Genomic DNA, 57671 nt, shown 5'->3' with positions numbered 1-57671 from the left:
AGCGTTCAGCTCGTCTGCGGCGGCTTCGCAGGCTTCAGCGTTGCGGCTGGCGATGAGCACCCGCGCGCCCGCCGCCGCAAGACCCTCGGCAGCCATCCGGCCGATGCCCGTCGCGCCACCGGTTACAAGGGCGGTCTTGCCCGAAAGGCTGAACAGGGCAGCCGGGGTCATGCTTTGCGCCGTCATTCCGCAGGCTCCGTATATTCCTTGCGCAGTGTCAGCTTGGACACCTTGCCCGTCGCCGTCATCGGCAGCGCATCCACGAAGATGATGTCATCGGGCATTTGCCATTTGGCGACATGCTCGGCCAGGATGTTCAGAAGCTCCTCCTTCGGTGGCTCGGCCCCGTCCCTTGCCTGAACCACCAGCAGCGGCCGTTCGTCCCATTTGGCGTCGGGCACGGCGATAACCGCACAATTGGCGACACCCGGATGGGACATGACGACATTTTCCAGGGCCAGGGAACTGATCCACTCGCCGCCCGACTTGATCAGGTCCTTGGAGCGGTCGGTAACACTCAGAAAGCCTTCGGGATCGATGGTGGCGATATCGCCGGTGCAGAACCAGCCCTCGTCATCGAAGGCCGCCTGCGACGCTTCCCGGTTGTTGTAATAACCGCATGTCACCGTGTTGCCGCGCACGTAGAGATGTCCGGGCGTCTTGCCGTCATGGGGGAGACGGTTGCCGGTGTCATCGACGATCTTCAGCTCGACGCCATACATCCTGCGGCCCTGCGACTGCTTGCGGTCGATGCGCCTGTCGAGGGGAAGATCGTCAAGCTCCCGCGAAAGATTGCACTGGGTTCCGAGCGGACTCATCTCGGTCATGCCCCAGGCATGGCAGACGTTCACGCCCTTCGTCTCGAAGGCCTCGATCAGCGACCGGGGCGCGGCAGAGCCGCCGATGACGACGTCGCCGAATTCTTCCGGCAGCCGGCCGCGCCGGTTGATCTCGGCCATCAGCCCGATCCAGACGGTCGGCACGCCCCAGGCGGAATAGACCTTTTCCCGGTCCATGAGATCGAACAGGCTCTTGCCGTCCAGGGCCCCGCCCGGAAAGATCAGGCTGGCGCCGGATAGAGGCGCGCCATAGGGCAGCCCCCAGGCGTTGACATGAAACAGCGGCACCACGGGCAGAATGCGTCTGCCTTCACTGAGTGCCTTGGGAATGGTCACGCACATGCCGAGGGCATGCAGCACCGTGGAGCGATGGGAATAGAGCGTGCCCTTGGGATGGCCGGTCGTGCCGGAGGTGTAGCACAGCCCCGCCGCCTGATCTTCCGGCAGGTCCGGCCAGTCGATCTCCTCGCTCTGGCCTTCCAGAATGTCTTCGTAGCACATCACGCCGTCCAGCGAGGTCTGCGGCATGTGGCCGGGATCGGCCATGATGACGATGCGGAGATCTTCCGGCAGTTGCGGGCGCAGCTTTTCCAGAATCGGAACGAAGGTGAGATCGCAGAAAAGAATGCGGTCCTGCGCGTGATTGACAATGTAGGTCATTTCCGCTGCCGACAGGCGGGGATTGATCGTGTGGCAGACCGCTCCGATGCCGGAAATCGCGTAATAGAGTTCGAAATGACGGTAGCCGTTCCAGGCAAGCGTCGCGATCCGGTCGCCTTCCTTCACGCCAAGCTTCCTCAGCCCATGCGCGAGCCGGGCGATGCGCCTGGCCGTTTCCCTGTAGGTGGCCCGATGGATATCGCCTTCCGTGCGCACGGAAACGATTTCGCCAGTCGGATATTTTTCTGCCGCGAACGTGATCAGGTCCGCAATTTTCAGCGGACGGTGCATCATCATTCCCTTCATGTGTTTCCTCCCAGAACACGGCTGCTTTCACAGACCTTTAAAGGGTGAGGCGCAAACCGTAGCGCGGCAAACATGCGGTGGGAAGGCCCCCTTTCGGTGAAACCCTTTGACAGCGCGCCGGTCTTGGGCCAAACCCAACCCGATCCGATCCGCCGCAGAACGAAGAGACCGAGACCCCTTGATGACCCAGAAACTGGTCATTGCCGTTTGCACGGCGCAACGGCCGAAAATGCTGCAAGCCTGCCTTGAAAGCCTCGACAACCTGATCCAGCCGGACAATTCCGAGCTGTCGATCGTCGTTGTCGAAAACGATCCGCAACCGCATTTCACGGGCGCAGCCGCCGAGGCGCTGAAAGAACGGCTGTCTCTGCCGGTGTTCTTCCATCATGAGAAGCGCAGGGGCATTCCCTTTGCGCGCAACACCGCCCTCGAGGCGGCGCTGGAGCATGATCCGGACTGGGTCGCCCTGATCGACGACGACGAGCGCGCCGAGCCGGATTGGATCGAAAAGCTCCTGTCCGCCTGCACGCAGCACAAGGCCGAGGTCGCCAACGGTCCGGTACGGCGGATCTATGAAAAGCCGGCACCGCACTGGTGGAAATCCCAGCTGCTCAAGTCACGGCCGACCGGCACGGTGATCACCGAAGCCCCGACCAACAACATCCTGCTCAGTGCGCGGATCATCTCGAAGAACGGGCTTGGCCTGCGCTTCGACGAACGCCTGACCTTCGGCAGCGAGGATATCGACTTCTTCCGCCGCACCCATGCGGCCGGCGCAAAGATGATCTGGGTCGACGACGCTTTCGTCGAAGAGGATATCCCGGCCTCGCGCGTCACCACCGGCAGGCTTTTGAGCCGCATGCACATGGCGGCGACATCGGGCACCTTCAACATGGTGCTGCGCGAGGGCCGGCTGAAGGCGGCCATGCATTTCATCCCCAAGAGCACACGGCGGATATTCTTCGGTTTTCTGGCAACCGTGATCGGGTTCGTGATCAAACCGTTTTTCCGCAAACGGGGGGAGAAGCTGTTCTATTACGGCCTGATCCGGCTGATGAAGGGAACGGGCAACCTGCGCGGCCTTTTCGGCCGGGCGCATAACTACTACGACGTGATCGATGGCCACTGACGACCAGCCCGGAAAACTCGCCCATATCCATCTGGGCGTCGACGGCGGCGCGGAGCGTTTTTTCGTGCGCCTTTCGGGCGCCCTGGCGCGCCGGGGAGTCGAACAGGTCGCCTTCATCCGCAAAGACCGCCCCTGGCGGGACGAACTGGCGCACCATTGCGACGTCCGCGAGATCCGCTTCAGCCGTTCCCATATCAAACGACATCTCATCCGCTGGAACCTTGCCGGCCAGATCCGCTCCTTCGGCGCAACGGCCACGCTCGGCTGGATGAGTCCGGCCAGCAAATGGATGCCGAAGCCGGGACCGGGCCTGCGGACCTTCCTGCGACTGGGTGACTTTCCCGACGGGTTTCACACCTATGGCAACGTGGAACGGCTGATCGGCAACACGCCGGAGATCATCCGCCAGGCTGTCGAGATGGGCTGGCCCGCGGACAATGCGCATATGATCAGCAATTTCGTCGACCCGCTGCCGGAGGATCTGCAGCCCGTCAGGCGGGCGGATTTCAACACGCCCCAGGACGCCACCGTGCTGGTCGCGCTCGGTCGCTTCGTGGAGCGCAAACGCTTCGACCTGCTCATCCGCGCCGTGCACAGGCTGCCGGACAATGTCCATGCCTGGCTGATCGGCGACGGCGAGCTGCTGGACGACATGAAGTCGCTCGCCTCGGATCTGGGCGTCGAGCAACGGATCCACTTCCTCGGCTGGCAGCGCGATCCTTCGCCCTTCCTGAAAGCGGCAAGCATCCTCGTGTGTCCGACAGACAACGAGCCGCTCGGCAATGTCGTTCTGGAAGGCTGGAATGCCGGTCTGCCCGTCGTGGCCACGGCCTCGTCCGGTCCGAGCTGGCTGATCGAGGACGGCAAGACAGGCCTGTTGTCACCCTGCGGCGATGCAGAGGGTCTGGCCGCTTCCGTTTCCCGGATCGTCGAGAGCGACGCGCTTCGAGACGGGCTGATTGCCAACGCGCGCGCGTTTCTTCAGGAAAAATACTCCGAAGACGCCATCGTGAATGCCTATTTGGCGTTGTTCAGCAAGGGCGTTCCGGCCTGACGCCACGGGCCGGCTCCGTCCGCGGATCATCTGTCACCTTGAAAGATAGTAGCTCTTGCTGATGCGCCTTACGATCGAGAACCCGTTCTCAGACAGATAGTTGCAGAGATCCTCGATCTTGTCCGCCCCGACCACATGCGGGTGCATCTCTATGATGATCTTGTTGATCTTGCGCAGATTGCAGCTTCTGAGCAGATCGACCTCCGCCCCCTCCACATCCATGACGAGGGCCGACGGGTTGTAGCTGTCCACCACGTCGGAAATCGCATCGGCGGGCACGCGTGTTGCGCTGCCATGCTTCCGGTCGATCAGAGAGGATGATAGGACACCCTCGTCAAAAAAGAACTCGGCTTCCCCCGCCTCGGTCGCGAGAACCTTGTTGCGCAAATTCGGCCGCATGCCGTTGAGGGCGTAGTTCTTCTCGATGACAGGCTTCATGGCCGGATTGGGCTCGTAGGACAGGATGTTGTCGGGACCGCAGATCCGGGCGCAGGCAATGCCGATGAAGCCGATCCCTGCACCGGCTTCCAGAACCCGGTCGGCCGGCATCAAGGCTTCCCGCACCAAAAGGAATTTCCGAGGATCATATTTTTTCTGGTAGAGCTGCTTGCGGATGCCCTTGGGCACATCCTGCTGATCGGCCAGGAGCGTGATGCCATGGAGCTTGATCGTTCTGGGCGCGAATTTCCGCCTGACCTTATAGGCGAGCCGGCGTCCGAAGTGTGAGAGCATGCCGTCCATTACCTGTGTCAGAAGCCGGTCCGGAGCGTTCGGAGCATTCTACCCCTCCCGGCGCCATGACTTCTATCTGATCGGTTCGCAAAGCCAAAGTTGAGATGGAGCGTGAACCGTCGCACCCGCTACGGGCTTGATCGGAGCCGATCCGGGCCGGGTGGACTTTTCCGACATCCAGCGCCGGAAGTCCCAGCCTTCCCTCTTCAGGTCACAGTCGATAAGGGATGGAGCCCTGGAAAACAAGGGACCACCAGAAGAATACAGCCCCTGCGGAAGCAGAGAAGATAGTGGATCGCGCGCAATCCGCCCGGGCCCCTAACTCCTGCCTGTGAAGCAATTTCAGCACCCCGGGACGCGCTATCCTGGACTTCAAATTGTAAAACGGAATATATTCTGATCGTTCAATCGGGCACGTATAATTCACCACCCTCATCTTGAACACTCACACTGGAAATTTTTCTGAATACTCCAGTTTTTCAAAATCTTTTCTGTATATTTTTCGCACCAGTGAGATCGATTCTTCCCGATAGAAATATTTCAGTTTGTTCTTCGCCTTGGTAACGTTGCCAGCCTTTTGCGCTTCCATTTCGTGCGGAGCGGACAAATGGTCCCGGTCAATTGTCCGCCCACAAACCGTCTCCAGAAAGGGCGGAAGGACTTCGGACAAGTTCTCCAGTTTTGCCACCAGGGAAAAATCTTCCAGAGGCTTGTAGAGAAGGTCCGTTTGCGGCCAGAAATGCCGGTTTACCTGCTGTCCCTTTTCATCCAGATGCTTCAGAAATCTTGAAAACCCATCGGCGCTCACGTCGTGGTAGCCTTCGTATTGACGAAACCTCTCGGACGTATCGTGCGCAATCTTGTCCAGAAAGGCGGAAAGCGCTCTCTCGAACGGCTCGCGCACCACTACGAGTGAATGATAGGATTTCAGGCTGGCCAGCTGTCTGAAAGATAAATGTTCCGGCCTTAGCAGATGTTCTTTCAAGGCCTCCGGTGAATCGTAATCCGGATATCCGCAAACTTCCGCCAAATAGGCGCAAACACTTGAATTTCCGGACTTCTTGATTCTGTTGAAGCAGAGCCTGATCTCAGGGAAAACGGCAACATTGTCATGATTGAAAAAGTTTTTTACATCATAATTCTTGTTGTAGAAAAACCACTTCTTAGCTGCCACTTTCTTTAATTTCAGTTTCTTTTCCTTGAGAAACCCACTCATTTACCCACCCCGCAGACAAAATAATATTATTCACAATCAATTAGACGTCGACCAGATTTCACCCATGGCACGTTCTACATCAGAGACCGAAAAATCTCTTTTGTAACATAGCTTATGCACCGGCATTGACTTGATGATCTCCCTGTCCTCACTGTTGAACTGCTGCCTTACAAGCGCTCTTTGGAACCGGTGAGGCGGACCTGCACTGATTTTAGGGACCGTCTTCCAGGCCCGGCGAAAACCGGAAGACATCAGCACGGAATACTCGAACATATAGTGGAACCAGAAATATGCCCTCGGCAGCTTTTTGCGGCCATGCCAGAACGCAAGCGCATTCTCAAGCCAGATACTTGTGATCAAGCATTCCGGCTTTGCCGCCAGGAACCAACTCGAAATGAGTCTGTCCCTGCCTGGACGATGAAACGCAAAAAACGACGTTTGGGTGAATATCATGCCGAGCCATTCGTCCAATGGCCTCGTGCACAGGCAGGTTGCGTCCACCCAGACACCGCCTGTATCAGCCAGCAACTTTATTCGCAGCAGGTCCGCGTAATGGGCAATCGCGATGTTGCGGGGAAACAGGGATCTGGGCAGAATTTTTTCTGCTGCGCTCTGGTCCAGTACGACGACGTTCCAACCCGGATTCTGACGCCTCCAGCTTTCCACACAAAACCGGCACAGGTCCGGAGCGGTGTCGATGCCCTTGTCCCAGTAAACATAGATGATTTTCGGCAGATCGGGCCGCAGAACGGGACTGGTGTGACCGCGCAGCAATTTGCCCACGCGGGTCTTCTTCAATTTTCCATAGACTTTCTGCGCAGTGCCACTCAACATCAGCTGCATTTCCGATTGCCGCATCGCCTGGCCATTCCGACACGCATCGTGAGCGATACATGGGCACTCAAACTGTCGAACCAGACGTGAATATTTCAATATTACTTATTTTTCCAAACTCACCCAGCTCCCGATTGTATTGGTCTGTCAGTTTTCTGGAAACGGATTCATCGAAAACTCTATCTACCCGAAATTTTTCACCACCGCTTTCCGACAATATTTTGTCCACCTGCGCTTTGGTCACCTTTTTTCTGGACTTCCGTTTCGCCTGAAGGCGTTCCAGCGCCTCCTCGGTAGGTGCCGAATTGATATGCTTCCTTGCGCTTTTGTCCCTGTTTTTTCCAGCGTCGATCCCTGTCAGTCTGGACAAGCCGTCCGAAACGCGGAAATTTCCATATGGCCACAGTTCGATCTTGGCTTCAGGGAACACTCGAACCAGACTTTCAACAAGCGGAGTCCAGCCCTTCACGTCTGCCTCTGCCCATCGATTGAGTTGGTCAAAACCAAGACCACGGCCGAAATAGGCTTCACGCATGAGTTCATAAGAGAGCAGGAATTCCGGATACGGCCGCACCGAAAGATAGATGTTCTTCAGATTTGGTCCGAGAAGAGCGCTTACGGCAAGAAGGTTTCTCACGGCATCGGGATAGAGCACTCCAGGCTTTTCAATTTTTATGGCCTGGCCCAGGATGTTTTCGTCAGAAACAATCAGTTCCGGCGAAGCCGGGTTGACGAACTCAACAAATCTGTCGAAAGAGGTTTTTAATTTATACCTGTACAAGAACTTGAAGAATGACGATTTCTTGTTCATTCTGGAAAAATTCTTGATGTAATCGTTCAATACCCTTCTGTGATCCGGACGCATCCGATCCTCAGCGGATTGGGGAATCAGAACATCTTTTCCAGCAACCGTTTCAGAGCGCATCATTTCAAGCAACTCGGCTTGCAAGGAAGAGGTTCCAGTGCGATGCGCCCCAAGATGAAGGGTTATTTTTTCATAATATTCGGAAATAGACATCTACAGCTGCTTTGCATTCCCATCGCGGACGCGATGCTTCCGGTTGCCATCACGACACCCGTTTTCAAGTTTTTGTATTCAACTGCAACCAGGCCGCCAGAGCTTTGCTTTCCCGCGTCAGGCCACAGTCGATAAGCGATTGAACGCCTGAAAACAAGGCGCTGCCGGGGTAATGCAATCCTTCGGTGATCAGCCTGCTCATCTGGGCATTGTAGTCGCGATAGTGCCCGGCATTGTCGGTGTGCTGCCTGCGCTCAAGTGCCTCGGAGACCTTGCTTTCGAAGTCGTCGAGATACTTGAAATGCAGCAGGACGCCCCAGTCGGGAGCCACCGCGATCTGTCTGTCGATGCCATGCACGCCGCCGGAGAACCTGTAGCCGCGATCCCATTTCAGCAGCGGAATCTTGCTCTGCACGGCAGCCGGGCTCGGAAGGGCGTTCTTGACAGGCTTGAACAGCAGGTGATCCAGCTTCCTGCCGGCGACACTCTCAGGCGCCGTGGCACGAAGCGAGAAGACGGTCGACAGCAGCAACTTGTCGAAAAGGGTCTTCGGCCTTTTGGCGGCCTGGTGAAACAGCCGCTCCCGGGTGCCCCCGAAGACGTGCCGCGCCGGCGTCTTGTAGCGTTTGGCGTGACTGCCTTTCAGCGGATTGTAGCGGTAGCCTTCCGCATCGAACCAGGGGCATGTTTCCAGGAAACTGTCACCCGCCCTGTAGGAGAGGTCCTTCAGCGGGCCCTGCGGATACATGTCCACCATTGGCGTGAACAGTGCCCTGTAGCTGCCCTCATCCAGATATTGCGTGAGTGCGTCGATCGGGAGCTCGGGCCAGCCCGGATAGACGAAAAGCTCGTCCACATCTGGAAAGAGCACCCAACGGTCCTGAAGATAGCGCTCGCAGAGCAGTTGCCGCCACTCGGACTTGTGGTCCTTGTAGGGCTTTTCCGTCGGGATGACGCTGACGTCGGGCTGAGCCGCGAGCAAGGCGCCCGTACCGTCCGTCGAGGTGTTGTCGACAACAATGAAATGACGGACGCCCAACGCCCGGTAATGCTCCAGAAAGAACGGGAACCGGAGCGCTTCGTTGTAGGCCAGGATCACGGCAACCACCCCGTCCGCGGGCAGTGTCAGACCGTCCGCGACGGACGTTCCGAACGCTTCTATCAACCGGTCCCTGATCTTGTCTGCCACAGCCCTGCTTCTCCCTGGGTTCAAGAACCTGAAAAATATGTGTTTCTTGACGCCGGCGTATCGAAATCGAAACCGAAACGCTCAATGTCGGCGGCATACCAGTCGGCAACGATCCGGATCGTCCTGGGTGTATAGATATCCCGGTAGTCGGCGCGGGAGGCTTTGCTGATATTGCGTCTTTCCAGCTCGCTGGCAAACCCGAAGTAGTCTTTCAGCTCCACACCGAGGTGCTCCTGGCGTAAGACGTCCACGGCGACGTCTCCGCTTTCGTCGAGCACATAGTCTTCCTGCGGATACCAGCCCGAGACCGCCCGGTGCCAGTAATAGGGTTCGGAGCCCCACTTGTAACGCTCCTCCAGAAAGATCTCGAATTCGCGTTCACAGAAGTCCGGCGCATCGCCGGAATAGGTTCGCGTCTGCAGGGCGAACTTGAACCTGGAAACGGTGCGCGACCAGGGATTGCGCACGATCGCAAAGGCTTTCGTGGCCTTGCGTACGCTCAGGTCCACATCCCTCAGTCTGGCGTGTTCGTAACCCGGGTTGGTCTGATTCTGCAGCATGTGGTTCCTGAGCCCCTCCGCATAGGCCCTGCTTTTCAGGCGCCTGCGGTTGGCGAGCACCAGCTTTCCCTGCAGTTGCGGCGCCTCGCGAATGGCCATTCCGCCATTCTTGGGAATGTGGATGAAAAGGTGTTTCCGTGGCGCCAGTCCCAGCCGAGCGGGGGCAAACTTGAGGTAATTCCTGAGCTGATAGTCGTCCATCTGTGCACCTGACTGCAAAGACCGGTCGGCCGGTCCGGAGGTGCCTTATCCGAAACCGCCGAACCTGTCCAATTCTCAACTCCCGACCATCCTGCAGTCCGGTTCTCCTTCACCCCGTTGACCGCACTTGCCACTGCGGCTTAAGTAACAGCGCGCTTCCTGCACCCCGGGACCACCGCGTCGCTGCATCCTGCATCCCGACGAAGGTTGCGGGAACCGGCATCGACCGAAAAGGGATTACGGATGGAACTGGTGAGCAGCCCCAAAGTTCTCGTTCTCTTCCCCATCTACAATGGCGAAAAGACCATGCGGGAAAGTCTTGATTGCATCGCCAATCAGGACTTTCGGGACTTCAGGGCGGTCATCGTCGACAACAGATCAACCGACGCAACGGCCGAGATCGCTCGGGCCTATTGCGAGAAGGATCCCCGTTTCGAGGTGCTGACGCAGGACAGGCATCTTTCCGCGGTGGAGAATTTCATCTTCTGCATGAAATACGGCCGGGAACACGCCGACTACTTCTGCCTGCGCGCCTGCGATGACCTGTCCAGCGAGAACTTCCTGTCAGGGCTGGTGAGGGCGCTGGACGACAATCCGGACAAGCTGCTGGCCACACCGACCGTCCGGCGGGTCAATGGCGCGGACGAACGCGTCCTGCGGCCGGACCCGATCATTTTCGGATATGCCGATTCGCTCGCACGGGGACAGGTACCGCGCAGTCTCGCCTACCCTTCGGAATGGTGCTACGGGCTCTGCCGGTCCGACGGCGGTGCCGATATTTTCATCCGGCGCTGGAGCGAATATCCACATGCCTGGTGCGTCGCCTCCTATGTCGTCGCGGAATTCGTCATGCGGGACCTGGCTGTCTGGGTCGAGGATGTGGAATTCGTCTTTGCGGAGGGTTCCGGATCGTTCGAGAAATACGGCGCCAAAACCTTCTTTGCCAAATTGCGGCAGCGGCTGAACTACACGCTCGGCTGCTACAAGGTCGTCCACAAGCTTCCCAAGGTCTCGCCCCGGACACGGATAAGGCTTTTCCGGCGTTTGTGGCGCGATTCACGGATCAAGACACGCTACGATCTGGAGGATCATCTTCTGCGGGCCCTGAGACTGAGGAAGTAGGCCGAATTCTGTTTGCAACCTGAAGCTCTTTTGCTAGACATACCTCAACTATTTCCTGCGCTGACTTCCATTTTTCAGTCGTTTGACGGTATGCAAAAGATGAAAGCAATTATTCTGGCCGGTGGGTTGGGAACTCGCATCAGCGAGGAATCGCATCTCAGGCCCAAACCTATGATCGAGATCGGCGGACGACCCATTCTCTGGCACATCATGAAGATCTATGCTGCCAACGGAATCACCGATTTCATTATTTGCTGCGGATACAAGGGCTATTTGATCAAGGAATATTTCGCCAACTACTTCCTGCACATGTCGGACGTCACCTTCCATATGGACGAGAATCGCATGGAAGTGCATCGCCAGCAGGCGGAGCCCTGGAAAGTCACGCTGGTCGACACCGGAGAAACCACGATGACCGGCGGGCGTATCCGTCGGGTGGCGGACCATATCGACAGCACGTTCTGCCTCACCTATGGCGACGGCGTGGCCGACATCAGGATCGACAAGCTGATCGAACACCACAGGACCGGCGGCGTCGAGGCGACGGTGACCGCCATACAGCCGCCGGGACGCTACGGGTCGCTGGCAATTTCGGACAACCGGGTGACCGACTTCCTCGAAAAGCCTCTGGGCGACGGCCAGTGGATCAATGGCGGCTATTTCGTCTGCGAACCTTCCGTTCTCTCGCGGATCGACGGCGACGACACTCCCTGGGAAGCGAGCCCACTGGAGGGGCTTGCGAAAGACGGGCAGCTTGGCGTCTTCCGGCACGACGGTTACTGGGCCGCCATGGACACGCTCAGGGACAAGAACCAGCTCGAAAAGCTGTGGCAGTCCGGCAAAGCGCCCTGGAAGATCTGGTAGATGGCGAAGACCTTCTGGCAAGACAGGAGAGTTCTCCTGACCGGGCACACGGGTTTCAAGGGAGCCTGGCTAAGTGAACTGCTGATCGGACGGGGCGCCGACCTTTCCGGCATCGCGCTGCCGCCGGAGGCAGAAGACAGTCTTTTCACCGGCCTGGACCTGGACAGCCGGATGAAAAGCACCCTCCTCGATATCCGCGATGCGGATGCGCTGCAGACGGAAGTTGCGGCGCATGCGCCTGACATCGTTCTCCATCTAGCGGCGCAGTCCCTGGTCCGTCGCTCCTACAAGGACCCCGTCGGCAACTGGGCGACCAATGTCATGGGCACCGTGCATCTTCTGGAGGCGGTGCGCCGGCTGGACCATCCCGTGACGGTCATCGTCGTGACCACGGACAAGGTCTACGAAAACCGCGAGTGGGCCTATGCCTACCGGGAGACGGATCCTCTCGGCGGTCACGATCCTTATTCCGCCTCCAAGGCGGCTGCCGAACTGGTATCGGCAAGCTGGCGCCGCTCTTTCGGCGGTGACAGGCTGAAGATCGCGGCGGCCCGGGCAGGCAATGTCATCGGTGGCGGGGATTGGGCGGAAGATCGCCTCGTGCCGGATATCATCCGGGCGTTGCAAGCCGGTGAGGCGGTGAAAATCCGCAACCCGGCCGCCATCCGCCCCTGGCAGCATGTTCTCGATCCCCTGAACGGCTATCTGACGCTGGCCGAGTGCGTGCACGCCTCGCAGGAGGCCCGGTTCCAGAGCGGCTACAATTTCGGCCCTGAACCGGCGGATGTCTTTCCCGTCCGCACATTGGCAGAAGCGATTCTGGAGCACTGGCCCGGCAAGTGGACCGACGCCTCCGAAGCCGACGCCCTCCACGAGGCCGGACGGCTGTCGCTGTCGATCGACAAGGCGCGCAGCGACCTTGGCTGGGCGCCTGTCTGGCGGTTCGACCGGGCGGTCGAAAAGACCGTCGACTGGTATCGTCAGGTCATGGATGGCGCAGACCCGCTTCAGGTCACCCGGGATCAGATCGCCGCCTTCGAGGCCGACCGATGAAGTTCACACCGCTTTCCCTTGACGGCGCCTATCGCGTCGACCTGGAGCGCAGAGGCGACAGCCGGGGTTTTTTCGCCCGGATGTTCTGCCGCGAGGAGTTCCGCCGTCACGGTCTGACCGGGGTGTGGGAACAGTGCAACATGTCCCACAGCGCGGAAAAGGGCACCCTGCGCGGCATGCATTTCCAGCGCCCTCCGAAAGCGGACGCCAAGCTTGTGAAATGCATGCGCGGCGCCGTCTTCGACGTGATCGTCGACCTGCGCAAGGGCTCCGCCACTTTCGGGCAATGGACGTCCGTGATGCTCAGTTCGGAAGGTGGTGAGATGATCTACATCCCGGCGGGTTTCGCGCATGGCTTCCAGACGCTGACACCGGATGCGGAGCTGCTGTATTTCCATTCGCACAGCTACAGCCCGGAGCACGAGGGCGGGGTCCATCACATGGATGCGGAAGTCGGCATCGCCTGGCCTCTGGAGATCGGCACCCTGTCCGAACGCGACCGGAATCTGCCGCCCCTGAAGAATGTGGATCCGATTTGATGAAACAGACCTGCCGTCATTGCGGGCGCGAGCTGACCCGGCCCTTCCTGGACCTCGGCTATGCGCCGCCATCGAACGCCTATCTTGCGCCAGAGGATCTGTCCGCGCCGGAACTGACCTATCCGCTGCGGCTGATGGTCTGTGACGGATGTTTTCTGGTGCAGACACAGGACTATACGGACGCTGGCAGCCTGTTCGACAAGGACTATGCCTATTTCTCCTCGACCTCGAAAAGCTGGCTCGCGCATGCGGCGACCTATTGCCGGGACATCACCGGCAGGCTCGACCTGGACGGGGACAGCTTCGTTGTGGAGGTCGCCGCGAACGACGGCTATCTGCTGAAGAATTTCGTCGCGGCCGCGATCCCCTGCCTCGGTATCGAACCGACCGCCTCCACCGCCGCGGCGGCGGAAGCCCTCGGGGTTCCGGTGATGCGTGAATTCTTCGGTGCGGCCCTGGCCGAAGAACTTGCGGCGAGCGGAAAACAGGCCGACCTCATCATCGGCAACAACGTCTATGCCCATGTTCCGGATATCAATGACTTTACGCACGGTCTGGCCCGGCTGCTGAAACCGGCCGGCGTCGTGACCCTGGAGTTTCCCCATCTCATGCGCCTGGTGGAGTACTGCCAGTTCGACACGGTCTACCACGAGCATTTCTCCTATCTGGCGCTGGGCACGGTCTCCCGCATCTTCGCTGCGGCAGGCCTCAGGGTTTTCGATGTCGAGGAACTGCCAACCCATGGCGGCAGCCTGAGGGTCCACGGTTGCCTTGAGGACGGCCCGCATGCGCAAACCGGCGCCGTTGACAAATTGCTGGCGGAAGAACGCCGGCGCGGCATGGAAACGCCCGAGTTCTACCGCTCCTTCCAGCCGCGCGCCGAACAGGTGAAAAACGAATTCCTCGCATTCCTGCTGCAGGCCAGGAAGGACGGCAGGAGCGTGGCCGGATACGGGGCGGCGGCCAAGGGCAACACGCTGCTGAACTTCGCAGGCGTGGGCCCGGATCTCCTGCCCTTCGTTTGCGACGGGGCACCGGCAAAGCAGGGAAAATTCCTGCCGGGCAGCCACATTCCGGTCCTCCCGCCCGAAGTGCTGAGAGACCGGCGGCCGGACTATCTGGTCATACTGCCGTGGAACATCGCCGATGAAATCACGAAACAGAACGCGGATCTGGCCGCCGCCGGCACCCGCTTCGTCACATTCGTTCCCGATGTCCGGGTGATTGACGGTGCCCCCTGACGGCCCCTGCATCCGACAACACCCTGCCACGGCATCCAAACTTCTCTGGAAAGGAGCGAAACACCCGCGCATGACCCTTGAGATCGACCCGACAGCCAGAATCTCGAAACTGGCCGATATCGAAGACAGCGTGCGCGGCACCCTCATACGGATCGGAGCCGGCTCCATTGTCGACAGTTTCGTCAAATTCAAGCCGGCCGGCGGCAGTGGAAACGTCGAGATCGGGGACAATGTCACCCTCAATTCCGGCTGCGTGATCTATACCGGAAACGGCCTCAGAATCGGCAACAATGTCGCCATCGCGGCCAACTGCACCTTTGCGCCGGTCAATCATGCCTTCGAAGACCGCAACCGACTGATTGTCGAGCAGGGCTTTCAGCCGAGCCGGGGCGGCATCACCATCGGCGATGACGTGTGGATCGGGGCGAACTGCGTGTTTCTGGACGGCGCGGTCGTCAATACCGGGTGCGTCATCGGCGCGGGCAGTGTGGTGAAGGGGACGATCCCCGCCTATACGATTGTCGCCGGTAATCCCCTGCGCAGGATCGGAATCCGAAAATGAAGGCGACGGTTCTCGGCGCCAGCGGTTTCATAGGCGCAAACATCGTCCGGCACCTGCAGGGCAAGGGCTATGAGGTGGCAACGCCGGGCCGGGCAGAACTGGCGGCGCTTGCCGGCGATCTGGGTCATGTCTTCTATTGCGTCGGACTGACCGGCAACTTCCGCGACCATCCGCTTGCTACCGTGGAGGCCCATGCGGGCATTCTGGCGCGGCTGCTGGAAACGGTTTCCTGCGAGTCGTTTCTCTATTTTTCCAGCACCCGGATCTACGGCCAGGCGACCGAGACCGCACAGACCGGCGAGACCGGCCCTGTCCGTGTGACGCCGTCCGCCGACACGACCTATGACCTGTCGAAGATGCTGGGAGAGGCCCTGTGCCTGGCGATGGAACAGCCGGCAGTCCGCGTGATCCGTCTGTCGAATGTCTATGGAGCGGACCAGAGCCCGAATACCTTTCTCGGCTCCCTGCTGCGCGATCTGGCAACGAAAGGGCATGCGGAATTTCTGGAATCCGCCGAGTCCTCGAAGGACTATGTTGCCATGACCGACGTCGCCACCCTCGCCGAGAGGATCGCGCGATCGGGTCGGCAGCGGATCTACAATGTCGCCAGCGGCAGGGCGACCCGGCATGGCGACATTGCCGGCGCGGTCACACGGGCGGGCTACAGCTGTTCCTTCCGGCCCGGCGGCGTCCGCAGGGCACTTCCCGCGATCGACATAGCAAGAATTCAGAACGAGTTTGATTTCTCGCCGAGAAACCTCATCGACGACCTGCCTTCGCTGCTGCGCGCGGCAGGCGGCAGCGCGAGCCATTCAGGAGTTGACCCATGAACGACGACACCAACCCGGTCAGGGAATTCGAGATCGAACGGGAAACCCGGATTTCCGGTTATGGCGGACGGGACGACTGGAAAGCCCTCTCCCGCAACTGGTTGAAGACCGCCTTCGATGAAAAATACATGTACAATTTCACCTGGGGCGGACGGCCGATCATTCAGTTGCCGACAGACATGGTCGTCTTCCAGGAACTCGTCTGGGCAACCCGGCCGGACCTGATCATCGAGACGGGAATCGCCCATGGCGGGTCCCTGATCATGAGCGCGTCCCTGCTGGCCATGCTGGATTATTGCGATGCCGTGGAAAGCGGCGGTGTCGTCGATCCGAAAACCGCCGGGAGGCGCGTGCTCGGGATCGATATCGACATCAGGTCCCACAACAGGGAGGCCATCGAGGCTCATCCCATGTCGTCCAAGATCGACATGTTCGAGGGATCCTCGATCGAAGATGCAATGATCCGGCGGGTGCACGCCCATGCGGAAGGCTATGAACGGGTCCTGGTCTGCCTCGACAGCAATCACACTCACGACCATGTTCTGGCCGAACTGAACGCCTATGCGGAGCTGGCGACCAGGGGCAGCTATTGCCTCGTCTTCGATACGGTGATCGAGGATCTGCCGGAGAACACCTTTCCGGATCGGCCGTGGGCGCCGGGCAACAATGCCAAGACCGCCGTTCACGAGTTCCTGACGTCGCATCCGGAATTTGAAGTCGACAGGAGCGTCAACGACAAGCTGATGATTTCCGCAGCTCCGGACGGCTGGCTGAAGCGGGTGAAATAGACCGCCGGCCCGTCAGCGGCGAAAATCAATCCGGTGATGCTGTATGCCGATGTTCCAGGACTGTCCGTTCATCGGCTCGCCATCCAGATTGAACTGCACGCTTTCCTGCGTCTGGATGGTGATGTTGCGGACCTTCCTTTCAATGAGAGCGCTGTTCAGCCCTTCCGCGCCACCCTCCAGCAGCATGGTCAACAGGTCGATTGCCCGGCCCGAGCTTGGGAAAGGCAGGATGGTCAGGTCGAGAAAGCCGTCATCCAGCCTGGCCTTCGGACACAGGCGGATTCCACCGCCTGCGCGCTGACCGTTGCCGACAGCCAGCGCAAGGAACGCGCCTTCCCAGGTGAAATCCTCCGCCTTGATCCGGCCTTCACAGGCGGCCAGCTCGGAAAAGCGCTGCAGACCGGTGAACAGATAGGCCGCCCCGCCCAGAACCTTCTTGAGGTTCGGGTCGGTCTCGGACGTCACACGGGTCCCGAAGCCGCCAGTGGCCATGTTGACGAAGACGCAGCCATTCACCTTGCCGATATCCGTCGGCCTGGCCTCCGCTTCGGCGGCAAAGCGCAGGCAGGAAGGAATGTCGTCGGGATCCAGACAGATCTGGCTGGCGAAATCATTGGCCGTGCCGAGCGGCAGCACCGCGAAGGCGAAGGGAAGTTTTTCGTCCTCGCCGACCTCATGCAGCGCTGCATCCACCACCTCGTTCAAGGTGCCGTCGCCGCCGCCGCTTACGAGCGTGTCGATCTGCTCGTGATCGCGCAGCGCCTCGCTGACGAGGCGCGGAATGTCTCCGGGCTCGTAGGTCACCCGTACGGACACGTCATGGCCAATTGAGCGCACCGCCTCCACGGCAGCGCGCACGTCGGCGCGGGCGGCCGACTTGCCGTTGAGGAGCAGGCGCAAATGCTGCTTGTCCAATTGCTTCTCCCTGAAGAGCACTGCATTCACGCGAACGCAGGATGTTGTCATGTTTCAAAACCGGCCGAGGTTGCCGCCGCCGGGGCCGCCTTGAGCCCTTTGCTGCGACGCACATGCCCGCCTGTGCCCCATGGCTAGCCGGGCAGCATGGCTTCCCGGCTGGTTCGCGCCGTTCTGGCCTCTTCCATGAGCCACTGGCGGAAGGCACTCACGACGGGCCGCATGGTCCGGCCCTCCGGATAGACGAAATAATAGGCCGTCTGCTGCTCCAGTGACAGGTCGAACAGGCGAACGAGGCGTCCGGAGGCCAGTTCGTCTTCCACGAAGAACCTGGGGATCAGCGCGGCGCCCGCATGATGAATGGCCGCCTCGGAGATCATCACGAACTGCTCGAATCGTGCCCCCTGGAAGGCCGTGTCCGTCTCCACAGCCGCCAGATCGAACCATTGCCGCCAGGCGAGCGGACGGGTCGCCAGTTGCAGGCGCGGCACGCGCGCCAGATCAGCCGGTGCCCGGATCTCGTGCCTGTCCCTGAAAGCCCGCGAGGATACAGGAATAACCTCTTCATCGAACAATCGTTCCGCAATGGCTCCGGCCCACACGGGATCGCCGTGATGAATGGCTCCGTCGAAAGGTTCTTCCTGGAAATCGAACGGTTGCAGACGCACACTCAGATTCAGTCCCGCATCCGGGTAACGGCGGGCGAACTCCGCCAGGCGCGGCGCCAGCCAGCGGGTGCCGAAGGTCGGCAGAACGGCCAGGTTCAGAACGTCGGCGCTGCCGGCATAGGACATCACCTGACGGGTGGCGGCGGTCATGTGCTCCAGCGCGCCGCGGATGTCGTGAAGATAGATCCGCCCGGCGTCGGTCAGGACGATTCGCTGGCGCACCCGGCGAAACAGCTCGACGCCGAGCCGGTCTTCCAGATGACGGACCTGTTTGGAGACCGCTCCCTGAGTGAGATGCAGTTCCTCGGCCGCCCGCGTGAAACTCAAATGGCGGGCCGCGCATTCGAAAGCGATCAGGGTGTCCGCCGGCGGGACAAAGGCGCGTCGCACGCATTTTCCTCCACTTCATTCCATTTTGTCATGAATGATGGAGCAGCTTTCGCTTTTCCGCAAATGAAATTGCGGCAAGACTGGAGTGTATAGAATGATCCCGGCTGGTGACAGGCCGAAAACATGGGCTGCAGCGACCGGCCCGGGAGAGATATCATGAACGCTCCGGCATCCGTTAAGTCCTCGCCCTCCGGTGGCGGTACATTCGACTGGGAAGATCCGTTCCACCTGCGCGATCAGCTCAAGGAAGACGAACAGCTGATTCAGGATACCGCCCGCGCCTATGCGCAGGAAAAGCTGCAGCCGCGTGTCATCGAAGCCTACCGGGAGGAAAAGACCGACCGGGAGATCTTCAACGAAATGGGTGCCCTCGGCCTGCTGGGCGTCACCCTGCCGGAAGATTACGGCTGTGCGGGCGCCTCCTATGTCGCCTATGGCGTCGTCGCCCGGGAAATCGAGCGCGTCGATTCCGGCTACCGGTCGATGATGAGCGTGCAGTCCTCCCTGGTCATGTATCCGATCTATGCCTACGGATCGGAAGAGCAGCGGCAGAAGTTCCTGCCGAAACTTGCCACCGGCGAATTCGTCGGCTGCTTCGGGCTCACCGAACCGGATGCGGGCTCGGACCCGGCGGGAATGCGGACCCGCGCGGAGAAAATCGACGGCGGCTACAGGCTGACCGGTTCGAAAATGTGGATCTCCAATGCGCCGATCGCGGATGTGTTCGTGGTCTGGGCGAAATCGGAGGCCCATGACGGCGCCATTCGCGGCTTCGTGCTCGAAAAGGGCATGAAGGGCCTCAGCGCGCCGAAGATCGGCGGCAAGCTTTCCCTGCGCGCCTCGATCACCGGTGAAATCGTCATGGACCGCGTCGAGGTTGGCGAGGATGCGCTGCTGCCGAATGTCTCCGGTCTCAAGGGACCGTTCGGCTGCCTCAACCGCGCCCGCTACGGCATTGCCTGGGGTTCCATGGGAGCGGCGGAAGACTGCTGGATGCGGGCCCGCCAGTACGGCATCGACCGCGAGCAGTTCGGACGCCCACTGGCGCAGACCCAGCTCTTCCAGAAGAAACTTGCCGACATGCAGACCGAGATCACCCTCGGATTGCAGGCCGCCCTGCGGGTCGGTCAGCTCTTCGACGCCGGCCGGGCCTCTCCGGAAATGATCTCGCTGATCAAGCGCAACAATTGCGGCAAGGCGCTGGATATCGCCCGCCAGTCTCGCGACATGCATGGCGGCAACGGTATCCAGGAGGAGTACCACGTCATGCGGCACGCCCAGAACCTGGAAACGGTCAACACCTATGAAGGCACGCATGACGTTCATGCGCTGATCCTCGGCCGCGCTCAGACCGGCCTGCAGGCGTTCTTCTGATCCGCGCGCTTGCCACAGGACTGACCGGGTTCCGGCCCTGCGGTCAGATCAACTTGCCGGCGTTCCCGTGAGCGCCGGTGGCTTCAGGGAGGGTGCATGAAGGACAGGACAGCGGATGTCGTCATCATCGGAGGTGCCGTCATGGGCGCGTCCGTCGCCTGCCATCTTGCCGGCCGGGACGATTTCACCGGCCGCATTGTCGTCGTTGAAGCCGACCCCGCCTATGAAACCTGCGCTTCCGCCCGCTCGGCAGCCTCCATCCGGCAACAGTTTTCCACCGCCATCAATATCGAGATCTCCCTGTATGGCATCCGGTTCCTGAGGGAAATCGGCGCCGCGCTCGCCGTGAACGGGGAGCGCCCCGTCATCGACCTGCATGAGGGTGGCTATCTCTTTCTGGCAACGCCGGACAAAGTGGGAATTCTTGAACGAAACCACCGGCTGCAGCAGGAGCTCGGCGCGGATATCGGCATGTACGATGCGGCGAAGCTGAAGCAGAAATTCCCCTGGCTGGAGGTCGCCGATCTTGCCGCGGGCTGTCACGGACGGACCGGGGAAGGCTGGTTCGACGGCTACGGCCTGATGCAGGCCTTCCGCAAGAAGGCCCGTGCGCTGGGGGTCGAATATGTTTCGGCGAAAGCCTCGGTGGAAGCGGACGGAGCCGGTGGCTGGCGCGTGAGGCTGTCGAACGGCGACAGTGTGACGGCACCCGTCGTCGTCAATTGCGCCGGCGCGTCCGGAGGTACGGAAATCTGCCGGCAGGCCGGGCTGGAGGTGCCGGTCGTGCCCCGCAAACGCTGCGTCTTCACCTTCGACTGCCGCGAAAAGCTGGACCGTTTCCCCTTGCTGGTCGACCCGACCGGCACCTATGTGCGCCCGGAAGGGACAGGCTATATCTGCGGATCGGCACCGCCTGCTGACCGGGATACGGACTGTTCCGATTTCGAAGTCGATCATGACCTTTTCGAAGAACACATATGGCCGGCTCTTGCCGCCCGGATCCCCGCTTTCGAGGCCATCCGTCCGGGACCGTCCTGGGCAGGCACCTACGACATGAACCTCTTCGACCACAACGCCTTCATCGGCGCGGTTCCCGGTCTGGAGGGCTTCTATCTGGCGCTGGGATTTTCCGGCCACGGGCTGCAGCAGTCGCCGGCCGTCGGCCGGGGACTGGCGGAACTCATCACAACGGGCACCTATCAGAGCCTGGACCTGTCGCCGCTGTCGGTCGACAGGCTGGCGGCGCAAAGGCCGATCCTTGAGAAAAACGTCGTCTGACCGCTATTCGGCAACAAGCAGCGGTGTGACCGGAATTTCGTCCACATCCGCCATCCGGGCTCCGGACACTTTCGGCAGGATCATGGGATCGACGGGAACGATCTCCGCTGCGCGATCCGCTGTGGCGGCCCCTACCCGCGCCTTCCGCTGAACGGCACCCTTTTCCGGCATGCCGGATTCCGGCATCGTTTCGCTCCGCGATGACGCCGCCACGCCTGTAGCGTCTTCCGAACGCCCGGCCCAGTCGACCACACCGGCCATCGCTTCGGCAAGATCCGCGCTCAACCGCGCGAGCCTGCTCTTGTCCGGCTCGAAGGGAGGGGATTCATGGCGCAGATAGGAACGCTGCGCCAGAAGCAGGGTCACCACATGGATGCCCCGGTCCGGCTGGCCGTAGGACTCGGAGATAAAGCCACCCTTGGCATATTCGTCCCCACCGACCGAATAGTCCTCGCGGCCCCGGAACGTTCCGACGAGGAGATTGCGAAGGTCCGGATCACAGGAGGTTCCCCCGGCGCTGCCTATGCTGACCAGAGGCAATCCGGTATCCGTCACTCCCTTGATGTGCGAGCGCATGGACTGACAGTCAATGATCACGACATTGCGGTGCGAGCGCTGCAGCCGGTCGATCTGCTTGCGCAGGGCCCGGTGAAACGGCATGAAGAAAAGAAGCGAGCGCTGCTCGACCTCCGTCGGCCCCGGCTCCTCGCCGTCCTGATAGATTTTCTTGCCGTCAATTGTGGTGGCCGGGCATAGAGCGGCCGCCGGATCCCAGGCCGCGCTGACCGGCGTACTGGGGCTCTTGTCCACGTCGATGACATATCGGGAAATCGAGGAGCGCACCAATGTCGCATCCAGATCTCCGTGAAATCCGAACACACGTTCGAGGCGCCACGCCAAATCGGTCTGAAGCCGCCCCGTTGCGTTCAGCCGATTGAGCACAGCATTCGGGATTTCCGTTCCGCTGTGCGGCAGACAGAGAATGAGCGGACTTTGTCCTTCTTCAACCAGGATCATGTTGCAACACCTAACCGACCGAGTTGACCGGTACTCAACTTGAAGAATTTACTTAACGGAAACAAGACATTTTCTTATTTTTTTAGGAATACGGCAATGCATACCTTCGTCAGGATGCGTAGTTTTCACCATGTAAATCAATTCCCTATCCAATATTAACCCTGGGCTGCAATCCCGATCTCAACCACCTTAAATTCTGCCCCTGCGTTAACTTTTTCCCCGAGATCCTCGTCAGCCGACCGGTCTGCGAAAGCCGACAATCCGCTTTCCCCGCTTGACGGAATTGCCGTGGCAGGCAATTTTCCGGTTGAACATTCCCGCGGCAGCCCTTGCCGATCCATCCTTCCAGCTCCGGACCCGAACTTCGAACAAGGAACCCGCCATGTCCCTTCGCAATGGCAAAGAGTTTTTGATGATCCCGGGACCTACCAATGTCCCGGATGAAGTCCTGAGGGCGATGCACCGGCCCGCGGTCGATATCTACGAGGGACCGCTGCTGGAAACCACCGAATTCTGCATCGACAGCCTCAGACGATTGTTCCGCACGGAGGGCAGGACCTATATCTACGCGGCGAACGGCCATGGCGCCTGGGACGCGGCGCTGTGCAACACGCTGAAACGCAACGACAAGGTTCTGGTGCTGGAATCGGGCCGCTTCGCGCTTGGCTGGGGCGAGGCGGGCGGCATCGCCGGTCTTCAGGTCGAGGTCCTGCCCGGCCAATGGGACAAGGGCGTCGATCCCGCGCGGCTGGAAGCACGGCTCAGACAGGACAGCGCCCACGAGATCGCCGCAGTCCTGGTCGTCCAGGTCGATACGGCCTCGGGCGTCTGGAACGATATCGCCGCGCTTCGCAAAGCCATCGACGCGGCCGGCCACCCGGCGCTCTTCATGGTCGACACGATCGCCTCGCTTGGCTGCATGCCCTTCGAAATGGATGCCTGGGGGGTCGACGTGGCGCTGACCGGCTCACAGAAGGGGCTGATGTGCCCTCCCGGCCTTGCCTTCGTGGCGGCGGGCCCCAGGGCGGACAAGGCGCACGAAACCGCCGATCTGAGGACCAATTACACGGACTGGACTTTCCGCCAGGGTCCCGAACATTACCAGAAATACTGCGGCACGCCCCCCGAGCACCTGCTTTTCGCTTTCCGCAGAGCCCTGGAACTCCTGTTCGAGGAAGGCCTGGAGAAGGTCTGGCACCGGCACGCGCTGCTGGCCGAGGCGACCCGGCGGGCTGTCACGGAATGGTCCCGGGCTGGTGCGCTCGACTTCAGCATCTCCGATGCGCATGCCCGCTCCAACAGCGTCACCGTGGTCCGCCTCGAGGACGGCGACGTGGCCGCCCTGCGGAACTTCACCAAGGAAGTCTGCGGCGTCACCATCGGCGGGGCCATCGGCGCCCTGTCCGGCAAGGGCATCCGGATCGCCCATATGGGCCATGTGAACGCCGTCATGCTGCTCGGTACGCTGGCGGCGATCGAGCTCGGCCTGACCAGGCTGGGTATCCCGCACGGGCGGGGCGGTGTTCAGGCCGCCATGGATTATCTGGCCGAAGCCATTTGACATATCGCGACATTCGCTGCCGTGGTAGAAGCCGCCATCCGCTGAACACGGGTGACACATGACGATCCTGCTGAACCTGGCCGGCGCGCTCGGACTGTTCCTTTACGGAATGAAGGTCATGAGCGATGCCCTGTCGGAGCTTGCCGGGCGAAGTCTCAGGACCACGCTCGGCGACTTGACCTCCAATCGTTTCAAGGCGCTTTCCATCGGCGTCTTCATAACCTGTGTCATCCAGTCCTCCTCGGCGACAACCGTGATGGTCGTCAGCTTCGTCAATGCGGGCCTGCTGCCGCTCACCGGTGCCATCCCGGTCATCATGGGCGCCAACATAGGCACCACATTCACCGCCTGGCTGATCGCCCTTCTCGGCTTCGGCCTGTCCATGACCGCCATCGCCGTGCCGATGATGGCGGTCGGTTTCGCGCTGTTTTCCGCGCCGGGCGGCCAGGCGCGCAAATGGGGCGGCATCGTCATCGGCTTCGGGCTGCTGTTCATCGGCCTGGAGTTCATGAAGGACGCAGTGCCGGATCTGCAAAACAATCCTGCCGTCTACACCTTCATCGAAACCGTCTCCGGCTATGGTTTCTTCTCGACGCTGCTGTTTCTGCTGATCGGCACCATCCTGACCGTCGGCCTTCAGTCCTCCAGCGCGACGATGGCGATCACCATTGTGGCGGCAAGCCAGGGCTGGTTGCCGTTCGAGGCGGCCACCGCGATCATCCTGGGAGAGAATATCGGCACCACCATCACCGCCAACCTCGCTGCGCTGGTGGCCAACGCCAATGCCAGACGGGCCGCCCTTGCGCATTTTTTCGTCAATGTCATCGGCGTGATCTGGGCGCTGACACTTCTCGGGCCGCTGACAGGTCTGGTGAACGAACTCGTCATCCGGGGCGGAGGCGGATCGCCCCTCGAGGACCCGGCAGCCATTCCGCTCGGCCTCGCCCTGTTTCACAGCATTTTCAACATCCTGAATGTCTCGCTGCAGATCGGCTTTGTCTCCCGGATAGCGGCCCTGGTGACGCGCATCATTCCGGAAAAACCCGATCCGGGAGTGGAATTCGCGGTGCCGAAATATCTCACCGCATCGGCGATCAAATATCCCGAAACGGCGGTCGACGCCTTCCTGAAGGAATCCCGGAGGCTGTTCAACAATGCCCTGTTCGAAAGCGTCGCGCACAGTCTTTCCCTGTCGCGTCGGCAGATACAGTCGAAGCTTCCCTTCGAGGCCTGGCTCCGGCAGGCAGGCCCCATTCAGCCCTATGACACGCAGGCGTATTTTCTGAGCCGGATCGAACCGCTTTTCGAGGAAATGATCCGTTATTCGTCGGAAATTCTCGCCAATCACAGCCTGTCCGAGGCCCAGGAACACCAGATCCAGATCATCAGGCTCGCCGACCGCCGGATGCTGGACATCGTCAAGAACAGCGCCGTTCTCAACATGATCGCGAGCCGCAATGCCGACGACAAAAGCCCGGAATTCCTTCAGGAAATGGATTCTATCCGTTTGGTGATCGGAAAGCTGCTGCGCGCGCTTTTCGAGCTCTTCAGCCAGGCCCCGGAGCTGCGGACCCGGGACGCGTTCAAGGCATTGCGCCGGGATGCGGATTTCCTCGACCACAAGATCTTCCACGAAGTGGACGACCTGATCCGCAGCCGGAAGATCACGTCCGCGGAAGGCGCCACGCTCATCAATGCAAGTGCCATCTGCAAGCACATGTCGCGCGACCTGGTGAAGACCGCGCGCACGCTCTACAGCGACTTCCACAGCATTCCGGCCTGAGCGATCCGGCCGCTCTCCGGGCTATGGCCGCAATGCCGGTTTCAGAGCCGTTCCTCCAGGCTCTCGCAGATCGTCCTGAGGACCTTGATGCGGGCATGTTTCTTGTTTTCGGCGGAAACCAGTGTCCAGGGCGCGTAATTCGTCGAGGTCCGGTCGATCATGTCCCCTGCAGCGATCGCGTACTGATCCCATTTGAGACGGTTGCGCCAGTCATCGTCGGTGATCTTGTGCTGCTTGTAGGCGGTGTCTTCGCGCGCCTTGAAGCGGCGCAGCTGTTCTTCCTCGGAAATCGCCAGCCAGAACTTGCAGACGATATAGCCGAAATCCGTCAGTTCCTGTTCGAACTCGTTGATCTCGTTATAGGCCCGCAGCCAGTCCTCGTGCCCGGCATAGCCTTCCACCCGCTCGACCAGCACACGCTCGTACCAGGACCGGTCGAAGATCGCGAAATGCCCCTTGGGGGGAACCCGGCGCCAGAAGCGCCACAGATAGGGCCGGGCGTTCTCCTCGTCGGTCGGCGCAGAAATCGGATGAACCTTGTAGATGCGCGGATCGAGCGGCCGGATCACCCTTCGGATGGCACCGCCCTTTCCGGCGGCATCATTGCCCTGGAACACCAGAACGACGCCGGTCTTGGACATGGATTTGCGGTCGGAAAGTTCGGACAGTATCTTCTGGTATCTGTCCCGCTGCTTTTCGTATTCGGCCTTGTCCAGTTTCTCGGTCAGGTCGATCATGTCGACCGCGGTTTCCTTCTGCAGGCCACCGACAACGGGCGGGGCGGAAACGGAATGGGTCTCGCCCTCGTTCAGCTTCAGCTTCATGGCGGAAGCCACGGTCTGGGCGAGTGCGGCGTCGCGGTATTCGGGGTCCTGCGAGGGGATGACGAACCAGGGGGCAAATCCCTTGCTGGTTTCAAGAATGATCTTCTCGCCTGCCTCGCTGGCCTTCTTGTGGTGCTTCAGGGCGGCCCAGTCCGCAAGCACATGACGGGCCGCGTGTTTCTTCTTGATCTGTTTCAGCCGCTCCTCCTGCACCTCCCTGGGCAGGACGAACCAGAATTTCAGGATCAATACGTCTTCATTGGCCAGCATTTCCTCGAAGCGGCGGATGCGGACCAGCATCTTTTCGAAGGCGTCTTCATCGATCTTCTTGTAGATCCAGTCCCTGAGAACCGACTGATACCAGCTGCCGAAGACGATCGCCGTGTCGCCCTTGGCCGGCAGGTCCCGCCAGTAGCGCCACAGCGGCGGGCGCCGGCGGGCTTCGTCCAGCGGCTCGCCATAGGCATTGCAGACGAGATGACGGGCGTCCATCCACCCGTAGAGCCTGGCAACGGCCTCGCCCTTGCCCGCGCCGTCGAGGCCGTCCACCAGGATCAGGGTTGAAAACGGCTTGTTCTCGATCATCGGCAATTGCGCCGCCAGCAGGGCTTCCCGGAGCTCCGGCTCCAGTTTCTTGAAGGTCTTCTTGTTCATTTTCTGCGGCAATTTGGCCGATTCAAACATAAAAACCTCCATGGGGCCCAGTGGTCCCGTCATTGTTAAACAGCTTCGGATCAGGAGAAACCGTTTTTTCGCTATTGGATGGAAGGATACACCTTTATATGAAGCATATTCGAATCAGAGAGGCGATCTAACCGCCCGGCAACTGATCCTGGAAACGCCTTTTTCATCAACCGACTGACGTCCGTGACCGAATATTTCGATCCTGTCCTGACCTTCATCGCCGACAACCCGTCGCTGGCAGGGCTCATCTGTTTTCTGGCCGCAATGGGCGAAGCGCTCTTCATCATCGGCCTGTTCGTGCCGTCCACGGTGGTGCTGGTCGGTGCGGGAACCCTTGTGGGCCTCGGCAAGCTGGACCTGATGCCGGTGTTCATCTGGACCACGCTGGGCGCCACGACGGGCGATGCGATCTCCTACTGGATCGGCTATGCGTTCAAGGACAAGATCAAGAGCATGTGGCCGCTGCGCAAATACGCCCACATGATCGAAAGCGGCGAAAGGTTCTTCGCCCGGCATGGCGGCAAGAGCGTGTTCTTCGGACGTTTCGTGCCGGGGGTCAAATCTGTCGTTCCCGGCATCGCCGGCATGGCCGGCATGAATTTCTCGCGCTTTTCGGTCGTCAACATCACGTCCGCCCTCGCCTGGACCGTCGCCCATCTGGGGCCGGGCATTCTTGCCGGTTCCGCCCTCGGTGCCATCGGCCAGATCAGCGGACGCCTCGCACTGGTTCTCGGCGCGCTGCTGTTCATCATCTTCCTGACCGTGATGCTCGGCCGCTGGCTGATCCTCATCATCCTGCCGCTGTTTCCCAATGCCCATGCGGCCACCGTCGCCTGGTTCGCCAGGCGGCCGGGCCGGATCTCGCAATGGATCGCGTGCAATTTCGATCCCGCGCACCCGCGCTCCGTGGGCATGCTCGCCTCCGCGCTGCTGCTGCTGATCTCCACACCGGCCTTTTTCTGGGTGGTCGGCGAAGTCGCGCCGGGCGAGCCGATGGTCCGCGCGGACCTTGCGATCATGAACCTGTTCGACAGCCTGCGCACGCCGCTCGGCGACCGGATCATGGTCTTCCTGACCACCCTGGGCGACGGAATCGTCGTGACGGCGGTAACGGTGGCGGTTGCCGCCTATCTCTTCCTGCGCAAGGCCTGGAGACGCGGGACGGGGTTCGTCATCGCCATGGCCGGTACGGCGCTTTTCGTGCCGCTGTTCAAGCTGCTGCTGCACCGCTCGCGGCCGATCGAGCTTTACGCCGGAGCGGACGCCTACAGTTTCCCCAGCGGTCATGCGACGCTGAACACCGTCCTCTACGGGATCTGCGCGGTGCTGATTGCCCACGACCTCAATCGCTGGGCCAAGGCGAGCATCTTCACTGTGGCAACGACGCTGGTGATCGCCATCGGCTTTTCCCGCGTCTATCTGGGCGCCCACTGGATGTCGGATGTGCTGGCGGGTCTCCTTTTCGGAACGGCGATGGTCTCCGCCTTCGCCTTCGTCTTCGGTCCCATCCACAACGAGAAAATCGGACGGGCGTCGGTTGCCGCCATTGCCATCCTGACCCTTGGCATCTTCGGCGGCTGGCATCTTGCGCAAAGCTACCAGCATGCCCTGCGAACCTATGAGCCGCGTTCGAACAAGGAAGTGCTGACGACGTCCGGATGGGCCGACGGGGGCTGGCGTCTGCTGCCCGCGCAGCGGATCGAGCTCAATGGCGACACCGAGGAACCGCTTGTCATCCAGTATGCCGGGTCGCTGGAGCGGTTCGCGCAGATCACCGGCGAGGGGGGCTGGCAGCAGCCTCCGGAATGGTCGCTGTCGACGGCAACCGGCTTCGTGGAGGGCGAGACATCGCCCGATTCCCTGCCCATTATGCCCCGCACCCAGAACGGGCGTCAGCCCGCCCTCGTGCTCATCCGCAGGGACCCGGACAATCGCGACGGCGGCCGATGGGTGCTGCGCCTGTGGCCCAGCCGCTATGAAATCCTGAAGACCGGGAGACTGTTGCCGCTGTATCTCGGCAGCGTCGTCCATGAAAACATCCTGCGGCCGATGGGCGAGTTTTCCGGTCCCAGAACCAATGTTCATGTTCCCGATCCGGCGGACAATCCTGCCCTGCTGATGCCCGGCGCGGTGACCCGCACCCGTGGCAATGGCACCCGGGTCGTGCTTGCTGCCGGCCCCGGGGCTCCCGCTACCGCCCGCGAGACACCAGCTCCGCCCACTCCCGCACCGGCCCAATAGGGGCTGCGGCGGCCGGGATTTCCCGCCCGCCTGTCCTGCCGCCGGGTGCAGCGGGACTCTGCCGCATGCACGACGGCAGATTATGCTTGAAATCCTCTTCTATATTCATATATTCGAATATATCGTAATAAGAGGCTCAAGATGACCGAATTCACACCTCTCCTCAGTTTCTCGGGCGGAATGCTGATCGGACTGGCCGCCGTCGCCCTGATGGCCGTGCATGGACGGATTGCCGGCATCAACGGCATTCTGAGCGGCTTCCTGAGCACGCATGTCAATTCGGACTGGGCCTGGCGCGCCGCCTTTCTCGCCGGCATGGTCGTCAGCCCGCTGGTCCTTCTGGCGCTGACCGGCCGGATGCCGGAAATCTCCGTGCCCTCGCCCACGCCCCTTCTCCTGGTCGGCGGCTTCCTGACCGGACTCGGCACGACTTATGCCTCCGGCTGCACGAGCGGCCACGGGGTGTGCGGGATATCCCGTCTGTCGGCCCGCTCGATCGTCGCCACCCTCACCTTCATGTCGGCGGCCGTGATCACCGTATTCCTGACCCGTCATGTTTTCGGAGGCTGATCACATGAAACCTCTTCTCGCATTCGTCTTTGGCCTTGTGTTCGGCTGCGGCATCCTGATCTCCGGCATGGGAAACCCGGCCAAGGTCCTGAATTTCTTCGACATCGCCGGCACCTGGGACCCGAGCCTTGCCTTCGTGATGGGCGGCGCCCTGGTGGTGACCGCCATCGGCTACAGTCTGGTCTTCCGCATGGGCCGGCCTCTGCTGGCAAATGCCTTCAGCCTGCCCACGAAGACGGACCTGGACGTCAGGCTCATCGGCGGATCCGTCGTTTTCGGAACCGGCTGGGCACTGACCGGCTTCTGCCCGGGCGGACTGGTCCCGGTCCTCGGACTGGGAACGGCCCCCATCGTGACCGGAGCGGCCATTCTGGCCGGCATTCTGGCCGCAAGATGGATGATCCAATTGAGCTATCGCAAGACAGCGGCCGAGGCCTGAGGCTACAATCCAGGACCGGCTCCAACAACGGAGAGAGCAATGAGCAGTTCGAATTACCCGGTCGACATGACCGTAAAACCGGATGTCAAAGCATTCTTCGACCCGGCGACCAACACGATCAGCTATGTGGTCAAGGATCCGGAGTCCAATGCCTGCGCGGTTATCGACAGCGTCATGGACATCGACTACGCGGCGGGCCGCATCACCTACGATCATGCCGACGCCATCATCGCCCACATCAAGGCCAAGGGCCTCGAGGTCGAATGGCTGATCGAAACCCATGTTCACGCAGATCATCTGTCCGCCGCGCCCTATATCCAGCAGAAGCTCGGCGGCAAGCTGGGCATCGGTGACAAGATCACCGTGGTTCAGGACACCTTCGGAAAGGTCTTCAACGAAGGCACCGAGTTCCAGCGCGACGGCAGCCAGTTCGACCGGCTGTTCAAGGACGGAGACACCTACCAGATCGGCGGCATGACGGCCTTTGCCATTTATACTCCCGGCCACACCCCCGCCTGCATGGTGCATGTGGTCGGCGATGCCGCCTTTGTCGGCGACACCCTGTTCATGCCCGATGGTGGCTCGGCCCGCGCCGACTTCCCCGGTGGCGACGCCGCCACCCTCTACGATTCCATCCAGAAGGTGCTCGCCCTGCCGGACGAGATGCGCCTGTTCATGTGCCACGACTACGGCCCCAACGGCCGCGACATCGCCTGGGAAACCACGGTCGGCGCGGAAAAGGAACACAATATCCACGTCGGCGGCGGCAAGACGAAGGAGGACTTCGTCAAGTTCCGTACCGAACGCGACGCCCAGCTGGACATGCCGCGGCTGATCATTCCCTCGCTGCAGGTGAACATGCGCGGCGGCAAGATGCCGCCCGCCGACGAAAGCGGCAAGACCTTCCTGAAGGTGCCGGTAAACGCCCTCTGACGCCGACAGTCCCTGAACATCCGCCAGGATCGGGAGGAAGGCTCCTCCGCTCCCATGCGCCGAAAGGTGCAGGAGCGGAGGCGTCCGGGTCCGATCCGGCGACCGAACCCGCCGGGAGGCAACGGCTGTGACCATCAAGCCAATCAACTCACAAATATTCGTGTCCCCCCAGATCCGCCCCGAAGAGCTGGCGGATATCGCCCGGCAGGGATTCCGCTCCGTCATCTGCAACCGGCCGGACGGGGAAGGCGCGGACCAGCCCACTTTCGAGGAAATCGAAGCGGAGGCCAGGAAGCACGGTATTGAAGTCCGGTATCTGCCCATTGTCGCCGGCAAGGTGCGGGACGAGGACGCGACGGCCTTCAACGACCTCATGGAAACACTGCCAAAGCCGGTACTGGCCTATTGCCGGACCGGTACGCGCTCGGCAACGCTCTGGTCCCTCTCCCAGGCGGAAAAACAGCCTCTGGCGGATATCCTGTCCCAGACCAGAGCCGCCGGATACGACATGGCGGGCGTGGTGCGCCGGATCGCCAACGGCGGGCGTACACCGACCGACTCGGCCGAAGACGCCCGCTACGACGTCGTGATCGTCGGCGGCGGCGCGGCCGGCATTTCGGTCGCCTCCAGCCTGCTGGCACGCAAGTCCGACCTCAACATCGCCCTCATCGATCCGGCGGACGTGCATTATTACCAGCCGGGCTGGACCATGGTCGGCGGCGGCATCTTCGACGCCGCGGACACGGCCAAGACCATGGCGTCGCTCCTCCCCAAGGGCGTGCACTGGCTGAAGTCGGCGGTCGCCGCTTTCGAACCGAAGGACAATGCCGTCATTCTGGACGGCTGCCGGGTGGTCAAATACGGACGCCTGGTGGTGTGTCCGGGACTGAAACTCGACTGGCACCGTGTCGAGGGACTTGTGGAGACCCTGGGCAAGAACGGCGTGACCTCCAACTACCGTTACGACCTGGCCCCCTATACGTGGCAGCTCGTGCAGGACATGCAGGGCGGACGGGCGCTGTTCACGCAGCCGCCAATGCCGATCAAATGCGCCGGCGCGCCACAGAAGGCCATGTATCTGTCCGCCGATCACTGGCGCAGAACCGGCCGGCTCGGCAATATCGACATCCAGTTCATGAATGCGGGCGGTGTCCTGTTCGGGGTCAAGGACTACGTCCCGGCGCTGATGGATTACGTGGAGCGCTACGGTATCGACCTGAATTTCTTCCACAATCTGGTTTCCATCGACGGGCCGGCGAAAAAGGCGGTCTTCGAGGTCAGGGAACCGGAGAAGGAGGCCCGCCAGGTCGAGGTCGGTTTCGACATGATCCATGTGACCCCGCCCCAGACGGCGCCGGATTTCATCCGCGTCTCGCCCCTTGCCGACGCCGCCGGCTGGGTCGATGTGGACCAGTCCACCCTGCGTCACAAGACCTATGACAACATCTGGTCGCTGGGCGATGTGATGAACGCCCCCAACGCCAAGACCGCTGCCGCCGCGCGCAAGCAGGCCCCTGTTGTCGCACAGAATATCGTGTCCGACATTCGCGGTCACAGTGCCACGGCGCTGTATGACGGTTACGGATCCTGTCCGCTCACCGTGGAGCGCGGCAAGATCGTCCTTGCCGAATTCGGCTACGGCGGAACGCTGTTGCCGAGCTTCCCGCGTTGGCTGGTGGACGGGACCAGGCCAACGCGGGCTGCCTGGTTCCTCAAGGAACGCCTCCTGCCGCCCATCTACTGGCGCGCCATGCTGCGCGGCCGGGAATGGCTGGCGAAACCCGAAAAGATCTCGGCGTCATAATTGCCCGGCCCCGCCGGCTCCCGTCTCTGCCCGTCCCGGCTACGCCCCGACCGGGACGGGTTCCCGCCCCTTGTCCTCCCGGCTGCAACCAAGCGAAAGTCCGGGTCGGCAAGGGGCGGGAACTTCAACCAAGCTTGTCGCCACCTGAGAAACCTGTGGCTCTCCCTTCGCGGCTTGCATTACGCTTGGCCAAACTGACCCGAACCGAAGATTTCGCACGATCAGGCCCCGTTTTCCTTCAGTGAAAAAGTTCAAGCTCATGAAATCGTTTCAACGCTATTTCCCCATTCTTGACTGGGGGAGAGAGTACGACAAGGAAACGGCGACCAGCGATCTGGTCGCGGCGATCATCGTGACGATCATGCTGATCCCGCAATCGCTCGCCTATGCGCTGCTGGCCGGTCTGCCGCCGGAAGTCGGGCTTTATGCCTCCATCCTGCCCCTGGTGGCCTACACGATCTTCGGCACCAGCCGGGCGCTGGCGGTCGGTCCAGTCGCGGTCGTGTCGCTGCTGACGGCCTCCGCCGTCGGCGAATTCGCCCAGCAGGGCACCCCGGAATATCTGGGCGCGGCGATCGTGCTGGCCTTCCTGTCCGGTCTGATGCTGGTCGCCATGGGGCTCTTCCGGCTCGGCTTTCTCGCCAGTCTGCTGAGCCATCCGGTGATATCCGGCTTCATCACCGCCTCGGGCCTGCTGATCGCCTCCAGTCAGCTCAAGCATATTCTCGGCGTTCCCGCGCAAGGGCATACGCTTTACGATATCCTGGTGTCCATCGGCGGCAATCTGGACCAGATCAACTGGATCACCTTCGCCATCGGCGGCTCCGCCACGGTGTTCCTGTTCTGGGTGCGCAAGGGCCTGAAAAAGCTGCTGCTGGGCCTCGGCCTCAAACCCTTTTTCGCCGATATCCTGACCAAGGCGGGTCCGGTGGCCGCCGTTGCCGTGACCACGATCATCGCCGCGCTGTTCGACTTGGGCGGACGGGGGGTGCGGGTCGTCGGGGACATACCCTCCGGCCTGCCGATGCCGCAACTGCCGTCCTTCGACAGCGAGCTCTGGCTGGCGCTGGCCGGCCCCGCGCTGCTGATCTCCGTGATCGGCTTCGTGGAATCGGTTTCCGTCGCCCAGACCCTGGCCGCCAAGAAGCGCCAGCGGATCGTCCCGGACCAGGAGCTGATCGGCCTCGGGGCCTCGAACATCGCCTCGGCCATTTCCGGCGGCTACCCGGTTACCGGCGGCTTCGCCCGGTCTGTCGTCAATTTCGACGCCGGTGCCGCCACCCCGGCGGCGGGTGCCTTCACGGCGGTCGGCATCGCCATGGCCACGCTTTTCCTGACCCCGCTGCTGACCCATCTGCCGCAGGCAACGCTTGCGGCGACGATCATCGTGGCGGTGCTGTCGCTGGTGGACCTGGGCGCGGTCAAGCGCACCTTTCTCTATTCGAAGAGCGATTTCGCCGCCATGGCGGCGACAATCCTGATCACGCTGTTTTTCGGCGTCGAACAGGGTGTGGTCTCCGGGGTTGCCCTGTCCATCGCGCTTTATCTTTACCGCAGCAGCCGGCCGCACATGGCGATTGTCGGCATCGTGCCGGGGAGCGAGCATTTCCGCAATATCGACAGGCACACCGTGGTGACCGGGGACCGTGTTCTTTCCCTGCGTGTGGATGAAAGCCTGTTCTTCGCCAATTCCCGGTTTCTGGAAGACCGGATCTACGCCCTGGTCGCGGAACGGGAAAACATCGAACATGTGGTGCTGATGTGTACGGCGGTGAACGAGATCGACGCCAGTGCGCTGGAAAGTCTCGAGGAAATCAATCACCGTCTGTCGGATTCCGGCGTCACCTTCCACCTGTCGGAGGTGAAGGGTCCGGTGATGGACAGGCTGAGGGACACGGAGTTCCTGAAACACCTGACAGGCCAGATCTTCCTCAGCCAGTATGAGGCCCTGTGTACCCTGGATCCGGAAACCACGCATATCTCGGAATCGCGGACACCCAAGAAACCCGCCCGATCCGACATGTGGTCCGGACCAGAGATCTAGAGCACATTCCTATTTGACGTTTAGTTGGTGGGCGTCTTCAGGATGGGGATGATCTTCTGGCAGAACCGGAACGGGACCGGAGGACGTTCGCCCTCCTGCACCATAAGCACATCCGTCCCGCGGGGCTGAACCGTCACCAGTTCTATCGCTTCTCCGCCATCCGACAACAGGCAGTTGATCGCCGCGCGCTGGGTCCTGCCATCGCTTTGCTCCGCGCCATAGACCTGGCAGATCCGGCCCGGGGTTTCCAGAAGGCCGCGATAGATCGCCAGCGTCGTGCCCGGAGCGCTGCGGTCGATGCTCTCCGCCGGACAATAGTCGAGGTCAGAGACCCAGATCCCCTGTGCGAATTTGGCGAACCGCAGATCGAGCGTCCTCCCCTGCAGGAGGGGAGCGGATTTGGGAACCTGGAATTTCAGATCCCCCTTTTCCGCATATGCAGGTACGCCTGCCCCGGCACACAATGCCGCCAACAGGATACATCCCCTCAACAATTCAAACCTCATTCACCCCTCCCGGATCGCCCGGTGCATTTTCCTGAGTTGCTCGTCCTGGAGCATGTCGCGTTGAATTGAATTCAGGAAACCGCCCGGCCCCTTGAATTTGCTTAAACGCGGCAGGCCCTAGAACACGCAATTTCCGGCCCCGCGTCAACTTTTGCATTGCACGCCTTGCCAATAACGAACAAATGTGGAACAAAATTCCGATGACGAACAGCATCCGGCAGCCTTCCGGCCGTCTTCAGTTGGACGATCCCTTGAAAGACGGCCGACAATCGGAAACCGCTCTCAAGGTCTGGCGCGGAACCGCACGGCTGCTGCGTCAGCTCGATTTCTCCTGTCTGCCCGAAGTGACCCTCGCCTCCGCCCGCCGGGCCGATCTTCTTGCGCTCGGCCCGAAACACGAGCTCTGGATTGTCGAGGTCAAATCCTCGATTGCCGATTTCAGGACGGACACCAAGTGGCCGGACTACCGTCAGCATTGCGACCGGCTTTATTTCGCCACCCATCCGGATGTGCCGGCAGACATTTTTCCGGAGGACGCGGGACTGATCCTGGCGGACGGTTTCGGGGCCGAGATCCTCCGGGAGGCGCCGGAGCACAAGCTTGCCGCCGCGACCCGCAAATCGGTGACGCTGCGGTTCGCCCGCAATGCGGCAAACCGCCTGCATGACCTGTCCGACCCCGACGGGCTGCGGTTCTTCGACCGGGTTTGACACCCTTTTCGGCAGCTTGGCATGAAAAAGGCCGCGGATTGGACCGCGGCCTTTGTGACGTTGACCGACCCCACACCAGCCGGCGCCGGCACATGCCGGACGGGTGAAGCGGTTCACACGAACTGGTTCACCAGGCTTTCGAGATATTCCTGCCGGCCGGATTTCGGCTGCGGTTCCAGATTGGTCGAATGCACCCGGTCTGCCAGTGCCTCGAGGGAGGATCCACCGGCGAGGATTTCCGCGTTCTCCGGCCGGGACCAGCCCGCATAGCGCTCGTCGACGAAGCCTTTCAGGCGGCCGTCCTCGATCATCGCGGCCGCCGCCTTGAGACCACGGGCGATGGCGTCCGCCGAGCCCACATGGCCCTGGATCAGATCGACCGGATCGATGGACTGGCGGCGCAGCTTGGCGTCGAAATTGGTTCCGCCGGTCGTGAAGCCGCCATCCATCAGGATCTCGTAATAGGCCAGAGCAAGCTCGGGCACGTTCATGGCGAAATGGTCCGTGTCCCAGCCGCACTGGTAGTCGTTGCGGTTCATGTCGACGGATCCGAGAATGCCCAGAGTCCGGGCGTGATGCAGCTCGTGCTCGAAGGAGTGACCCGCCAGGATCGCGTGCCCCTGCTCGATGTTCATCTTGACTTCGTTTTCCAGCCCATAGGCCTTGAGGAAGCCGAAGACGGTGCCGACATCGAAATCATACTGGTGCTTGCTCGGCTCCTGCGGTTTCGGTTCGATCAGGATCGTGCCCTTGAAGCCGATCTTGTGCTTGTACTCGACCACCATGTTGAGGAACCGGCCGAGCTGGTCGAGTTCATGCTTCATGCTGGTGTTGAGCAGTGTCTCATAGCCTTCACGGCCGCCCCACAGGACATAGTTCTCGCCCTTCAGGCGATAGGTGACGTCCATGGCGTTTTTCACCTGGGCCGCCGCATAGGCGAAGATGTCCGGATCCGGATTGGTTGCCGCGCCGCCCATGAACCGGCGGTTGGAGAACATGTTCGCCGTGCCCCAGAGCAGCTTGACACCGGTGTCGGCCATCTTCCTTTCGAAGATGTCGGCAATGGCGTTCACATTGGCGTTGCTCTCCGCCAGCGTTTTTCCTTCCGGCGCGATATCGCGGTCGTGGAAGGTGAAGAATGGCATTCCCAGGATCTGGAACATCTCGAAGGCGACATCCGCCTTCAGCTTCGCCTGTTCCATTGGGTCGCCGCCTGCAGCCATCCAGGCGCGGTTGAAGGTTTCGCCACCGAAGGGATCGGTGCCCGGCCAGCAGAAGCTGTGCCAGTAGCACACGGCAAGGCGCAGATGATCTTCCATGCGCTTGCCAAGAACGATCTCGTCCTTGTTGTAGTAGCGATAGGTCAGGGGATCGGTGCTGTCCGGACCGGCAAAGGGAATCGGCTTCAGATCGCCGAAGAATCCAGTGCTCATTTTCTTGTCTCCTCAAAAACCGGCTTGTTTGAGCGCCGGATAAAGTTTCCGCCATTGGCCATAGGCCTCGGCGTAGGTTTCACTCAGGGCGGGAACGGGATCGATACTGGCCTTGAGTTGCGGCCTGGAAAAGATCCCCTCGGTGGTACCGAGCGCCGCGGCATGACCGAGGCGGGCAGCGCCGAGCGAGGCTCCGAAATCGCCGTCCACCGGCACGTCCACCGTGACGTCGAGCAGGCTGGCGATGATCTCCAGCCAGACCCGCGACCGCGATCCGCCGCCGACCGCGAGCAGCCGGTCGACTTTCGTACCGGCAACACTCAGAGCCTGCAGGCAGTCCTTCAGCGCGAAGGCCACGCCGTCGAGCACCGCATGGGTCAGGTCCGCATCGTCGGTCTCATGCGAAATGCCCATGAAGCCGGCGCGGATATCGACATCGTTATGGGGCGTGCGCTCCCCGCCGAGATACGGCAGGAAGGAAACCGGCGAGGGGCCGCCGACCCTGTCCAGAAGCCCGGTCAGCTCCGCCGGCGATTTTTTCAGCGTGCCGGCCAGCCAGTTCAGGCTGTCGGTCGCGGACAGGATGACCCCCATCTGATGCCAGGTGTCCGGCACCGCGTGGCAGAAGGCATGCACCGCCCCCTCCACATTCGGGGAGAACCTGTCGTTGGTGACAAAGAGCACACCGGAGGTGCCAAGCGAAACGAAGGCCGAGCCCGGGTCCACCGCGCCGACGCCGCAGGCGGAAGCGGCATTGTCGCCACCGCCCCCGGCAACAACGGGTGCGGCGTCAATCCCCCAGCGGGCACAAAGATCCGGCTTCAGGGTTCCGGAACTTTCCGACCCCTCCACGAGGCGCGGCACGTGCTTGCGCGTCAGGCCGGTGGCGGCCAGCAGGTCGTCGCTCCAGTCGCGCCGGGCGACATCCATCCACAGCGTCCCGGCACTGTCGGACATATCGCCCACATAGTCGCCGGTCAGCCTGAAGCGGACATAATCCTTGGGCAGCAGGACCATTGCGGTCCTGGCGAAGATCTCCGGCTCGTTTTCCCGCACCCACTGCAGTTTCGGCGCGGTGAACCCGGGCATCACCAGATTGCCACCCAGCGTCAGGAACTTCGGTTCCGCCACCTGCAGTTCGGCGCATTGCTTGCCGGACCGGCCGTCGTTCCACAAGATGCACGGCCGCAGCGGTATGCCCGCGTCGTCCAGCAGGGTCGCGCCGTGCATGTGACCTGCAAGGCCGATGCCCCGGACTGCGGCCATCTCCCTGGGCGCCTTGGTTTTCAGCGCATCGAGAACCGTCTGGCACGCCGTCCACCAGCTGTCCGGATCCTGCTCCGACCAGCCCGGATGCGGTCGCTGCACTGTCAGCTCGGCCGTGGCCGAGGCGACCAGCGACTGATCCTCGTTCAGGAGAATGGCTTTGACCGAACTCGTGCCGATATCGAGACCGATATACATGAGGTGCGTTCCTCAACTTGCTTGAAAAAGAAAGCCGGGCCCCGCCAGGGGATTCGGCATGGTGTCTCTCGCATGACCGGATCGCCCACCGCTCCCCGCCATCACGCAGGGAAGCGGCGCCCGCAGGCAGATGCCCGCGGGCCGCGACCGTCGTCTAGCCGGCCGGAACGTCCTCCACGAAGGCACCCGGTCCGGGAACAGCCCCCGCAGGACATTTGCCGAGGATGATCATGCCGAGCACGTCATCGTCCGTCACATCGCCTGTGCGCGCCGTCCCGACCAGCTGTCCGTTCTTCATCACGGCAATCCGGTCGCAGAGCTGGAAGACGTCGTGAATGTCGTGGCTGATCAGGAAAATGCCGAGGCCCTGTTTCTTCAGTTCCTCGATCAGCTCCGCCACCATCTGGGTTTCGTGAACCCCGAGCGCCGCCGTCGGCTCGTCCATGATCAGGATCTTGGCGTTGAAATAGACCGCACGGGCAATCGCCACCGACTGGCGCTGACCGCCGGACAGGGCCTTCACCGGCGCATGGAACTTGCTGAAGTTCGGATTGAGCCGCCCCATGATCTTGCGGGTTTCCGCCTCCATGGCGTCGTCATCGACAAAGCCCAGCGGTGACGTGAGTTCCCGGCCGAGGAACAGGTTGGACGCCGCATCGAGATTGTCCGCCAGCGCCAGCGTCTGGTAGATGGTCTCGATGTTGTGCGCCCGCGCGTCCCGCGGCGAATGGATCTGGACTTCCTTGCCGTTGATGCGGATCTCGCCGGCATCGGCCTTGTAGGCGCCGGAGAGCATCTTGATCAGGGTCGACTTGCCCGCGCCGTTGTGCCCGAGCAGACCGACCACTTCGCCGGGGTAGAGATCGACAGAGACGTGATCCACGGCGTGCACGCCGCCAAAGGCGATGCACATGTCCTTCAGTTCTACGAGAGGTGTTGTCATTACTCAGTCTCCCGTGCGCTTGCGGTAGATGATGTCGACCAGGACGGCGAGAACCAGAACGGTGCCGACCACGATGTTCTGCAGCGGTGCGTCCACGCCCACCATCGCCATTCCCGATTGCAGCGACTGCATGATCAATGCGCCCAGGATGGCGCCGTAGATCGTGCCGACGCCACCGGCCAGGGCCGTGCCGCCGATCACCGCCGCAGCGATCACGCGCAACTCGTCGAGCGTGCCGATGTCATTGGTCGAGAAGCCGAGACGGGCCGCGGCAACAGCGGCGGCCAGCGCAGCAAGTCCGCCCATGATGGCAAAGACCTTGACCGTCAGAAGGCGGGTGTTGATGCCGGAAAGTTCCGCCGCATCCGGATTGCCGCCGGTTGCGAAGATGTAACGGCCAAGACGGGTGCGTTGGGCGACCACGGTCATGACGATCGCCACGACGATCAGAAGCACCACCGAATAGGGAATGCCGTAGCCCATGGTCAGGCCCTCCGGCAGGGTTTCGCCGCTGGCTTCGAAAATCCGCTGCAGCCGTGCCCTGGGAATGTCATAGGAGTTCAGGATCCAGACAAAACCGAGAATGGCGACGGAGGTGATCACCGCCATCGTTGTCTCGGCCCAGATCGGCTTTACCGGAAATCCGTGGGAGGCCTTGCGGCGGCGCGAGGTCACCTGCAGCCACAATGCGGCGGCAACGGCCACAATGCCGAAGACCCATGAGCCGGTTTCGCCCATGGTTCCGCCGATGCCGCCGATCATGGTGAAGGTCTCGTCGAGCGGACCGATCGTCTGACCGGAGGTGATGAACCAAGCGACATTTCGCCAGACCAGCAGCCCCCCGAGAGTGACGATGAACGCCGGAATGCCGAGATAGCCGATCATCCAGCCCTGGAACGCCCCGATGACAACGCCGACGACCACCCCTGCCAGAATCGCGAGAAGCCAGTTGGCAGGATGACCGAGACCGAGAATGTCGGGCAGGACGTCGGTTTGCACCACCGCCATGACCGCCGCGATGGTGGCCAGAACCGAACCGACCGACAGGTCGATGTGGCGGGTGACGATGACGAACACCATTCCGGTCGCCATGATGGCGACGGACACGGTCTGGATCGTCAGGTTGAAAACATTGCGCGGTGTCAGGAACCGGCCGTCCGTGAACACATTGAAGATCAGGCACAGGACGATGAACGCCCCGATCATTCCCAGAAAGCGGGTGTCCAGCTGCAATGCGGCAATTAGATTACGTGCTGTCGGGCTCTTTTGCCCGGCCAGAGCGGTTTCGGACATGGGGTCACTCCTGCTTGGAGACCATTACGCTTGCGGATCGGGCGGCCCGTTCCGGGGCCCCGCCGGAGCATCTGTGAGGAACAGGAACCTCTTCCCCGAAAAACTCCGCGGCAGCCTTCCCTGTTCAAAGGCCCCGGCCGTGATCCGACCGGGGCCCTGCAACATGCGTCGTGCTATCAGTTACAAGGAGCCGGGCCGTTTTCGACGCCCTGGCACAGGTCCTCTTTCGAGATCCAGCCGGCATCGACAACAGCGGTGAGGTTGTCCTTGGTGATCGGCATCGGAACGAGGAACTTGGCCGTCAGCTCGGTTCCGGACGGAGCCGTCCAGGCAGCCGCGCCGTCGATGTCGGTCATCTTGGTGCCACCTGCCAGGGAAACCGCGATTTCACCGGCAGCCTTGCCGAGTTCGCGGGCGTCTTTCCAGACGGAAACGGTCTGGGTGCCCTTGGCAACGCGGTTCAGGGCCGCATGGTCGCCGTCCTGACCGGACACCGGAATGCCGTCCATGCCCTGAGCGGTCAAGGCCGCGACAACGCCGCCGGCCGTGCCGTCGTTGGATGCCACGACCGCGTCGACCTTGTTGTCGTTGGCGGTCAGGATCTGTTCCATGTTGCGCTGAGCGTTGGCCGGAAGCCAGCCGTCCGTGTAGGCTTCGCCGACGATCTTGATGTCACCGGTGTCGATTGCGGCCTGAAGAACTTCCTGCTGACCGCCGCGGAGGAAATCCGCGTTCGGGTCGGTCGGCGAGCCCTTGATCATGACGTAGTTGCCTTTCGGCGCCAGAGCCAGGACCTCGGCAGCCTGCATGCGGCCGACTTCGACGTTGTCGAAGGTCAGGTAGAAGGCGCGCGGATCGTCGATCAGACGGTCATAGCCGACAACAGCGATGCCTTCGTCGGCAGCTGCCTGAATAGCCGGGCCGATCGCCTGGGAATCCTGCGCCAGAATGATCAGGGCGTTCGCGCCCTGCGCGATCAGTGCCTCGACGTCGGAAAGCTGCTTCGCGGAAGAGCTCTGAGCGTCAGCGGAAATGTATTTCGCGCCGGCAGCCTCCAAAGCGCCCTTGATGGCGGCTTCGTCGGTTTTCCAGCGCTCTTCCTGAAAGTTGGACCAGCTCACGCCGACAACAAGATCTGCCGCCTGCGCGACTTGAATAGCGGTCGCGGACAGCAGAACGCCCGCCAACAAAGTGGTGATTTTACGCATTGCGATGTTTCCTCCAGTTGGCACAGCTCGCGAAAAGCGGTTGCACCTGAATTATATGTCTGCTCGACCGGCGCCTTTTTGCGGCGCCTTCAGAATAGGACAACCTTATTGTTATTTTTTTTGGCGTCCGAAAAAAAGTTGCTCTAAAGCGCCGCTCCTGTCAACATGGTTTTATAAATCTCTGCTCCACGGGACCGAAAAACCCCGGATGAGGGCGGAAAAACCGGGAGAAACCCGGGACAGAGGAAACACCTTGGGAAGAGCTGAGCGCGCATGAAACGCAAGGCGGACCGGGATCAGATCCGGCGGCAAAACAGAAGTATTGTACTCCAGGCACTGCGGCGGAACGGTCCGACGGCCCGGATAGATCTCGGCCAGACGACGCGGCTCAGCCCGGCGACGGTGACGGCGATCACCTCCGACCTGCTGGATCAGGGGCTTATCCTCAGTCTGGAGAGCGAGGAGCCCAAAACACCCCAGGCGCGCGGGCGACCGCGCACCTTGTTGAAGCTCAATCCGGATGCGGTCTTCACGCTCTGCGTCCGGCTGTCGGTCAACAATATCGACCTGTCGCTGGTGGATTTCGCCGGCAATGTCACGCGGGAGACGCGCGTCCATTTCGACAGCGCCAGCGCCGACGCGGACAGCTTTCCCGAGACACTCGTCGAGGTTATCGGACAGTTCCTGCAGGGCGCCGGGGTCGAGCCGTCGCACGTGCGGGAGATCGGTGTCGCCGCTCAGGGTGTCGTGGAAACCGGGACCGGCCTCGTTGCCTGGAGCCCGGCCTTCGCAGGACGGAAGATCCCGATCGTCAAGCCGCTGCAGTCGGCATTCGGCGCGGATTGCTACATCTCCAACGACACCAACATGATCACCGAGGCGCTCCACTGGTCCGACCCGAACCGTTACAGCGGCACCTTCGCCGTGATCATGCTCGACTACGGTGTCGGCATGGGACTCTATCTCAACAATCAGCTGTTTTCGGGCGCCAGCGGGACGGCCGCCGAATTCGGCCATGCCAACCACATTCCCGGCGGCGCCCTCTGCCGCTGCGGCAAGCGGGGCTGCCTGGAAGCCTATCTTTCCGACTACGCGCTGGTGCGGGCGGCAATGCATCTGCCCGAGGACACGGATCCGGGCACGATCAATGCGGGGATGGCCGGCCTCGGCCGCCTGATCGAACGGGCCGCTTCCGGAGACGATGACGCCCGACAGGCCTTTCACGCCGCCGGGCGCGTGCTCGGATACGGGATCGCCCGGGTGATCGCCATGATCGACCCGAAACGGCTGGTCCTGACCGGCGCGGCCATGCGGGCTTTCGACTTCATGGAAAAAGGCATGCGGGAAGGCCTGGAGGAGGCGCTGGTCGCGGACCTTCGCAACAATTTCACGCTCGATGTAATGCCCTGGAACGAGGATTTCATCCGCAGCGGCCTGATCGCGCAGTCCATGGAACGCCTCGACAAGGATTTCCTGGGCAAGGCGACACCCCGGACCAGCAACAGCGTCCGGCCCGGCGATGCGGAACTGCCGGCATGATCCGGGTTTTCACAACCGCGGTCATCCCCTTCGCCCTGGCAACCGTTCTGCCCATCTGTGTGACGTCCGGTGTTTCCGCCGATCCCGACCCGCAGCCGTGGAGCGAACGGGCCATCCGGGAAGACGTGGACATTGCCGCCCTTGCCGCGTCGGGCCAGGACCCGATTGCCGTGCTGCAACCGCTTGGGGAACGGCTGTTTTCGGCAAAGTTCACGACCCTGGACGGGGCCGGACGGCCGGATGCGACCAGCGCCATCGTGCCGACAAAGGCCCGCCGGCGGTCTCCCCTGCCCTTCCAGCGCCTTGCGGGCATGGACGCCAATGCCTGCGCCTCCTGTCACAACGAGCCGGTCGTGGGCGGTGCGGGGGCCTTCACCGCGAATGTCTTCGTTTCCGAAGGCTTCGAAAGCGCCGATTTCGACACCATCGATCCGCAATTCTCCAACGAGCGCAACACCAATGCGGTGCAGGGCTCCGGACTGATCGAGCTGCTGGCCCGGGAAATGACGCAGGACCTGCGCCGGCAACGGCAGGCCGTTCTGGCCAAGGCGCGCGAGAGCGGCGATGCGGCGAAAGCCCTTCTGAAGACCAAGGGCATTTCCTTCGGATCCCTGACCGCCTACCCGGACGGCACGCTGGATGTATCCGGGCTGGACGGGATCGATGACGACCTGACCCTGCGCCCCTTCAGCCAGAAAGGGGTCTTCGCCTCCCTGCGCCAGTTCACCGTCAACGCCATGAATGATCATCACGGCATGCAGGCGCGCGAAAGATTCGGGGCCGTCTGGACAGGCACGGACGATTTCGACGGCGACGGCCATGCCGACGAGCTGACACCGGGCCAGATCTCGGCGCTGGTCGCCTGGCAGGCGACCCTGCCCGCGCCGACCCGCAAGACGGACCTCCCGGACGTCTGGCAGGCCGCCGCGCAAAAGGGCGAAACCCTGTTCGGCGCTATCGGCTGTTCCTCGTGCCACGTTCCGGAGCTGCCGCTCGAGAGCCTGATCTTCCAGGACCCGGGCCCCTTCGACACCGCCGGCACCTTGAGGCAAAGCGATGTCGCCGCACCACTGGAGCTGGACCTTGCCACCCTGGACTGGGTCAAGGCGCTGCCGCGCGACAATCAGGGGCGTGTCCTGGTGCCGCTGTTCGGCGACCTGAAGCGCCACAAGATCGCCGATGCGGCCAATGACACCTTCGGCAACGAACTGCTGGCCCAGCGTTTCGTCGCCCGGGACGTCTTCATGACCGCAGAGCTCTGGGGCATCGGCAGCACGGCGCCCTATGGTCATCGCGGCGACCTGACCACCCTCGACGAGGTGATCCTCGCCCACGGCGGCGAAGCGACAGCGAGCCGCAAGGCCTATTCCGCCCTGGAAGACCCGGAGCGTCAGGCGATCATCGCCTTCCTGCGCAGTCTGGAGATTGCCGAATGACACAGGCTGGTTTTCTGCTCCGCTGCCTGCTGACCGTGGCCGTTTCCGCCGGTCCGGCCCTTGCCGACGACATTTCCGGCCAGGCTTCCGTCGCGCCGGTGCCGGCTTTCGCCGAAGAGGCGCAATCGGCCGGGATCAGCCACGTCTATGACGGCCCCTGGGAGTTCTTCGTCGGCGGCGGCACCGCCATCTTCGACTGTGACGGCGACCGGCGGCCGGACATTTTCCTGGCCGGCGGCAAAAACCCGGCACAGCTTTTCCGCAACGCCAGCCCGACGGCGGGGCCGCTGAAATTCGTTCCGGCAGACACCGGGTTGAGCGACAGGCAGGCAGCCAACATTCTCGGCGCCTATCCGCTGGACTTCAACAATGACGACGTGCTGGACCTGGTCCTGCTGCGTCTTGGCGAAAACCTTCTGCTGGAAGGACAGGGATCCTGCCGGTTCGACGTGGCCAACCGGGCGCTCGGCTTCGACGGCGGGCGGGAGTGGACAACCGCCTTTTCCGCGACCTTCGAACCGGACCAGGAATTTCCGACGCTAGCATTCGGCAATTACGTCGACCGGTCGGCTCCGGGCTCGCCCTGGGGCACCTGTCACGACAACTACCTTTTCCGGCCGGAGAAAACCGCCGACGGCACCGTCAGCTATCCCGAAGCGACCCGCCTTTCGCCCGGATACTGCAGCCTGTCCATGCTGTTCACCGACTGGAACCGCTCCGGCGAACCTGCCCTGCGGATCTCCAACGACCGGCAATACTACCGCGGCGGCGAGGAACAGCTGTGGGCCGTGCCGCCGGGCCGGCCACCGCGCCCCTACCGCAAGTCCGACGGCTGGCAGCATCTGAAGATCTGGGGCATGGGCATCGCCTCCATTGATCTCGACGTGGACGGGTTTCCGGAATACGCGCTGACCAGCATGGGAGACACCAAGCTGCAGAAGCTGGACGCGGAGGCCGACGAGACGGTTCCCGTCTATCAGGACGTGGCCTTCGATCTCGGGGTCACCGCCCACCGGCCCTATGCGGGCGAGGACCTGAAGCCGTCCACCGGCTGGCATTCGGAATTTCAGGATGTGAACAACGACGGACTGTGGGATCTGTTCATCGCCAAGGGCAATGTGGAAGCCATGCCGGACTTTGCCGCCTATGATCCGGACAATCTCCTTCTCGGCCAGTGGGACGGCAGGTTCACCGAAGCCGGCCTCGAAGCGGGAATCGCCCTCGACCGGCGCGGCCGCGGCGCCGGCCTTGCGGACTTCAACGCCGACGGACTGCTGGACATCCTCGTGGTCAACAGGGGCGCCCCGGCCAGTCTGTTCCGCAACCTCGGACAGGGGACGGCGGACACCCCGAAGCCGCTCGGCAACTGGCTGGCCGTCGACATCCGCCAGCCGGGCCAGGCCAACCGCCGCGCCGTCGGTGCGAAGATCAGCGTGCGAATCGGGACGCGGTCGATGGTGAAGGACATTCAGGTCGGCGCGGGTCACGCCTCCGGCCAGTCCGGGTTCGTCCACTTCGGCCTCGGCGTCGCGGAGCGCGCCAATGTGCGGATCAAATGGCCGGACGGAGACTGGAGCCACACCTACCGGGTGTTCGCCAACGGTCATGTGATCATCGATCGCGGCGCCGAGAAAGCCCGGCTCTGGTATCCGGAGTAGGTCGCTGGCGGCAATCGATTGGACTGCCGCTGATGAGCTTCCGGTGCGCGTAATTTTGGTGCTCAACGCGGGTTCCACCAGTGCCTTCATGCAGCTGGAGACCCGGCCGCGCCCTTGACCCCGAAATCCCTGGTTTAGTGGTTAGTCCTCACAGAATTTACCCGTGCTCGCCTTACAGCTCAATTGACGATTGTATTCGCGATGACCCCACACCGAAGCCTCTTTCCCGGACAATCGAGCAAATGCGCCTGAGCAGATTCCGTTTGCGGACATCCGGCCGGTCGCCGTGTTGTAGTCGGCCTTCCGTTTGGCTTTTTCACAAGCCGTCAATCCTGTTTGTGGACTACTCGTGGGTGCGGGCGAGCTTGACTGGCACCCAGAGAGGGCCGAGACAAGAATTACTATCGAAAGGCAACGTACACTGGAAATAAACAAGCCCTAATACTCCATGTTCAATGTCTTCATAAATACGCGCCCCTCCACCGTCCGCCTGGACACTCTTGCGGTATCTTCATGACGCTGCTTGTACTGCCCCATTCCATGGAAGCTGTTTGTTTAAACAAGCGAGAAAGGCTTGCGGGTCAGCACCCGCGCGAACCTTCACCGACAAAATCCCAAGCTCTCGACATCAACCCAGGGTCTTCGAATCCGGCCACTTTCCACTTTAGGTTCTCTTTTTCGATCTTCAAGGAAATATCAGCCGGAATCCGCGCCATGGCGCAAATTTCATCATGTGCATATTTCCTGTCTAAGCTGCTGTAATATCGGCAATATAATTTCTGAATTTTTGCCTCAACTTTATAATCATTCCAAAAAAAATTTGACTAACTGTTCAAATTTTCTTCCAATGGATCCTGAGCTTCCTCATCAAACGAAGGGAGCCATCCGAAAACGATCGCCAACCTTCCGGAGATCTCCATGACCCAGACCAACGCCGGTCCGGACATTGCTGCCGGGCGTCTGCCCGACGATGCATACGCAGAAAATTTCAGCGACCTGCATCCGCCGCTGAATCCGCATGAAGCCCTTGTCGTGGCCGACCGCTGCTACTTCTGCTACGACGCACCGTGCATGCAGGCCTGTCCGACCAGTATCGACATTCCGCAATTCATTCGCCAGATCTCGACCGGCAATCCGACCGGCTCCGCGAAGACCATCTTCGAGCAGAATATTCTCGGTGGCATGTGCGCCCGCGTGTGCCCCACCGAAACCCTGTGCGAAGAGGTGTGCGTGCGGGAAGTGGCGGAAGGCAAGCCGGTGAAGATCGGCGAGCTGCAGCGCTATGCCACCGACCACTACATGGATACGCACGAGACAACGCCCTTCGCGCGCTCCGCGCCGACGGGCAGGAAGGTCGCCGTCGTCGGCGCCGGTCCCGCAGGCCTTTCCTGCGCTCACCGCCTCGCCGTTCACGGTCATGACGTCACGCTGTTCGACGCCAGGGAAAAAGCCGGCGGTCTGAACGAATACGGCATCGCCTCCTATAAATCGGTCGACGATTTCGCCGCCCGCGAAGTGGATTTCATCCTCTCGATCGGCGGCATCGAGCTGAAGACCGGCATGCGTCTGGGCAGCAACCTGGATCTTGCCGAACTGCGCGCGGGTTTCGACGCGGTCTTTCTCGGCATCGGTCTGGGCAGTGTCAACGCCCTCGGAATCGCCGGCGAAGACGAGGCCATCGACGCGGTCGATTATATCTCCGACCTGCGTCAGGCCGAGGATCTCTCCAGTCTTCCGGTCGGCCGGCGCATCGTCGTCATCGGCGGCGGCATGACGGCCGTCGATATCGCCGTACAGACCCGGCTGCTCGGGGCGGAGGATGTCACCATCGCCTACCGGCGCAGCCAGGAGCGGATGAACGCTTCCGATTTCGAACAGCATCTGGCGCAGACCAGCGGCGTGCGCATCATGACCTGGATGCAGCCCAGGGCCCTGGTGAGGGAAAACGGCGCGGTCACCGGCATCGAGCTGGAGCGGACGCAGGAGGTTGACGGGACGCTCACCGGTACCGGCGAGTTCACCACCCTGCCCGCGGACATGGTGTTCAAGGCCGTGGGCCAGACCCTGGTGCAGACAGACCTGGGCGGAGCCGTGACCCTGGAACGGGGACGTATCGCGGTTGACGCGGAGCGCAGGACCAACCTCGCCGACGTATGGGCCGGCGGCGATTGCGTGCTTGGCGGCGAGGACCTGACGGTCGCCGCCGTGGAAGACGGCAAGATTGCCGCCGAAAGCATCAACGCCGCCCTGAGCGCCTGATACCCCGGCGCCGCGAATTTGAGGGAGAGCCAATATGGCTGACTTGCGAACAGAATTCATCGGCATCAAATCGCCGAACCCGTTCTGGCTGGCCTCCGCGCCGCCGACCGACAAGGAATACAATGTCGTCCGGGCCTTCAAGGCCGGCTGGGGCGGCGTCGTCTGGAAGACGCTGGGAGAGGATCCCCCCGTCGTCAATGTCAACGGACCGCGCTATGGTGCCATCCATGGCAAGGACCGGCAGCTCATCGGCCTCAACAACATCGAGCTGATCACCGACCGGCCGCTGGAGGTCAACCTGCGCGAGATCAAGCAGGTCAAGCGGGACTGGCCGGACCGGGCGCTGATTGTCTCGCTGATGGTCCCCTGCGAGGAAGAGAGCTGGATCAACATCCTTCGCAAGGTGGAAGAGACCGGCGCGGACGGTGTGGAGCTCAATTTCGGCTGCCCGCACGGGATGAGCGAGCGCGGCATGGGATCCGCAGTGGGACAGGTCCCAGAATATATCGAGATGGTCACGCGCTGGGTGAAGAAGCATTCGCGCATGCCCTGTATCGTCAAGCTGACCCCGAACATCACGGACGTGCGCAAGCCGGCGCAGGCCGCCCGTGCCGGCGGGGCGGACGCGGTGTCGCTGATCAACACCATCAATTCGATCGCGGCCGTCGATCTCGACATGATGTCCCCGTCGCCCACCGTCGACGGCAAGGGCGCCCATGGCGGCTATTGCGGTCCGGCGGTCAAGCCGATCGCGCTCAACATGGTGGCGGAGATCGCCCGTGATCCGGCGACCCACGGCCTGCCGATCTCCGGCATCGGCGGCGTCACCACCTGGCGCGACGCGGCGGAATTCATGGCGCTGGGGTCGGGGACGGTCCAGGTCTGCACCGCGGCCATGACCTACGGGTTCAAGGTCGTGCAGGACATGATCGACGGTCTCGGCGACTGGATGGACGAGAAGGGCTACACGTCCGTCGATCAGTTCGTCGGCGCTGCCGTCCCGAATGTCACCGACTGGCAGTATCTCAACCTGAACTACATCGCCAAGGCCGTGATCGATCAGGACCTGTGCATCAAGTGCGGCCGCTGTCACATCGCCTGCGAGGACACGTCCCACCAGGCGATCACCAGCATGGTCGACGGCGTGCGCAAGTTCGAGGTGATCGACGAGGAATGCGTCGGCTGCAATCTTTGCGTCAATGTCTGTCCGGTGGAGGACTGCATTACCCTGGAGCCGATGGCGGCGGGCAGTGTCGATCCGCGCACCGGGCGGACGGTCGAAAAAGACTACGCCAACTGGACGACCCATCCGAACAACCCGATGGCCGTCAAGGAAGCTGCCGAATAGGCGTGTGACGAGAAATCGAATTCAGGGAGCCGCCCGAAGGCATTCGCAGTGCAACCGCTGCCCAGGGCGTCTTCCTGAACCCGTGAGCCCGGTCAAGCCCAGCACGCCACAAGCGGCTGCCAGGGAATGTGAAGCAGACACAAGCGCAGACGGGAGCGATCTCCTGCCTGCGTTTTTTCAGGCAGTTTCACGCCAAACCGTAACAGCCTCCCGCAACAGGCTTGTGGTCCCGCGGGGGCGTCAGCCGGAGGCACTCTTGCGGAGATCCGGCGGACCCATCTCGCTCAGCGGGGCAGGCTTGCCGAACAGGTAGCCCTGCAGGAATTCGCATCCGGCCTCGACAAGAAAGTCGCGCTGCTCGATGGTCTCGATCCCTTCACCTACGGTCTGCATGCCCATTGCCCTGGCAAGCCCGAGCATGGAGCAGACCAGCGTATCCGATTCATCGTCCCGGCCGATACGCGAGACGAAGCTGCGGTCGATCTTCATCTTGTCGAACCGGAACTTGTGCAGATAGCTCAGGCTCGAATATCCGGTTCCGAAATCGTCGATGGCAAGTCCGACTCCCAGATCGCGGAGCTTGCGGATGGTCTGAAGCGTCACGACGCTTTCCTCCATCAGGAGATCTTCCGTGATTTCCAGGATCAGGCGGTCGGCAGGGTAACCGTAGCGTGCCAGCAGGGTTCCGACCTCTTCGGCAAAGCCGGAAACTCGGATCTGACTGGTACACACATTGACGGACACACCGGCGGCCTCCCAGTCGCGTGACTCGGACAGGGCCCGCTCGAGCACCCATTTGCCGATGTCCGGCATCATGCCCGCGCTCTGGGCGACCGGAAGGAAAAATGCCGGAGACACCAATCCGCGCTTCGGATGACGCCACCTGATCAGGGCCTCATAGAAGACGACGTTCCCGGTCCGGGCCCGGACGATCGGCTGATAGAAAAGCTCGAACTGGCTGTCCTGAACCGCGGACACCAGATCCATCCGAAGTTCCCGCTGCTCCCGCAAGCGGTCGTCCATGCGCTCGTCGTATTCGCGGTAGAAGCTTGTCCGCTCCTCCTTGCAACGCTGGAGGGCGATGTCCGCCGCGCGGATCAGCTCGGGCAGCTTGTGGCCGTGTTCCGGGAACCGTGCGATGCCGGCGCTGCAGGATGTTTCGATTTCCCGGCCTTCAAAGTCGACCGGCAAGCTCAGAACACGGAACAGTTCCTCGACTTCTCCCTGCTGCGGCTTCCCGGCGCTCCACCGGTCGGTCAGAATGATGAATTCGTCATCGCCGATGCGGCCGATCAATCCGTCCGAACCGAGCATCTGACGGATACGGCCCGATTGTTCGACAATCAACCGGTCTCCCGCCGCATGGCCATGAATATCGTTCACCTTCTTCAGGTTGTCGATATCGAGATAGATCACCGACGCATTTCTGCGCAGGGCGGCGCGCACCTTCAGCCAGTTCGCGGCGGCGGAGTGAAAATAGCCTCTTGAGGCGAAGCCGGTCATGGAATCGTGATTTGCCGAATGACGCGCTTCCTGTTCCCGCCGGGCAAGGCTTTTCCTGACATGCGCATTCTGGCGCAGCGTGAAAAGCGCGATCGTCAGGATGATACCGAGCGCAATCAGCAGGACCGGGATCGAGGACAGGATAATTGAGGAGGCCCTGCTCATGGGACGCCAGGCCAGGTACCCCAGCACCGCACCCGCATTGTTGGCAAGCGGGACGGAGATCATGTCTTCAGGAACCTCGGTGACGAACTCCAGATTGTCCAGGGACAGGCTCGCCAGCAAGTTGCCGAGATGAACCGCGTCGATTTCAAAGATGGTGACCAGTATGTTCGGCGGGCCGAACGTCATGGCGATGCCGCCGGGATCCGGCACGATCGCAAAGGCAGCCGCGATGCTGGGCCTGCCGTCGAACTGGATGATGTCGACCCCGGAAACGTCGCTCAGGCGCCCTGCAAAGCGGACCTGATCTTCCGTCCTGATCAGGCTGTCCTGATAGTTCTTCCGGATCGTGGCCAGCATGGCGTCCAGTTGCCCGCTGACCTGGAGGGCATATTTTTCCGGATCCGTGTCCTTGTCGCTGTCGATGGCGAACAGCACGCTACGGTCCCTGCTCAGGACAGTCGTGAAGTCGTGGCTGAAGTCCAGCGCCATGTCGACCCCGAAGCGGGTCCGGATCCATTCCAGCGACGGAAAGGTCTCGATATTCAGATATGCTGCGTTCGAAGCGGCATAGCGTTCCATTTCCTCGACAAGACTTTGCTTGTGGCTCTCGAAGACGCGCGAGACCGACCTGATTTCCCGCGCGGCCGCTTCCCGCTCGGAAACCAGCACGTTGAACAGGACGGTGCCAAAGGAGAAAATCACGGCGCCGAACATGAGGAAGATGATCAAGCCGGAAGGAATGCCCCTGACAGAAGGCTTCGGATAGGATGTCTCGTCCCGCCCCCTGCAGTCCGCCCCTTCTGTCAGATCGAGGGTGTCTGTACTTTCAGACAAGTTAAGCCTTCCCAATTCATCACTACAGTTTCCGACTGTATATTTTCCCCAGATGGAACCATGAAATAATTTCTACAGAGTTAAATACATTGAACAAACTAAACCCGGGATAGCTCGCAGCAACTGGATGTTGTTTTGACCATATCTTTTCAACAACAACTATCACCGCTGTTTCCGGCGCCGAAGCGACCAGCAAACCCGGACCGCGGATCAGGGCCTCCCGGCGAACGGGATCGGAAGGCAGGGATTGATTCCGCGAAGCCGAGGCGCGAAGCTGCGGCCAGGATGTCCAGCCGAACACAGGGAAACAACATGCGCGCCTCACGATCCTTGCTGACGGCCTCGATCAGCCTGTGCGCCCTGGTCGGTCTCTGGGGCGTCATCGATCCGGCCGGGCTGCTTGCCGTCGCCAGCACGGTCGTCGACCAGTATTTCCTCAGCCGCGGCTGGTTCGTGATGCTGTCGGTCACGCTGATGCTGCTGTTCTGTCTCAGCCTGACCGTCACGAAATTCGGCGACATCCGGCTTGGCGCGGACACGGACCGGCCCGAGTATTCGACCCCGACCTGGATCTCCATGCTGTTCGCGGCGGGAATGGGGGTCGGTCTGCTGTTCTGGGCCGTGGCGGAACCCCTGACCCACTTCCACTTCGCCAGGACAGAACTCCCGGCGCCGGTTGCCGCAGAACAGGCGCTGCTCGCGGCCAATTTCAACTGGGGCATTCACGCCTGGGCGATCTACGGCACAACCGCGCTTGCGATTGCCTATTTCAGCTATCGGCGCGGCACGCCGATGCTCGTCAGCGCCCCAGTCAAGAACCTGTTCCCGGAAGAACGCTGGGCGACCGTCGTCGGCTGGTTCTCCGACTTCATGGCGATCGCCGCCATCGCCATCGGGGTGGCCGGATCGGTCGCCATGGGCGTCTTCCAGGTGGCCGACGGCGTCTCCGTTCTTCTCGGTGCCCAGACAGCCGGTCCGATCCTGATCGGCGCCGTGTTTCTCGTGATGATCGCAGCCTATATTCCCCCGCTGCTGGTGGATCTGGGCAGCGGCATGGCGCGGCTTTCGAACATAGCCATGGCGTTGGCGATCGCGCTTGTCGTCTTCACGATCGTGTTCGGCCCCTCCGAATATCTCATGAACTCGATCATCGGCGGCATCGGGTCCTACGTATCGGTGGTGATCCCGCGCGGACTGCAGACATTCACATTCTACGGCAACGAGGCCAACCAGTGGTTCCAGGACTGGACGCTGACCTACATGGTCTGGTGGATCGCCTGGGGACCGTTTGTCGGCGTATTCGTCGCGCGCATCTCGAAGGGCCGCACCATCCGCGAGTTCGTGCTTGGCGTTCTGATTGGTCCGACGCTCTTTTCCACCATCTGGTTCGGCGCCTTCGGCGGCGTCGGTCTCTACGAGACCCTCAACGGGACCGGAGAGCTTCTGGCCATGACCCAGACCAACGTGGAACGCATGACCTTCGCCCTGTTCGACCGGCTCCCCTTCGCACCGCTGACGACCCTCGTGACCGTTCTGGCGGCCTTTCTGTTCATCGTCACCAGTGTTGTCAGCGCCGCCTTCGTGCTCGGCACGTTCTCCACGGGGGGAGACCCGAACCCGAGCGTCAGGGTGCGGGTGATCTGGGGCGGTCTGCTCGGCATTCTGGGGGCGGCCATGATCCTGTCCGGCTCGCTTCAGGCGGTCAAGAAGCTGATCGCCCTGGGAGCCCTGCCCTTCGTCTTCATCACCGTCCTTCTGTTTGCCTGCCTCATCCGGGCACTGTTGCAGGATGCGAAAAGGAACCCATCCCATGCTGATCGGTGATCCGCTCGACACCCTGCTCAACCTTGCCACATTCGCCTTCATCGGTGCCATGATCTGGCTGGTGATGCGGAAAGGTCCGGAAGACGGCGCTTAGAGCGTCAATTCCTGCATGACGGCTTTGTCCCGGCGTCCCGGGCCGCATGACGCAACGAGCCGGAATCGCGGAGCCGAGGCTTCCCGGCGGAGCGCATAACGCAACAGCAAAGACTTGCACCTGCGGTGCCGGTTGACGCCATGGCTCGCCGGGTGGTCAGCCGAAAGCCGTTTTCTCCGATATTCGCTTCGGCGCCATGACGTTCGAACAGACCCATATTCCCGCTGATCAGAATGACCCGTCGTTTCGAAGAGCACGCTGCGGAGTGCATCGACAGGCGATGCGCGCCCGATAAACACAGCGTCATTTTACCGCTCGCGTGCAACGCTCACGTGTAATATCATGCGTCTGTTTTTTAAATCAGTTCTATGAACCAATTTCATTGAGTAGAGGGGAGCTTGACATGAGTCATGTTGCCGCCTGGTCATTTGAGCGCAAGCTTGAAGCCGTTTTGAGACGTTCTCTGGATAAACTCGGTCCCGAGGCCCGCCGCCAAATCGAAGCCATTCTTACACCGGAAGCACTCGCGATTGTGGCAGTGGTTCTGATTGCCTGGATTGCGTCTCATTCATTTGGTGTTGGGGAAATTATTGACATTATTCTTGTTGCCGTCGGAGCCGTCGCCATCGGACTGGCGGTTTTCACCGGGCTCGATCACTTGTACGACTTCGCGTCGGGAACCTACGGCGCAAGATCGGAACGGGATCTCGATACCGCTGCGGATCATTTTGCAAAAGCGGTGAGCATTCTGGGAATTCAAGCGGTGCTCGCGGTCTTGTTCCGAGGCGCACCGCGAACTTACAAGGGAGGGAGGGCGCCAGTGGGTCCGGCACCCGCAAGGACGCCCGGGCTGCGCTACAAGCCGACCGTGCGGACCTCATCGAGGCTGGCAGCCGGTGAGGGCAGCACCACCATGTGGGGCAACATCGTCGTCAGTATCCGCGGCTCGGCGAACGACCAGCGAATTGTTCTGCTGCATGAGAAAGTACATCAGTTCCTGACGCCCAAGCTTTACCTGCTGCGCCAGTTCCGCGTCGAAAGCCGGGCAGGATCCTACATGCGTTCCTCCCTGAGCCGATATCTGGAGGAGGCGCTTGCTGAAACGGTGGCCCAGATAGGGGTGAACGGTTTCCGGCAGTTCTTTGCCGGGATCAAGTTTCCGGTGCAGCAGGGATATGTCTATCTGGTTCGGGGCGGTGGCTATAATGCCGCGTTCACCGGCTCCGGTCTCCTGACAGAAACGGCAGGTCTGATTGCCAGCGGAATTCTGATTGAAGGCATCGAATTCGAAATATGGTTCGATCCCGCCAAACCGGTTTTGCCAATCGAGGAGCACTGATACCGTGTTAGGTAAATTAATCCGGTGGCTGTCACGCCGCCCCGCAAGCCCGGTATTGACTCACCTGACCGAAGACAGCGCCCTGGCTCTGGCACAAGCCGCCCTTGAGGAGGAAGCCACTCCGGAAAATCTGGTCCTGGTCTCCCTGGAGCCGGCGGCAAGCGGGCCGGTGTGGATCTTTCAGACGGCGACAATCGGCAGCCAGTGGGAGGTCAGGATCGAGGATCGGACCGGATCAGTCCTTGGTGTCAAACGGCTCGGCTTCAGATAGGAGCGCCGCCGGTTGGCGGGACTGGAATGCACGCCTGCGACGACGGACGGATAGTCCAGGCGGACCGGACGAACGAACGGTCGCTTGAAGGAGGATGCCGCCAGCCTGCACGCAGGACCCGACCGGACCGGTTGGCCGGGTTTTCCCTTGCCCCGCGACAAGCCGGCGACGTCCTGCCATTGCTCCTTGTGCCGGAGCCACCGGTAAAGGGTGTTGTCAAAAACGGAGGCCGCCCCGAAGGACGGCCTCTCTGCATTACAAGGGTCTTGCTGCAGCGTGACTTACATCTTGTCGGTGACCACCGTGGTCGTGGCGCCTTCCGGCTCCTTGGTGATGACCGGGTCGGAACCGCCGGCCAGAAGGGATTTCACCGTGCGCTCATAAGCGCTCATGTCGAGCGTGCCGTCCGAACCGTCAACCAGCTTGTTGATCTCGGTCACCATACGGATCTGGTGTTTTTCGGTCTGGGCTCCGGTCGCATCGTTTTCAAGAACGATTTCCGCAGCTTCCTTGGGATGTTCGGCCGCATAGGCCCAGCCCTTCATCGAGGCCTTCACGAAACGGGCGAGCTTGTCGACCATC

Annotated in this window: 49 protein-coding genes (2 of these 49 cut by a window edge); 29 read left to right on the top strand and 20 right to left on the bottom strand. The window is 61.6% G+C overall.

Annotated elements, in window-relative coordinates:
• Both DCO57_RS08235 and DCO57_RS08230 read right to left on the bottom strand, forming a co-directional pair.
• Positions 1–171 carry the 5' end (the start) of an SDR family NAD(P)-dependent oxidoreductase gene (locus DCO57_RS08235; RefSeq protein WP_116698467.1) on the bottom strand. It extends 651 nt beyond the left edge of the window, so only the first 171 of its 822 coding nucleotides appear in the window; the start codon lies at positions 169–171; its stop codon lies off the left edge, out of view.
• A gap of 11 nt (positions 172–182) precedes the next feature.
• The gene (locus DCO57_RS08230) at positions 183–1805 is read right to left on the bottom strand and encodes a long-chain fatty acid--CoA ligase (protein WP_116698401.1); all 1623 of its coding nucleotides are present in this window, start codon (positions 1803–1805) and stop codon (positions 183–185) included.
• Positions 1806–1986: 181 nt separating this feature from the next.
• On the opposite strand from DCO57_RS08230, the gene DCO57_RS08225 reads away from it, so the two are divergent.
• Both DCO57_RS08225 and DCO57_RS08220 read left to right on the top strand, forming a co-directional pair.
• Positions 1987–2934, top strand: coding sequence for a glycosyltransferase family A protein (locus tag DCO57_RS08225; protein ID WP_116698400.1), 948 nt, complete (start codon positions 1987–1989; stop codon positions 2932–2934).
• Positions 2924–3988 (top strand): glycosyltransferase, encoded by a 1065-nt coding sequence (locus DCO57_RS08220; protein ID WP_116698399.1) that lies wholly within the window; start codon positions 2924–2926, stop codon positions 3986–3988. The genes DCO57_RS08225 and DCO57_RS08220 overlap by 11 nt, the downstream gene beginning before the upstream one ends.
• A 33-nt stretch (positions 3989–4021) precedes the next feature.
• Here the strand turns inward: DCO57_RS08220 and DCO57_RS08215 are convergent, their stop codons facing one another.
• The 6 genes from DCO57_RS08215 to DCO57_RS08185 all read right to left on the bottom strand — a co-directional run bounded on the left by DCO57_RS08215 (position 4022) and on the right by DCO57_RS08185 (position 9738).
• Positions 4022–4720 carry an FkbM family methyltransferase gene (locus DCO57_RS08215; RefSeq protein ID WP_165814685.1) on the bottom strand — a complete coding sequence of 233 codons (699 nt, stop codon included), beginning with the start codon at positions 4718–4720 and terminating at the stop codon, positions 4022–4024.
• A gap of 445 nt (positions 4721–5165) precedes the next feature.
• Positions 5166–5936 (bottom strand): sulfotransferase family 2 domain-containing protein, encoded by a 771-nt coding sequence (locus DCO57_RS08205; RefSeq protein WP_116698396.1) that lies wholly within the window; start codon positions 5934–5936, stop codon positions 5166–5168.
• 36 nt (positions 5937–5972) lie between these two features.
• Complete coding sequence (locus DCO57_RS08200) at positions 5973–6779, bottom strand: capsular polysaccharide synthesis protein (protein ID WP_165814684.1); 807 nt, start codon at positions 6777–6779, stop codon at positions 5973–5975.
• Between the two features lie 58 nt (positions 6780–6837).
• Positions 6838–7788 carry a hypothetical protein gene (locus DCO57_RS08195; RefSeq protein WP_133192640.1) on the bottom strand — a complete coding sequence of 317 codons (951 nt, stop codon included), beginning with the start codon at positions 7786–7788 and terminating at the stop codon, positions 6838–6840.
• Between the two features lie 64 nt (positions 7789–7852).
• A complete protein-coding gene (locus DCO57_RS08190) occupies positions 7853–8977 on the bottom strand; it encodes a glycosyltransferase family 2 protein (protein ID WP_165814683.1) in 1125 nt (374 codons plus the stop codon).
• Between the two features lie 20 nt (positions 8978–8997).
• Positions 8998–9738, bottom strand: coding sequence for a sulfotransferase family 2 domain-containing protein (locus tag DCO57_RS08185; RefSeq protein WP_116698392.1), 741 nt, complete (start codon positions 9736–9738; stop codon positions 8998–9000).
• A gap of 252 nt (positions 9739–9990) precedes the next feature.
• On the opposite strand from DCO57_RS08185, the gene DCO57_RS08180 reads away from it, so the two are divergent.
• The 8 genes from DCO57_RS08180 to DCO57_RS08145 all read left to right on the top strand — a co-directional run bounded on the left by DCO57_RS08180 (position 9991) and on the right by DCO57_RS08145 (position 16737).
• Positions 9991–10860 carry a glycosyltransferase family 2 protein gene (locus DCO57_RS08180; protein ID WP_205756106.1) on the top strand — a complete coding sequence of 290 codons (870 nt, stop codon included), beginning with the start codon at positions 9991–9993 and terminating at the stop codon, positions 10858–10860.
• Positions 10861–10959: 99 nt separating this feature from the next.
• Positions 10960–11724, top strand: coding sequence for a glucose-1-phosphate cytidylyltransferase (gene rfbF, locus DCO57_RS08175; RefSeq protein ID WP_116698390.1), 765 nt, complete (start codon positions 10960–10962; stop codon positions 11722–11724).
• Positions 11725–12777, top strand: coding sequence for a CDP-glucose 4,6-dehydratase (gene rfbG, locus DCO57_RS08170; protein ID WP_116698389.1), 1053 nt, complete (start codon positions 11725–11727; stop codon positions 12775–12777).
• Positions 12774–13316 (top strand): dTDP-4-dehydrorhamnose 3,5-epimerase, encoded by a 543-nt coding sequence (rfbC, locus tag DCO57_RS08165; protein ID WP_116698388.1) that lies wholly within the window; start codon positions 12774–12776, stop codon positions 13314–13316. The genes rfbG and rfbC overlap by 4 nt, the downstream gene beginning before the upstream one ends.
• Positions 13316–14557, top strand: a complete 1242-nt coding sequence (locus tag DCO57_RS08160; protein WP_116698387.1) for a class I SAM-dependent methyltransferase — start codon at positions 13316–13318, stop codon at positions 14555–14557. The genes rfbC and DCO57_RS08160 overlap by 1 nt, the downstream gene beginning before the upstream one ends.
• 70 nt (positions 14558–14627) lie before the next feature.
• Positions 14628–15119, top strand: coding sequence for an acyltransferase (locus DCO57_RS08155; protein ID WP_116698386.1), 492 nt, complete (start codon positions 14628–14630; stop codon positions 15117–15119).
• Positions 15116–15949, top strand: coding sequence for an SDR family oxidoreductase (locus DCO57_RS08150; RefSeq protein ID WP_116698385.1), 834 nt, complete (start codon positions 15116–15118; stop codon positions 15947–15949). Before DCO57_RS08155 ends, DCO57_RS08150 begins: the two co-directional genes overlap by 4 nt.
• A complete protein-coding gene (locus DCO57_RS08145; protein ID WP_116698384.1) occupies positions 15946–16737 on the top strand; it encodes a cephalosporin hydroxylase family protein in 792 nt (263 codons plus the stop codon). The genes DCO57_RS08150 and DCO57_RS08145 overlap by 4 nt, the downstream gene beginning before the upstream one ends.
• A 12-nt stretch (positions 16738–16749) precedes the next feature.
• On the opposite strand, the gene yegS is transcribed toward DCO57_RS08145, so the two are convergent.
• A complete protein-coding gene (yegS, locus tag DCO57_RS08140; protein ID WP_208977853.1) occupies positions 16750–17652 on the bottom strand; it encodes a lipid kinase YegS in 903 nt (300 codons plus the stop codon).
• Positions 17653–17786: 134 nt separating this feature from the next.
• Positions 17787–18710: a LysR substrate-binding domain-containing protein gene (locus DCO57_RS08135; protein WP_116698382.1), complete on the bottom strand. Its 924-nt coding sequence runs from the start codon at positions 18708–18710 to the stop codon at positions 17787–17789.
• Positions 18711–18866: 156 nt separating this feature from the next.
• Between DCO57_RS08135 and DCO57_RS08130 the strand changes: the two genes are divergently transcribed.
• Both DCO57_RS08130 and DCO57_RS08125 read left to right on the top strand, forming a co-directional pair.
• Positions 18867–20084 carry an acyl-CoA dehydrogenase gene (locus DCO57_RS08130; RefSeq protein ID WP_116698381.1) on the top strand — a complete coding sequence of 406 codons (1218 nt, stop codon included), beginning with the start codon at positions 18867–18869 and terminating at the stop codon, positions 20082–20084.
• A 96-nt stretch (positions 20085–20180) separates the two neighbouring features.
• Positions 20181–21362: an FAD-binding oxidoreductase gene (locus DCO57_RS08125; protein ID WP_116698380.1), complete on the top strand. Its 1182-nt coding sequence runs from the start codon at positions 20181–20183 to the stop codon at positions 21360–21362.
• Between the two features lie 3 nt (positions 21363–21365).
• Here DCO57_RS08125 and DCO57_RS08120 read toward each other — a convergent pair whose 3' ends face one another.
• Positions 21366–22379, bottom strand: a complete 1014-nt coding sequence (locus DCO57_RS08120; RefSeq protein WP_116698379.1) for an N-formylglutamate amidohydrolase — start codon at positions 22377–22379, stop codon at positions 21366–21368.
• 382 nt (positions 22380–22761) lie between these two features.
• Here DCO57_RS08120 and DCO57_RS08115 point away from each other — a divergent pair, with 382 nt between their 5' ends.
• Both DCO57_RS08115 and DCO57_RS08110 read left to right on the top strand, forming a co-directional pair.
• Entirely contained in the window at positions 22762–23940 is a 1179-nt protein-coding gene (locus DCO57_RS08115; RefSeq protein ID WP_116698378.1) for an aminotransferase class V-fold PLP-dependent enzyme, read from the top strand.
• Between the two features lie 58 nt (positions 23941–23998).
• Positions 23999–25723 carry a Na/Pi symporter gene (locus DCO57_RS08110; protein WP_116698377.1) on the top strand — a complete coding sequence of 575 codons (1725 nt, stop codon included), beginning with the start codon at positions 23999–24001 and terminating at the stop codon, positions 25721–25723.
• 41 nt (positions 25724–25764) lie between these two features.
• On the opposite strand, the gene pap is transcribed toward DCO57_RS08110, so the two are convergent.
• Positions 25765–27231 (bottom strand): polyphosphate:AMP phosphotransferase, encoded by a 1467-nt coding sequence (pap, locus tag DCO57_RS08105; protein ID WP_116698376.1) that lies wholly within the window; start codon positions 27229–27231, stop codon positions 25765–25767.
• A gap of 183 nt (positions 27232–27414) precedes the next feature.
• Here pap and DCO57_RS08100 point away from each other — a divergent pair, with 183 nt between their 5' ends.
• The 6 genes from DCO57_RS08100 to sulP all read left to right on the top strand — a co-directional run bounded on the left by DCO57_RS08100 (position 27415) and on the right by sulP (position 35262).
• Positions 27415–29472: a bifunctional DedA family/phosphatase PAP2 family protein gene (locus tag DCO57_RS08100; RefSeq protein ID WP_116698375.1), complete on the top strand. Its 2058-nt coding sequence runs from the start codon at positions 27415–27417 to the stop codon at positions 29470–29472.
• 141 nt (positions 29473–29613) lie between these two features.
• Positions 29614–30042, top strand: coding sequence for a YeeE/YedE family protein (locus DCO57_RS08095; RefSeq protein WP_116698374.1), 429 nt, complete (start codon positions 29614–29616; stop codon positions 30040–30042).
• 4 nt (positions 30043–30046) lie between these two features.
• Positions 30047–30481 carry a DUF6691 family protein gene (locus tag DCO57_RS08090; RefSeq protein WP_116698373.1) on the top strand — a complete coding sequence of 145 codons (435 nt, stop codon included), beginning with the start codon at positions 30047–30049 and terminating at the stop codon, positions 30479–30481.
• 39 nt (positions 30482–30520) lie between these two features.
• On the top strand, positions 30521–31414 hold the full coding sequence (locus tag DCO57_RS08085; protein WP_116698372.1) for an MBL fold metallo-hydrolase: 894 nt from the start codon (positions 30521–30523) through the stop codon (positions 31412–31414).
• A gap of 127 nt (positions 31415–31541) precedes the next feature.
• Positions 31542–33218 (top strand): bifunctional protein tyrosine phosphatase family protein/NAD(P)/FAD-dependent oxidoreductase, encoded by a 1677-nt coding sequence (locus tag DCO57_RS08080; protein WP_116698371.1) that lies wholly within the window; start codon positions 31542–31544, stop codon positions 33216–33218.
• Between the two features lie 259 nt (positions 33219–33477).
• Positions 33478–35262, top strand: coding sequence for a sulfate permease (sulP, locus tag DCO57_RS08075; protein WP_116698370.1), 1785 nt, complete (start codon positions 33478–33480; stop codon positions 35260–35262).
• A 20-nt stretch (positions 35263–35282) separates the two neighbouring features.
• Here sulP and DCO57_RS08070 read toward each other — a convergent pair whose 3' ends face one another.
• Positions 35283–35768, bottom strand: a complete 486-nt coding sequence (locus DCO57_RS08070) for a hypothetical protein (RefSeq protein WP_116698369.1) — start codon at positions 35766–35768, stop codon at positions 35283–35285.
• Positions 35769–35968: 200 nt separating this feature from the next.
• On the opposite strand from DCO57_RS08070, the gene DCO57_RS08065 reads away from it, so the two are divergent.
• Complete coding sequence (locus tag DCO57_RS08065) at positions 35969–36478, top strand: MmcB family DNA repair protein (RefSeq protein WP_116698466.1); 510 nt, start codon at positions 35969–35971, stop codon at positions 36476–36478.
• Positions 36479–36591: 113 nt separating this feature from the next.
• Here the strand turns inward: DCO57_RS08065 and xylA are convergent, their stop codons facing one another.
• The 5 genes from xylA to xylF form a co-directional block, all read right to left on the bottom strand.
• Entirely contained in the window at positions 36592–37911 is a 1320-nt protein-coding gene (gene xylA / locus DCO57_RS08060) for a xylose isomerase (RefSeq protein WP_116698368.1), read from the bottom strand.
• 12 nt (positions 37912–37923) lie between these two features.
• Positions 37924–39375: a xylulokinase gene (xylB, locus tag DCO57_RS08055; protein WP_116698367.1), complete on the bottom strand. Its 1452-nt coding sequence runs from the start codon at positions 39373–39375 to the stop codon at positions 37924–37926.
• 154 nt (positions 39376–39529) lie between these two features.
• On the bottom strand, positions 39530–40318 hold the full coding sequence (locus DCO57_RS08050) for an ATP-binding cassette domain-containing protein (protein WP_116698366.1): 789 nt from the start codon (positions 40316–40318) through the stop codon (positions 39530–39532).
• A gap of 3 nt (positions 40319–40321) precedes the next feature.
• A complete protein-coding gene (locus tag DCO57_RS08045) occupies positions 40322–41611 on the bottom strand; it encodes a sugar ABC transporter permease (protein WP_116698365.1) in 1290 nt (429 codons plus the stop codon).
• Positions 41612–41787: 176 nt separating this feature from the next.
• A complete protein-coding gene (gene xylF / locus DCO57_RS08040; RefSeq protein WP_116698364.1) occupies positions 41788–42819 on the bottom strand; it encodes a D-xylose ABC transporter substrate-binding protein in 1032 nt (343 codons plus the stop codon).
• 273 nt (positions 42820–43092) lie between these two features.
• Between xylF and DCO57_RS08035 the strand changes: the two genes are divergently transcribed.
• The 5 genes from DCO57_RS08035 (at position 43093) to preA (ending at position 51059) form a co-directional block, all read left to right on the top strand.
• Positions 43093–44358: an ROK family protein gene (locus DCO57_RS08035; protein ID WP_116698363.1), complete on the top strand. Its 1266-nt coding sequence runs from the start codon at positions 43093–43095 to the stop codon at positions 44356–44358.
• Positions 44355–45794 (top strand): di-heme oxidoredictase family protein, encoded by a 1440-nt coding sequence (locus tag DCO57_RS08030; RefSeq protein ID WP_116698362.1) that lies wholly within the window; start codon positions 44355–44357, stop codon positions 45792–45794. Before DCO57_RS08035 ends, DCO57_RS08030 begins: the two co-directional genes overlap by 4 nt.
• A complete protein-coding gene (locus DCO57_RS08025; protein WP_116698361.1) occupies positions 45791–47452 on the top strand; it encodes a CRTAC1 family protein in 1662 nt (553 codons plus the stop codon). Before DCO57_RS08030 ends, DCO57_RS08025 begins: the two co-directional genes overlap by 4 nt.
• Before the next feature lie 918 nt (positions 47453–48370).
• Positions 48371–49711 (top strand): NAD(P)-dependent oxidoreductase, encoded by a 1341-nt coding sequence (locus tag DCO57_RS08020; protein ID WP_116698360.1) that lies wholly within the window; start codon positions 48371–48373, stop codon positions 49709–49711.
• Positions 49712–49745: 34 nt separating this feature from the next.
• Complete coding sequence (preA, locus tag DCO57_RS08015; RefSeq protein WP_116698359.1) at positions 49746–51059, top strand: NAD-dependent dihydropyrimidine dehydrogenase subunit PreA; 1314 nt, start codon at positions 49746–49748, stop codon at positions 51057–51059.
• 240 nt (positions 51060–51299) lie between these two features.
• Here preA and DCO57_RS08010 read toward each other — a convergent pair whose 3' ends face one another.
• Positions 51300–53561: a bifunctional diguanylate cyclase/phosphodiesterase gene (locus tag DCO57_RS08010; protein ID WP_208977852.1), complete on the bottom strand. Its 2262-nt coding sequence runs from the start codon at positions 53559–53561 to the stop codon at positions 51300–51302.
• A 312-nt stretch (positions 53562–53873) separates the two neighbouring features.
• Between DCO57_RS08010 and DCO57_RS08005 the strand changes: the two genes are divergently transcribed.
• The 3 genes from DCO57_RS08005 (at position 53874) to DCO57_RS07995 (ending at position 57089) form a co-directional block, all read left to right on the top strand.
• Complete coding sequence (locus DCO57_RS08005) at positions 53874–55385, top strand: BCCT family transporter (RefSeq protein WP_116698358.1); 1512 nt, start codon at positions 53874–53876, stop codon at positions 55383–55385.
• 497 nt (positions 55386–55882) lie between these two features.
• A complete protein-coding gene (locus DCO57_RS08000) occupies positions 55883–56818 on the top strand; it encodes a hypothetical protein (protein WP_116698357.1) in 936 nt (311 codons plus the stop codon).
• 55 nt (positions 56819–56873) lie between these two features.
• Positions 56874–57089: a hypothetical protein gene (locus DCO57_RS07995; protein ID WP_116698356.1), complete on the top strand. Its 216-nt coding sequence runs from the start codon at positions 56874–56876 to the stop codon at positions 57087–57089.
• A gap of 281 nt (positions 57090–57370) precedes the next feature.
• On the opposite strand, the gene DCO57_RS07990 is transcribed toward DCO57_RS07995, so the two are convergent.
• A protein-coding gene (locus DCO57_RS07990; RefSeq protein WP_116698355.1) for an ABC transporter substrate-binding protein crosses the window boundary here: on the bottom strand, positions 57371–57671 show its 3' end. It continues 689 nt past the right edge of the window; the window shows 301 of its 990 coding nt (coding positions 690–990); its start codon lies off the right edge, out of view; it ends in the stop codon at positions 57371–57373.

The organism is Labrenzia sp. 011, assembly GCF_003075075.1.
GTDB lineage: Bacteria > Pseudomonadota > Alphaproteobacteria > Rhizobiales > Stappiaceae > Roseibium.
The sequence above is the reverse complement of the archived record's forward strand: the minus strand, read 5'-3'. Positions and strand labels throughout refer to the sequence as shown.

Bases quoted from the DNA above. Each gene is read 5' to 3' on its own strand.
- DCO57_RS08230 (WP_116698401.1), bottom strand. From the start codon at position 1,805: ATGAAGGGAATGATGATGCACCGTCCGCTGAAAATTGCGGACCTGATC.
- DCO57_RS08225 (WP_116698400.1), top strand. From the start codon at position 1,987: ATGACCCAGAAACTGGTCATTGCCGTTTGCACGGCGCAACGGCCGAAA.
- DCO57_RS08220 (WP_116698399.1), top strand. From the start codon at position 2,924: ATGGCCACTGACGACCAGCCCGGAAAACTCGCCCATATCCATCTGGGC.
- DCO57_RS08215 (WP_165814685.1), bottom strand. From the start codon at position 4,720: ATGCTCTCACACTTCGGACGCCGGCTCGCCTATAAGGTCAGGCGGAAA.
- DCO57_RS08205 (WP_116698396.1), bottom strand. From the start codon at position 5,936: ATGAGTGGGTTTCTCAAGGAAAAGAAACTGAAATTAAAGAAAGTGGCA.
- DCO57_RS08200 (WP_165814684.1), bottom strand. From the start codon at position 6,779: ATGCAGCTGATGTTGAGTGGCACTGCGCAGAAAGTCTATGGAAAATTG.
- DCO57_RS08195 (WP_133192640.1), bottom strand. From the start codon at position 7,788: ATGTCTATTTCCGAATATTATGAAAAAATAACCCTTCATCTTGGGGCG.
- DCO57_RS08185 (WP_116698392.1), bottom strand. From the start codon at position 9,738: ATGGACGACTATCAGCTCAGGAATTACCTCAAGTTTGCCCCCGCTCGG.
- rfbF (WP_116698390.1), top strand. From the start codon at position 10,960: ATGAAAGCAATTATTCTGGCCGGTGGGTTGGGAACTCGCATCAGCGAG.
- rfbG (WP_116698389.1), top strand. From the start codon at position 11,725: ATGGCGAAGACCTTCTGGCAAGACAGGAGAGTTCTCCTGACCGGGCAC.
- rfbC (WP_116698388.1), top strand. From the start codon at position 12,774: ATGAAGTTCACACCGCTTTCCCTTGACGGCGCCTATCGCGTCGACCTG.
- DCO57_RS08160 (WP_116698387.1), top strand. From the start codon at position 13,316: ATGAAACAGACCTGCCGTCATTGCGGGCGCGAGCTGACCCGGCCCTTC.
- DCO57_RS08155 (WP_116698386.1), top strand. From the start codon at position 14,628: ATGACCCTTGAGATCGACCCGACAGCCAGAATCTCGAAACTGGCCGAT.
- DCO57_RS08150 (WP_116698385.1), top strand. From the start codon at position 15,116: ATGAAGGCGACGGTTCTCGGCGCCAGCGGTTTCATAGGCGCAAACATC.
- DCO57_RS08145 (WP_116698384.1), top strand. From the start codon at position 15,946: ATGAACGACGACACCAACCCGGTCAGGGAATTCGAGATCGAACGGGAA.
- DCO57_RS08130 (WP_116698381.1), top strand. From the start codon at position 18,867: ATGAACGCTCCGGCATCCGTTAAGTCCTCGCCCTCCGGTGGCGGTACA.
- DCO57_RS08125 (WP_116698380.1), top strand. From the start codon at position 20,181: ATGAAGGACAGGACAGCGGATGTCGTCATCATCGGAGGTGCCGTCATG.
- DCO57_RS08120 (WP_116698379.1), bottom strand. From the start codon at position 22,379: ATGATCCTGGTTGAAGAAGGACAAAGTCCGCTCATTCTCTGTCTGCCG.
- DCO57_RS08115 (WP_116698378.1), top strand. From the start codon at position 22,762: ATGTCCCTTCGCAATGGCAAAGAGTTTTTGATGATCCCGGGACCTACC.
- DCO57_RS08110 (WP_116698377.1), top strand. From the start codon at position 23,999: ATGACGATCCTGCTGAACCTGGCCGGCGCGCTCGGACTGTTCCTTTAC.
- pap (WP_116698376.1), bottom strand. From the start codon at position 27,231: ATGTTTGAATCGGCCAAATTGCCGCAGAAAATGAACAAGAAGACCTTC.
- DCO57_RS08095 (WP_116698374.1), top strand. From the start codon at position 29,614: ATGACCGAATTCACACCTCTCCTCAGTTTCTCGGGCGGAATGCTGATC.
- DCO57_RS08090 (WP_116698373.1), top strand. From the start codon at position 30,047: ATGAAACCTCTTCTCGCATTCGTCTTTGGCCTTGTGTTCGGCTGCGGC.
- DCO57_RS08085 (WP_116698372.1), top strand. From the start codon at position 30,521: ATGAGCAGTTCGAATTACCCGGTCGACATGACCGTAAAACCGGATGTC.
- sulP (WP_116698370.1), top strand. From the start codon at position 33,478: ATGAAATCGTTTCAACGCTATTTCCCCATTCTTGACTGGGGGAGAGAG.
- DCO57_RS08070 (WP_116698369.1), bottom strand. From the start codon at position 35,768: ATGAGGTTTGAATTGTTGAGGGGATGTATCCTGTTGGCGGCATTGTGT.
- DCO57_RS08065 (WP_116698466.1), top strand. From the start codon at position 35,969: ATGACGAACAGCATCCGGCAGCCTTCCGGCCGTCTTCAGTTGGACGAT.
- xylA (WP_116698368.1), bottom strand. From the start codon at position 37,911: ATGAGCACTGGATTCTTCGGCGATCTGAAGCCGATTCCCTTTGCCGGT.
- xylB (WP_116698367.1), bottom strand. From the start codon at position 39,375: ATGTATATCGGTCTCGATATCGGCACGAGTTCGGTCAAAGCCATTCTC.
- DCO57_RS08050 (WP_116698366.1), bottom strand. From the start codon at position 40,318: ATGACAACACCTCTCGTAGAACTGAAGGACATGTGCATCGCCTTTGGC.
- DCO57_RS08045 (WP_116698365.1), bottom strand. From the start codon at position 41,611: ATGTCCGAAACCGCTCTGGCCGGGCAAAAGAGCCCGACAGCACGTAAT.
- xylF (WP_116698364.1), bottom strand. From the start codon at position 42,819: ATGCGTAAAATCACCACTTTGTTGGCGGGCGTTCTGCTGTCCGCGACC.
- DCO57_RS08035 (WP_116698363.1), top strand. From the start codon at position 43,093: ATGAAACGCAAGGCGGACCGGGATCAGATCCGGCGGCAAAACAGAAGT.
- DCO57_RS08030 (WP_116698362.1), top strand. From the start codon at position 44,355: ATGATCCGGGTTTTCACAACCGCGGTCATCCCCTTCGCCCTGGCAACC.
- DCO57_RS08025 (WP_116698361.1), top strand. From the start codon at position 45,791: ATGACACAGGCTGGTTTTCTGCTCCGCTGCCTGCTGACCGTGGCCGTT.
- DCO57_RS08020 (WP_116698360.1), top strand. From the start codon at position 48,371: ATGACCCAGACCAACGCCGGTCCGGACATTGCTGCCGGGCGTCTGCCC.
- preA (WP_116698359.1), top strand. From the start codon at position 49,746: ATGGCTGACTTGCGAACAGAATTCATCGGCATCAAATCGCCGAACCCG.
- DCO57_RS08005 (WP_116698358.1), top strand. From the start codon at position 53,874: ATGCGCGCCTCACGATCCTTGCTGACGGCCTCGATCAGCCTGTGCGCC.
- DCO57_RS08000 (WP_116698357.1), top strand. From the start codon at position 55,883: ATGAGTCATGTTGCCGCCTGGTCATTTGAGCGCAAGCTTGAAGCCGTT.